The organism is Paenibacillus solisilvae (assembly GCF_042656405.1).
Taxonomy (GTDB): domain Bacteria; phylum Bacillota; class Bacilli; order Paenibacillales; family Paenibacillaceae; genus Paenibacillus_Z; species Paenibacillus_Z solisilvae.
In genome coordinates this window covers 1-43422 of sequence record NZ_JBHSOW010000134.1, presented here as the reverse complement: position 1 = coordinate 43422, position 43422 = coordinate 1, and the positions used below count along the sequence as shown (strand labels likewise).

At 50.0% G+C, this 43422-nt stretch carries 35 protein-coding genes and 2 pseudogenes; 6 read left to right on the top strand and 31 right to left on the bottom strand.

The features are described from left to right. Positions 1-233 precede the first annotated feature (233 nt). Together ACFPYJ_RS32340 and ACFPYJ_RS32335 are read right to left on the bottom strand one after the other, a co-directional pair. Positions 234-1022, bottom strand: coding sequence for a hypothetical protein (locus tag ACFPYJ_RS32340; protein ID WP_379192579.1), 789 nt, complete (start codon positions 1020-1022; stop codon positions 234-236). Positions 1023-1420: 398 nt separating this feature from the next. Then, entirely contained in the window at positions 1421-3253 is a 1833-nt protein-coding gene (locus tag ACFPYJ_RS32335) for a glycoside hydrolase family protein (protein WP_379192577.1), read from the bottom strand. A gap of 296 nt (positions 3254-3549) precedes the next feature. Here ACFPYJ_RS32335 and speD point away from each other — a divergent pair, with 296 nt between their 5' ends. Further along, positions 3550-3921 (top strand): adenosylmethionine decarboxylase, encoded by a 372-nt coding sequence (speD, locus tag ACFPYJ_RS32330; RefSeq protein WP_379192575.1) that lies wholly within the window; start codon positions 3550-3552, stop codon positions 3919-3921. A gap of 59 nt (positions 3922-3980) precedes the next feature. Here speD and metK read toward each other — a convergent pair whose 3' ends face one another. Together metK and mtnK are read right to left on the bottom strand one after the other, a co-directional pair. Beyond that, positions 3981-5219 carry a methionine adenosyltransferase gene (gene metK, locus ACFPYJ_RS32325; protein ID WP_379192573.1) on the bottom strand — a complete coding sequence of 413 codons (1239 nt, stop codon included), beginning with the start codon at positions 5217-5219 and terminating at the stop codon, positions 3981-3983. A gap of 58 nt (positions 5220-5277) precedes the next feature. Further along, a complete protein-coding gene (gene mtnK / locus ACFPYJ_RS32320) occupies positions 5278-6498 on the bottom strand; it encodes an S-methyl-5-thioribose kinase (protein ID WP_379192571.1) in 1221 nt (406 codons plus the stop codon). Between the two features lie 209 nt (positions 6499-6707). Between mtnK and ACFPYJ_RS32315 the strand changes: the two genes are divergently transcribed. Beyond that, the gene (locus ACFPYJ_RS32315; protein ID WP_379192569.1) at positions 6708-7898 is read left to right on the top strand and encodes a pyridoxal phosphate-dependent aminotransferase; all 1191 of its coding nucleotides are present in this window, start codon (positions 6708-6710) and stop codon (positions 7896-7898) included. Between the two features lie 70 nt (positions 7899-7968). Next, on the top strand, positions 7969-8502 hold the full coding sequence (locus tag ACFPYJ_RS32310) for an AraC family ligand binding domain-containing protein (RefSeq protein WP_379192567.1): 534 nt from the start codon (positions 7969-7971) through the stop codon (positions 8500-8502). Positions 8503-8573: 71 nt separating this feature from the next. Here the strand turns inward: ACFPYJ_RS32310 and ACFPYJ_RS32305 are convergent, their stop codons facing one another. The 10 genes and pseudogenes from ACFPYJ_RS32305 to ACFPYJ_RS32260 form a co-directional block, all read right to left on the bottom strand. Continuing rightward, positions 8574-9506, bottom strand: a complete 933-nt coding sequence (locus ACFPYJ_RS32305) for a fused MFS/spermidine synthase (RefSeq protein WP_379192565.1) — start codon at positions 9504-9506, stop codon at positions 8574-8576. Between the two features lie 228 nt (positions 9507-9734). Continuing rightward, a complete protein-coding gene (locus ACFPYJ_RS32300; protein ID WP_379192563.1) occupies positions 9735-10508 on the bottom strand; it encodes an SDR family NAD(P)-dependent oxidoreductase in 774 nt (257 codons plus the stop codon). 57 nt (positions 10509-10565) lie between these two features. After that, positions 10566-11405 (bottom strand): carbohydrate ABC transporter permease, encoded by an 840-nt coding sequence (locus ACFPYJ_RS32295; RefSeq protein ID WP_379192561.1) that lies wholly within the window; start codon positions 11403-11405, stop codon positions 10566-10568. Then, positions 11406-11789: pseudogene (locus ACFPYJ_RS32290) on the bottom strand (carbohydrate ABC transporter permease); the annotation flags it as partial. Beyond that, positions 11740-11883, bottom strand: coding sequence for a hypothetical protein (locus ACFPYJ_RS32285; RefSeq protein WP_379192559.1), 144 nt, complete (start codon positions 11881-11883; stop codon positions 11740-11742). The gene ACFPYJ_RS32285 and the pseudogene ACFPYJ_RS32290, both read right to left, overlap by 50 nt. A 41-nt stretch (positions 11884-11924) precedes the next feature. Further along, positions 11925-12734 carry an SDR family NAD(P)-dependent oxidoreductase gene (locus ACFPYJ_RS32280; protein ID WP_379192557.1) on the bottom strand — a complete coding sequence of 270 codons (810 nt, stop codon included), beginning with the start codon at positions 12732-12734 and terminating at the stop codon, positions 11925-11927. Next, positions 12734-13726, bottom strand: coding sequence for a sugar phosphate isomerase/epimerase family protein (locus tag ACFPYJ_RS32275; protein ID WP_379192555.1), 993 nt, complete (start codon positions 13724-13726; stop codon positions 12734-12736). The genes ACFPYJ_RS32280 and ACFPYJ_RS32275 overlap by 1 nt, the downstream gene beginning before the upstream one ends. 30 nt (positions 13727-13756) lie before the next feature. Continuing rightward, on the bottom strand, positions 13757-14527 hold the full coding sequence (locus ACFPYJ_RS32270; RefSeq protein ID WP_379192553.1) for an SDR family NAD(P)-dependent oxidoreductase: 771 nt from the start codon (positions 14525-14527) through the stop codon (positions 13757-13759). A 109-nt stretch (positions 14528-14636) separates the two neighbouring features. Beyond that, positions 14637-15638, bottom strand: coding sequence for a zinc-dependent alcohol dehydrogenase (locus ACFPYJ_RS32265; RefSeq protein WP_379192551.1), 1002 nt, complete (start codon positions 15636-15638; stop codon positions 14637-14639). A 35-nt stretch (positions 15639-15673) separates the two neighbouring features. Beyond that, positions 15674-16768, bottom strand: a complete 1095-nt coding sequence (locus ACFPYJ_RS32260; protein WP_379192581.1) for a mandelate racemase/muconate lactonizing enzyme family protein — start codon at positions 16766-16768, stop codon at positions 15674-15676. 319 nt (positions 16769-17087) lie between these two features. Here ACFPYJ_RS32260 and ACFPYJ_RS32255 point away from each other — a divergent pair, with 319 nt between their 5' ends. Together ACFPYJ_RS32255 and ACFPYJ_RS32250 are read left to right on the top strand one after the other, a co-directional pair. Continuing rightward, entirely contained in the window at positions 17088-17891 is an 804-nt protein-coding gene (locus ACFPYJ_RS32255; protein ID WP_379192549.1) for an IclR family transcriptional regulator, read from the top strand. A gap of 288 nt (positions 17892-18179) precedes the next feature. Beyond that, entirely contained in the window at positions 18180-18698 is a 519-nt protein-coding gene (locus ACFPYJ_RS32250) for a CBO0543 family protein (RefSeq protein WP_379192547.1), read from the top strand. A gap of 73 nt (positions 18699-18771) precedes the next feature. On the opposite strand, the gene ACFPYJ_RS32245 is transcribed toward ACFPYJ_RS32250, so the two are convergent. The 10 genes from ACFPYJ_RS32245 to ACFPYJ_RS32200 all read right to left on the bottom strand — a co-directional run bounded on the left by ACFPYJ_RS32245 (position 18772) and on the right by ACFPYJ_RS32200 (position 30502). Beyond that, positions 18772-19311, bottom strand: coding sequence for a nucleoside-triphosphatase (locus ACFPYJ_RS32245; protein WP_379192546.1), 540 nt, complete (start codon positions 19309-19311; stop codon positions 18772-18774). Between the two features lie 205 nt (positions 19312-19516). Beyond that, the gene (locus tag ACFPYJ_RS32240; protein WP_379192544.1) at positions 19517-21319 is read right to left on the bottom strand and encodes an ABC transporter ATP-binding protein; all 1803 of its coding nucleotides are present in this window, start codon (positions 21317-21319) and stop codon (positions 19517-19519) included. A gap of 175 nt (positions 21320-21494) precedes the next feature. Continuing rightward, complete coding sequence (locus ACFPYJ_RS32235; RefSeq protein ID WP_379192542.1) at positions 21495-21650, bottom strand: paeninodin family lasso peptide; 156 nt, start codon at positions 21648-21650, stop codon at positions 21495-21497. 28 nt (positions 21651-21678) lie between these two features. Next, positions 21679-23616 (bottom strand): asparagine synthase-related protein, encoded by a 1938-nt coding sequence (locus ACFPYJ_RS32230; RefSeq protein ID WP_379192540.1) that lies wholly within the window; start codon positions 23614-23616, stop codon positions 21679-21681. Between the two features lie 337 nt (positions 23617-23953). Beyond that, positions 23954-24778, bottom strand: coding sequence for a carbohydrate ABC transporter permease (locus tag ACFPYJ_RS32225; protein ID WP_379192538.1), 825 nt, complete (start codon positions 24776-24778; stop codon positions 23954-23956). Next, positions 24775-25659, bottom strand: coding sequence for a carbohydrate ABC transporter permease (locus ACFPYJ_RS32220; protein ID WP_379192536.1), 885 nt, complete (start codon positions 25657-25659; stop codon positions 24775-24777). The genes ACFPYJ_RS32225 and ACFPYJ_RS32220 overlap by 4 nt, the downstream gene beginning before the upstream one ends. Positions 25660-25726: 67 nt before the next feature. Continuing rightward, on the bottom strand, positions 25727-25930 hold the full coding sequence (locus tag ACFPYJ_RS32215) for a hypothetical protein (protein WP_379192534.1): 204 nt from the start codon (positions 25928-25930) through the stop codon (positions 25727-25729). Positions 25931-25950: 20 nt separating this feature from the next. Further along, positions 25951-27018, bottom strand: a complete 1068-nt coding sequence (locus ACFPYJ_RS32210; protein WP_379192532.1) for an ABC transporter substrate-binding protein — start codon at positions 27016-27018, stop codon at positions 25951-25953. A 146-nt stretch (positions 27019-27164) separates the two neighbouring features. Next, the gene (locus tag ACFPYJ_RS32205) at positions 27165-28670 is read right to left on the bottom strand and encodes a response regulator (protein WP_379192530.1); all 1506 of its coding nucleotides are present in this window, start codon (positions 28668-28670) and stop codon (positions 27165-27167) included. Then, positions 28667-30502 carry a sensor histidine kinase gene (locus ACFPYJ_RS32200; RefSeq protein ID WP_379192528.1) on the bottom strand — a complete coding sequence of 612 codons (1836 nt, stop codon included), beginning with the start codon at positions 30500-30502 and terminating at the stop codon, positions 28667-28669. Before ACFPYJ_RS32200 ends, ACFPYJ_RS32205 begins: the two co-directional genes overlap by 4 nt. A gap of 373 nt (positions 30503-30875) precedes the next feature. On the opposite strand from ACFPYJ_RS32200, the gene spoVB reads away from it, so the two are divergent. After that, entirely contained in the window at positions 30876-32423 is a 1548-nt protein-coding gene (spoVB, locus tag ACFPYJ_RS32195; RefSeq protein ID WP_379192526.1) for a stage V sporulation protein B, read from the top strand. 208 nt (positions 32424-32631) lie between these two features. Here the strand turns inward: spoVB and ACFPYJ_RS32190 are convergent, their stop codons facing one another. The 7 genes and pseudogenes from ACFPYJ_RS32190 to ACFPYJ_RS32160 form a co-directional block, all read right to left on the bottom strand. Next, a complete protein-coding gene (locus ACFPYJ_RS32190) occupies positions 32632-33957 on the bottom strand; it encodes an amidohydrolase family protein (protein ID WP_379192523.1) in 1326 nt (441 codons plus the stop codon). Positions 33958-34001: 44 nt separating this feature from the next. After that, positions 34002-35258 (bottom strand): Zn-dependent hydrolase, encoded by a 1257-nt coding sequence (locus ACFPYJ_RS32185; protein ID WP_379192521.1) that lies wholly within the window; start codon positions 35256-35258, stop codon positions 34002-34004. Further along, on the bottom strand, positions 35255-36532 hold the full coding sequence (gene hutI, locus ACFPYJ_RS32180) for an imidazolonepropionase (protein WP_379192519.1): 1278 nt from the start codon (positions 36530-36532) through the stop codon (positions 35255-35257). Before hutI ends, ACFPYJ_RS32185 begins: the two co-directional genes overlap by 4 nt. Positions 36533-36547: 15 nt before the next feature. After that, the gene (gene hutU, locus ACFPYJ_RS32175; RefSeq protein WP_379192517.1) at positions 36548-38212 is read right to left on the bottom strand and encodes a urocanate hydratase; all 1665 of its coding nucleotides are present in this window, start codon (positions 38210-38212) and stop codon (positions 36548-36550) included. Positions 38213-38285: 73 nt separating this feature from the next. Continuing rightward, positions 38286-39827: a histidine ammonia-lyase gene (gene hutH / locus ACFPYJ_RS32170; RefSeq protein WP_379192515.1), complete on the bottom strand. Its 1542-nt coding sequence runs from the start codon at positions 39825-39827 to the stop codon at positions 38286-38288. A 207-nt stretch (positions 39828-40034) separates the two neighbouring features. Then, entirely contained in the window at positions 40035-40916 is an 882-nt protein-coding gene (locus tag ACFPYJ_RS32165) for a putative RNA methyltransferase (protein ID WP_379192513.1), read from the bottom strand. 483 nt (positions 40917-41399) lie between these two features. Beyond that, positions 41400-43010: pseudogene (locus ACFPYJ_RS32160) on the bottom strand (cellulase family glycosylhydrolase); the annotation flags it as partial. Positions 43011-43422: the final 412 nt, after the last annotated feature.

Sequence of the window (43422 nt, the reverse complement as noted above, 5' to 3'; positions counted from 1 at the left end):
TGAAGTTAGCGGACTAAGAAAAAACAGAGCAATACCACATAAAAAGCGACACCTACCCGAAAAATCCGAGGTAAGTGTCGCTTTTCTTTAAATATAACTTGGGTCACTGGAAAAGCTTAAGTTCTTCAGTGGCCTCGGATGACTCCCAGTGAGCTTTTTGTAAATTTATTCCAATTACTTCGTTTTATTATCCTTTCATTTCCCTCTGGAACGTTTTAAGCAGTCTAAGTAGATCATTCTGTCGTGGCTGATGTTTGATTTCCTATAGAACCGCCTTTATCAGCGTGTCCACCGCCGCCACGGAAGCCGTCTTTCGGCCCAAAGTTACCTTCTACCGCTCGCTTGGCCTGCTCTCCCGCCTTTTCCTTCGCGGCTGCTGCTTGCTCAGCCGTCAATTTGCCATCCGTAGCCGCCTGATCGATTTGAGTGACAATCGCTGCTTTCACCTTACTGATCAGCGCGTCCGTAGTTACTCCCTTTGTCTTCGCAATAGAAGCGATGGTTGCTCCTTCTGCTTGAAGCGCTGTTCTAAGCTCATCCTCCGTCAGGCCGATCGCTGTGGCGATTGTGCTAAGATAATGACCGCCGCCTAAGCCCGGACCGCCTTTAAACTGCTGTTTGGAGCTTATCATCGTATCCAAGTTAGCAGTAAATTCTTTCTCCTCCTGTGCTTGCCGCTCTTCAAAAGCAGTTGTCAGCGCCGCTTTCAGAGCTTCCGTCGTTACTCCTTGGGCGGTTGCAATCTCCCCCAGCGTACTGCCTGCGTTAAGCTTCTCCTGCAGGGTGTCCCGATCCAGCTTCAGCAGCGCAAGGACAGCTTCGTTGAAGTATTGTCCCCTGAAGCCTGGACGTCCGCCGTGATCGCCGCCGCGGTCTATCAAGCCGCTGCCTGATTGGTCAACCTTGACTGCCGAGCTTGTGCTTGTTTCAGTCGTCGTGTTCGATGCTGCTGCAGATGCACTTAGCGGGATCATCACTGCTAATGCCGCCGTAATGCTGATCGTCTTCAAGTATTTGTTCATGTTCTTTTCCTCCTCATGGGTTGGTGTATTTGGTCAAATGCGGTTGTCTTCACAAGACTTATTATGGTCTGTGCCCCTTAAGTGAAAATGAAATGAACCTAAGCCTAAGATGAGCCTGCGCTGAAAGTTTCCTGAATACGGCAGCGGTGCATTCCTTAAGTCTGCCTTAACGTTTCAAGAACGCATCGTTATTCTTCATTAAGATCCTCAGCGTCATGGCCTGCTTGCGTCTACAAACCGGTTCTCAATACCAATTACCTTCCTCTCTATTAAAAACCACCAGTGGATCCGCTGCCCCGTCATGTATGGGATCACGATACAGAGGGGCTTTAGGCGTTAAGCTCTTCGTCATTGTTAACTTCTCCTTTAATTCTTTTCTTTGATTATAGTTACCTTAGTTACCCGTTTATTTCCCGAATGATGATCCGTTCGAACGAAGCCGAACCGAATTGGGCGAATACACGAAGGCTTCCGCTCCTGCGGCTGATTCTAGAGATGATCGTCCGGCTGCCGTTCACACACAGATCGATCCATCCTTCTTTAACGACGGCTTTGACAGATACGTTCTCACTCAGTCCTTCCAGCTGATAGATCGAAGATGACTCATCCTCCTGCAGGGAAGGGGCATGAATACGATGGATGCCGGCTTTACGGGCTGCCGGCTCGAAACGGATATCGTACCCGTTCATAAAGCTTTCCGAATCCGCCACGGAGAATCCGAAGAACATGTTCGGATAATGAGCCTTCACTTCGAAAGAGATCACATAGCCCGGTGCGAACGACCCGATGCCGCGGGAGACGAACCCGCTCGCGCCGTCCAGGGTAAAGCCTTCGAATGATTGGGAAGGGCCGGTCTTCTCTTCCAGCTCCGGAACGAAGCCAAGCCCAAGGGAACCGTCTGCTTGCTGAATCAATTCGCGGAAAACGAGCTCTCCTCCGTATTTGCCCGGTGAAGCCAGGAAGCCTGCTGCAATGCGTCTTCCCTCCGGGAATGGGGCGGTCTTCGGTACGCGCCATTGCACGCAATCGAAAACATCCATCGCCGGTCTCAGCCAAGGCCCCTGCGGATTACGGGAGTACCGGTAACGAGCCAGCCCATCGTTGCTGAAGATCAGGTAATACCATCCGTTCCACTCAAAAAAGTCAGAGCATTCCGGTTCGTCATGATAGCCCGGAACGATGAAAGGCTCAAGTTCCGTCCATTCGCTCAGATTATCCGACACCAGATGAGCGAGGCAGCCTTGATTCCTGATCTCATGAACCAGGCTGGTCGTCACCAGCATATGATACTTTCCTTCCTGATCCTGAAACACATGGGGATCACGAACGGATGCCAGAGAGTACCGGTCCGAGATGCGGATGCTGGCACCGGTCTTGGTGAAGTTGATGCCGTCGCTGCTAATCGCCCAAGTCAGGCGGGCGGGAGAACCGTCGACAGCCCGAACGGCATAGAAAGCGTAATAAATACCATCCTTCAAGAATAAGGAACCGGTACAGATTGACCCTTCTCCTTGATCCGTAATGCCTACCGCTATCGGGTGATGAGTCCACGAACGGAAGTCTTTCGTCGAAATTTGAGCCCACTGATGCGCGCCAAGACCCCATTTGCTGGCATGCCCGCGACGGTCGTACAAATAGAAGAGACGGAAATTTTCTCCGTCAAAGTAAGGCATGCAATCACCTACACCCGTATTAAAACCCCGCGGCTTCCAATATTGCAGCGTTGCCGGTTCTGCACCTAAAATCCGGTCTTCTAAGTTCCGGTCCACGCACTCAGGCGACACCGCTTCTTTCCATAAGAGGACTCTCGTAACGTTCTTATACAGGTGAACGCATGAATCGCTCAAATCGACCGAGCCCATCGGCCAATCCTCATCTACCAAAACGCCGTCTACATATAACCGGACCGCGTGACCCGTATACTGCAGCAAAACCGAATGATCCGAGAATCCGATGCTGTCCCAGGGCACGGATAAAATCAGCGGTTCTTCTCTTGCATCCGTATACCATTCAACAATTAAGGATAGCGCTTTCTTTTCACCTGAAACCCCGGAATGAATGTAAATCCGTCTTGCCGATTCAGAGGATGTGAGGACGGCCAGATCCCCAGTTGGAGCTCCTGTTGTTTCTATTCCAACTGAAAGCTCCTGAACGGGCCCCCAGTTTAGCTTGGCTGGCGGATCACCCTGTACGGCAGTCAGTTCGAACGGGACCTGCGATTGCAGTTTCATTCATTCTCCACTCCATTCTTATGCGGATGGTATACTAACCGGGATTTTTCCTAATTATTCCAATACAGCACTCCCATCTCCATTTTCACAGTAATTCTAGGTCACTCCGTATGATTCCTCCTCCAGCGAAATCCTGTAAATCGAATTGTTCTGTCAAATGAAATAGCTTGTATGCAAGAATTGGACATTCTACTAGAGCGTTTTTCATTTATTTTCATATTTTATCTAATGAAGTTGAAAGTCTTTCCATTCATCCTGCTTGTTCATCTTCATCCTATTTGAAGGGAGGATACGATTTGAAATACTCAACCTATGGAAGGCATATTGCCGTTGACGTCTGGGGGACTGAATTTGAAATTTTAAATAATATTGATTTTTTACGGCTGATCATGGTAGATGCGGCTAAGAAAAGCAGTGCTCAAGTGTTGTCCATATCTTACAAAAAGTTCGATCCAAATGGCTGTACAATTTTGGTTCTATTATCTGAAAGTCACCTCTCTATTCACACCTACCCTGAACAAGAGTTTGCTGCGATAGATTGTTACACATGCGGAGAAAAAGTAGACCCCAAAATAGCTATCGATTATTTAATCGATATCTTAAAGCCTGATAAGATTTATTCAAAAACACTAATTCGCGGTTCGAATGAAATAAAAATGATCGATTAAGATAAACAAGCCTAAGCCTCTTAGTAAATAAGAGGCTTAGTTTGTTTATCTGAGCTGTATTAATGATGTCCTGCCTGTTTACCATTCGTCGCTTGGAGCAGCTTTGCTTCCTTGATTAATAACTCTGCTTTGTCTGTCTGCTCCCAGGGAAATTCACAATCCGCTCGTCCAAAATGACCGTATGAAGCCGTTTTCTGATAAATCGGGCTGCGAAGTTTCAACATGTTAATAATGCCTGCCGGACGAAGGTCAAAGTGTTTCTGTACCAATTGACTGAGCATCTCATTATCTATTTTGCCGGTACGGAAGGTATCGACAGCTATGCTCACCGGATAGGCCACCCCTATGGCATAAGCCAATTGAACTTCACACTTATCGGCAAGACCTGCAGCAACAATATTTTTAGCTACATAACGGGCAGCATAAGCGGCTGAACGGTCAACCTTGGTCGGGTCTTTGCCCGAAAATGCCCCTCCGCCATGACGCGCGTAACCGCCATAGGTGTCAGCTATTATTTTGCGGCCTGTTAATCCTGCATCCCCTGCCGGACCGCCGATGACAAACCGGCCGGTTGGATTAATGTAATATTTTGTAAGTTCATCCCTATACTCGGTTGGAATGACAGGCGTAATCACAAACATCAACATATCCTTTTTAATTTGCTCCTGGGATATTTCGGGATCGTGTTGAGTCGAGATTACGATTGTATCTACACGTTTAGGCCGGGTACCTTCATACTCAACGCTGACCTGCACTTTACCGTCAGGACGTAAATAAGGCAATGTGCCGCTTTTTCGGACCAGTGCCAATTGATAAGCCAGTTTATGAGACAGGGATATCGGCAGCGGCATGAGCTCCTTTGTTTCATTGCATGCAAAACCGAACATCAAGCCTTGATCCCCGGCTCCGATCCCGTCAATCTCATCTTCATTCATCCTGCCCTCGCGAATCTCTAAAGCTTTGTCGACCCCCATTGCGATATCAGGGGATTGTTCATTGATTGCTATGAAGACCGAGCAGGAATTGGCATCGAAACCGAGCTCGGCTCGTGAATACCCGATGCTCCTAATGGTTTCCCTGACTACTTTTTGATAGTCGATAAAAGCATTTGCCGTAATTTCACCAGTAACAAGAACAAAGCCCCGTCCCACGCAGCATTCGCAAGCTACACGCGCATACGGATCTTTCTCAAAAATAGCATCTAATATGCCATCAGAAATTTGATCGCACATTTTATCCGGATGACCTTCCGTTACGGATTCGGACGTAAAGAGATGGCGCCTTTTTTTGTTAGACATCGATTATCCCCCTTCCTCTCATTCTTGTCCCATAAAAGAGATCGGGTAAAATGATCATTTACTGATTCATCCCCAATCCTGCTATTTGCCTTACACGGGATGTAATATCGTTGATACCTTGAACCTGCCATCTTTCCAGCACCAGCTGTTGACCGATCGACAGTGCCAGTTGTTCCCCTTTCGCCCGCAGATTCGGATCTTCTACACTCTCCAGATCCGGAACATGTGCGAGACCGATGATTCTGCGCATCATTTCGCAGCCTGCGTACCCTGCAGTATCCTCAAGCACTTGGAGCAAGTAATCGTCCACATAACCTGGGATTACCGTCATTTGTTCTTTTGATTCTTTTTCCCATAAATCCCTGAATTCTTTTTCAAAGCAAGACCATATTTCTTCGATCATAGACAGCAGATACGCCTGATAATTGGTTCGTTCCTGTGAATCCGGCGTATGCCCTTCATGGGAGGCGAAACTCAGCAGCACATTTGCAACTAAGACCCCGATATCAAATCCGATAGGTCCATAGAATGAAAATTCCGGATCAATCACTTTAGTATCCTCTTCCGTCACCATGATGCTCCCGGTATGAAAGTCCCCATGGATAAGCGCCTGTGCATGCGTGAGGAAGCCTTCCTTTAATTTTGCGACTTCAAGCTTCAATTGGTCATTATCCCGTATTTTTATTACAGCATCCGTTATCAGGAGATTAAATCGGTTCGTTTCGGAATCAAAATAGGGATCTGTAAAAATGAGATTTTCCGAGATTTTGCACATTTCCGGATTCATGAATTGAGCCGCTCTCATCTTTTTCTCTTGTGAGGGCAAAGCAAAATCGGATGTCAAAAACAAAGTCCGTGCCAAAAAACGGCCGATGTGACGCGAAAAATGAGGATATTGCACTCTGGAAGCCAATCCTTTACGCATCACCAGATAGCTTGACAGATCTTCCATAATGGTCAGCGCCATAATAGGGTCATAATGGTAGACCTTAGGTACGAAGCCGGGACAAATGGAATGCTGAATGAGCAATGCCTGACTCTCAATCCGTGCCCGATCGAGGGTTAATGGCCACGATTCCCCAACCACCCGCGCATAGGTTAGCGCCTGCTTCATAATGATGCTTTTTCCCGTTATTTGGTCAGCAATATGAAAGACGAGATTCAAATTCCCATCCCCGATCTCTCTGCAGACCAGCTGTGATTGTTCTACAAACAAGTCTCTTCGCTTCCGTGCATAAATCAAAGCTCTATATTCATTAAGAGCCTGATACTGGAGCATGATCCTTCCTCCTCTATGAAAATGTTTTCTATTTAATATGAATAATCCAAATCGAGAATTTGGTGTATATGAAAAGCCATAAATAATAAAACCGTCTATGTATATAGGCAGCTGCTGGAGAGACAAGCGATTGTTTTTTGCAATAGATGAAGATGTACAAGCAATTCCTATTCTTTGTCATATAGTTTCATAGAGTGGGAGGTGATGTAATGAATGCACGATCAAGCAGATTCGAGGTTATGGCATCAAAACAAATGAAACGTCTCCCTGTTCAATTTTTCTCCACTTTAGTGTCGAGAGTGAACCAATATATCGAAGAAGGATACGATGTGATTAATCTCGGTCAGGGAAATCCCGATCTTCCTACTCCACCGCATATTGTACGTGCCCTACAGGGGGCGGCAGATAATCCGCTGAACCATAAGTACTCCTTATTCACTGGAAAAAGGAAGCTGAAAGAAGCTGTATGTCAATGGTACCGGGATGAACATGGTGTTGATTTGGATCCTGATGACGAAGTAGCGGTTCTCTCCGGAACAAAAACAGGTCTGGTGGAGCTTCCGGCAATCCTGCTGAATCCAGGGGATATCGCACTCGTTCCTGACCCCGGGTACCCGGATTATTGGTCGGGGATTGCACTTGCTGGAGCTAAAATGGTTACAATGCCGTTGTTGAAGGGAAATTCTTTCCTGCCTGATTTGGAGAATATTCCTTCCAATCAGCTAAAGAGAGCTAAATTACTCTATCTCAATTATCCTTCAAATCCAACCGGTGCCTGCGCCCCTCCCACCTTTTTCGATGATGCAATCCGGTTTGCCGAGAAGAACCAAATTGTCATCGCGCATGATTTTGCTTACGGGGCAATCGGATTTGACGGCAAGAAACCGGTCAGCTTCCTTACCCGTCCTGGTGCGAAAGAGACAGGAATCGAGTTTTATACGCTCTCAAAGACCTATAACATGGCTGGTTGGCGAATCGGCTTCGCGCTCGGAAATAAAGAAGTGATCCGATTAATCAATTTGCTTCAGGATCATTACTATTGCAGCCTGTTTGGAGCGGTTCAAGATGCAGCGGTAACAGCTTTGACATCCTCTCAGGACTGCGTACGGGAACTGGTGGACATCTATGAATCGCGGCGGAACTCCATTTTTCATGAAATGGGCAGCATCGGATGGAGTGCCCCTCTTTCCGAAGGAACATTCTTCGCTTGGCTTCCAGTTCCGTCCGGATTCACATCAAGTCAGTTCGCAGACTTGCTTCTGGAGAAAGTTCAGGTGGTCGTGGCGCCAGGCAGCGGGTTTGGCAATAACGGTGAGGGATATGTTCGAGCGGGGCTGCTAACAAGCGAAGACCGCTTGCGGGAAGCTATAAAGCGAATTCATTCATTATCGCTTTTTTAAGCAGGAAGCTGTAACGAAAACTATGTATTGGGCATTTTGCATGACTAATTTATGGAGAGGGGAATTGACTATGGCATCAATTGTGCTTCGTAAAACGCTTGATCGAATATCAGGCGAGGAAAACGTTAAACATTTCTTGAAGGAACAGGGAGTTCTGTATGAACACTGGGATACAACTAAATTACCGGAGTATCTTCGGGATTCATTTATTCTTTCTGATGAGGATAAAGCAAAGATTCTTGAAACTTTCGATGCTGATATCCAGTCTCTTGCGCAAAGACACGGATATAAAAACTGGGACATTGTAGCTCTATCCGATGCCACGCCTAATCTGGATGAACTATTGAAAAAATTTCAGCAGGTACATGTCCATACCGAAGATGAAGTTCGTGCTATCACGGCAGGGAACGGGATTTTCACAATAAAAGGAAACCAGGCTGCCGGATATTTTGATGTGGAATTAGTGCCAGGCGACGTGATTTCGGTTCCGGTGAATACCCCCCATTTCTTCACTTTGGTGGAAAACCGGCGCGTGGTAGCAGTCAGATTGTTTATTGATGCCGCGGCATGGGTTGCACATCCCTATGAAGATCCTGAATTCTAAGCGTTCCATATGTTGCTTGAATAGACTTCGGAGGGCTAATCGAATAGCCCTCTGTAAGATTCCTTTAATCTTTATAGCGCTTCTTTTTGATCAAGCTGGAAATACTTGAATAACCTTAGATTCTTTAAACTGTTTGGCAAGGCTGCATTTTTATCACGAAGCAGATCCTTTGGCAATTTAAACAGAGCTGAGAGATTTTTGGGGAGTGTCTCGTTCGCAACAGATACTTTTTTCCTGCCTGGCACAAACTTTTTAAACGAAGCGATCTGGAATCCCCAATCTCCGAATGAAGGGACATAAACATTATAGCTTTTAGTGAACAATCCTACACTTTTTAAAGTATGATAAATACTCCAATATACCCGCGGCATATCTTCTGTCGAATTCGATTGGATGACGATAATGCCACCGGGAGCAAGCGATTTGGCTATACTTTTGAAAAATTCTTTTGTGTACAGCTTACTTAGCACTTTATCATAAGGATCGGGAAAATCGAGGATGATCACATTGTATGCTTTTGAATTTGGTTTTGGAGTCTTCGAGAAAACGAGTCTTGCGTCCTTTTGATGAACCTTCACTCGTTTATCAAATAATGAACGATTATTCAATACAGATACAGGCTTGCTTTTTGCTATTTTAATCATTTTTGGATCCAACTCAATAAGATCAACGGTTTTAACATCCCGATATTTAAGCACTTCCCGGACTGCAAATCCGTCGCCCCCGCCTAATATTAAGACATGACGACGGCTGGGAGACATGGTCATTGCCGGATGAACAAGTGCCTCGTGATAAAAGCGTTCATCCAATGAACTGAATTGAAGCTGTTTATCCAGATACAACCGTATATCTTTCGCTTCAAGCAGGACAATATTTTGATACCGGCTTTTACCCTTATATAGGATTTTAGGTTTTCTTTGCAGCAAGTGTTTCAAGGTTTTTTGATCCCATATATCTCCCCGTACGATATTCGAGCTTGTCGAAGTCGTCATTCTTTTTGCCAACTATTTCACCTCGCATGAAAATATAAGCTTTCGAAAAATGGAACCAACTTCCGCTCCGACACTTGCTCTGTCATAATTTAATCTCAAGATATGCCATGGTTCCCGGTAAAGTGTGGGCGAAAGCCAGCAACATAAAGACAAACGCAGGCGGTTAAGCGACCAAACGCACTTAAAGAGGAGCTCCGCGATGCGGGCTCCTCTACTTGTTCATACGGTCATCTGCTAGAATCACCGCAGGCTGGCTCCGCCATCCACCCCCAAGATTTGACCGGTTATCTGAGTGGCCAAATCCGAAGCCATGAATGCGACGGAGCGTGCGATGTCCTCGCCTGTCTGCATTCTGCCGAGCGGCATCCGGCTGCTGTGCGTCTTAATCGCTTCCTGATCCATACCGCTAGATTGGAGTCGGGCCAATTCTCCGTCGGATGCCACCCAGCCCGGCTGGACACAATTGACACGGATACGATGTTTGGCCAGCGCACGCGCCAAATTGCGGGTCAATGTGACGATGCCTCCCTTGGAGACGGCATAAGCCATCGTCACATCTTCACCGGTCGTGGCGTGAAGTGACCCGATGTTGATGATATTGCCGCCGCCCTGTCTGATCATGCCGGGAACAACCGCTTGACTCATCAGGTAGGCTCCCTTTAGGTTGATGCCCAGCACGTTATCCCAGAATGCTTCGTCCGTACCGAGCAGATCCGCTCTGGGAAAGATGCCTGCGTTGTTCACCAGCACGTCCACTCCGCCGAATTCCTGCTCGGCTGTATGGATCAAAATTTTGACTTGCGCAGAATCAGAGACGTCGCAGCTCACAAAGCGGACTTCATAGCCTGACTTCGCCCATTTCGCCGCGCATGCTTCCCCGTCCTCATCTACATCTGCAATAATCACTCTTGAACCGAAGCGCATAAATTGTTCCGCGATTGCACGGCCGATTCCTTTGGCCCCGCCTGTCACGACAACCGTTCGCCGTTCCAAATTCAAATAGGTTTCCTGCATAATCCTCTCTCCCATTCGATCCTATTCTTCCAGCTCTTCTTTCTATTCGATGTGCCGTCACCCTTTAATTCCGGTCGTCGCAATTCCTTCCACAAAATGTTTCTGGGCGACGAAGAACACCAGGATGGACGGGACGACGGAGGCAAGCGATACGGCGAGCAGCTGCCCCCATTCCACCTTATACTCGGAATCGATGAAAACCCGCAGTGCCACGCTGACGGTATAGTTATCCGCTGAGCTTATGTAAAGCAGCTGACCGAAGAAATCGTCCCAGCTCCATAGGAAGGTATATACGACGACGGTCACCAGAGCCGGTCTGATAAGCGGTAGAATAATGCGAAGGAATATGCCGAAGGATGAACAGCCGTCAATCTTCGCGGACTCGTCCAGCTCACGCGGAATTCCGCGGATAAACTGCACCATGAGGAAAACGAAGAAAGCCCCTCCGCCGAAGAAATGAGGCAAGATGAGCGGAAGGAAGGAATCGACCATCTCCAGCTTGTTGTACATAATATACTGCGGCACTATGGTCACTTGTCCGGGCAGCATGATCGTCGTCAGAAGAAGCGCGAACATCAGTCCTTTGAGCTTAAAGTTTATCCGCGCAAATCCGTAAGCGACAAGCGGCGTTGTGAGTACGGCACCAAGCACGCACCAGAACTCCAGCCACAGCGTGTTGGCAAAAAACTTCGTGAAGGTAAAGGACGGGAACGAAGTCCATCCGTTATAGAAGTTTTCCCACATCGGCTTGGACGGCCAAATGGTCGGAAGCGGCATCTCGGCATTACTCTTGAGGGAAGCACCGATCCACCAGAACACCGGATACATCATCAGGAAGGAGAACACCAGCAAAATGATATGATAACGGAGCGAAATCGATCGTCTGGCGAAGGTCATTTATTTCCTGCCTCCTTCCGATTCGAAGAACACCCAGTATTTCGAAGCGTAGAAATTAATGGCTGACAGCAGCGCAATCAGGAACAGAAGCAGCCATGCCAATGCCGACGCATAACCCATTTCAAAGTTTTTGAACGCCTTATCGTAAAGCATGAGCGCATAGGTATAGGTCGAATTTGCCGGTTCGCCGCCTGTAATGATGAAGGCCGAGTTGAACATTTGGAAGGATCCGATAATGCCGAGTATCAGATTGAAGAACATCACAGGTGAGAGCATCGGCAGCGTAATGTGGAAGAACTGGCGGATTGTTGTCGCTCCGTCCACCCCCGAAGATTCATACAAATCCCTCGGAATTTGTTTCAATCCCGCCAGGAAAATGATAACCTCCGCCGTTGCCGTTGCTGCCGCATCCCGTCAGGAAAATCAAGCCCAGCGCGAGCGCAACAGCCAATGATCGCTGTGCGAATTGTCGAGTCATTTCCATAAACCTCCTCCAGGTCAAATGGGCTGCCTCATCGATTAAAATTCGTAGCTCCCTTCTTGCGCGGCGATCTCATAAGCTGTTCTCGGTATTTGCGTCGCCAGCTTGCCTCCGCTGACATCGATCATCGTTCCGGTTATGTAGCTTGCATAATCGGATGAGAGGAAGCAAATCAAGTGCGCGACGTCCTCCTTCTTCCCCCAGTACCGGAGGGTCAAAGTATCGAGAAGCCGCTGCTGGCGGTCATCCGGCAAATCGGCAAAATGGTTCATGTCGGTCGGAATCATGCCAGGCGAATAACAGTTCGCTGTAATGTTCCAAGGTCCCAGTTCCCCGGCAAGCACTCTCGTGAATTGATGGACTGCCGCTTTCGAAGAGGCATAGGCAGCGCTTCCATAACTCGGGACGATAGCGGCGAAGGATGCCGCATTAATGATTCTCCCCGCACGCTGCTGCTTCATGACCGGGGCGACGGCCTTGCACATCAAGAACGTGCCCTTGAGGTTAATGTCCATATTCAGGTCCCATGTTTCCTCCTTGAGCACATCCACGGGCCCGCCGTTTGCCACTCCCGCGTTGTTAACGAGAATGTCGATCCGGCCCTGCCGCTTCCGCACATCCTCCACGACTGCCTCAATGCGGCTGAAGTTCCTGACATCGCACTCGTACGGATAAGCTTGGAGCCCCTTGCCCGCAGCCTCTTTGGCGGAATCCGCAACAAGATTTCCGTCAAGGTCAAGCATAATGGTGATGACGCCTTCGTGAGCCAAGGTATGCGCGATTTCCCGGCCGATCCCCTTCCCCGCTCCGGTTACGATGGCCACTTTCCCGTTCAAATCGATGTTCACTAAGACACCTCCGCTTCCGAAATATCGGGATTCCGCATCAGTTCATGCATATAAGACATGCTTGCCAGCAGCTGAGCATTCTCGTAAGCGATAATGGCTTCAACCGGCTCGCTGCGCTCGTAGGGCGTTCGCCAGTCATCCGACGGCTTGGCGTTGGCCTGAACAAATCGGATGACTTTGGCCAGCTCTTGTGCGGAACGGGAAGGATATTCCGGCCAATAATCATCGGCGAGTACGCGTGCATGGCGTGCTTCAAGCGCGCCGATCTCGATGGACATCGTAAGCTGGGGCGATTCTTGGCGGAACAACTTCAGCAGTGCCGGAAAATTCACCACCCCCTGTCCGATCGGACAGCGAACGAGCCGGTATCCTTCACTGCTTGGATAGATCCAATAATCCTTCAGGTGCACATGCTTGATATAAGGAGCGATTTTTACAGCAAAATTCACCGGCTCCTCGGCGGTCGCCAAAGGATTTCCTGTATCGAGCGTAATGCCAAAATGGGGAGAAGCGATCTTCTCGCAAAGCCAGATCAATTCTTCGGAGGCGAGGTCCTGATGATTTTCGAGCGCCAGCACGACTCCCTTCTTCTCCGCAATTCGCGTCGCCGCCTCAAGTCCGCGCCATACGTCCTGGAGGAATGATTGCCATATGCCGGCCATATGCCGCCTGTCGCCACCGATTTTCGCCCCTCCGACTACTGTCCGCACAGTTGTTGCGCCAAGTACGGCGGCCAAGTCAAACACTTCCGACAACCTGACCGGATCATACCCGTCCGTTGCGATTGCGATGTACAAATCCAGCTCGCGCGCCCTTCCGGCAATCACTTTCAGATCGGCGCCTTTCAGAAGATACGGCGGCAGCTCTACTCCCTGAAGTCCCGCTTCCGCCGCTTGATTCAGCAATTGCTCGGGCGTCATCGGCTGCCGTCCGGATTTGGGATGAAGCCCCATCGCGTAAGTAGTGCCGAACATCGAAAGACCAACTCGCATGCTGTTCACCTCTTCTTCTTTATTGGAGGACTATTTCGCCGTCCAGCCTCCGTCAACGGTAAGGTTCGATCCGGTCATGAAGCTCGAAGCGTCGGAGGCCAGGAACAGAATCGCTCCGGCGATTTCCGAAGGCTGACCCCAACGGCCCATCGCAATGTTGTCGATAAAGACCCGGTTTGCCTCCGGATTGTTCATAACGACGGTATTGAGCTCCGTTGCAATCGGCCCCGGGCATAGCGCATTAACCGTTACGTTAAAAGGCGCGAACTCCAGCGCAAGAACCTTCGTCAATTGAATAACGCCGCCTTTGCTGGAGCAATAGGCGCTCCGTTCCGCTAATCCGACAGTGCCCAGCATGGAGGAAATATTGATGATTCTGCCGTACTTCTGCTCTTTCATCAGCCGGGCTACAGCCCGGGAGCACAGGAACGGCGCTTTCAGGTTCGTATTTTGAACCAAGTCCCAGCTGGCCTCGTCGTATTCTTCGATCGGTTTCCGGATGTTGATTCCGGCGTTATTGATCAGAATATCGATACGCCCGAAGGCATCGACCGCTGAAGAGACCATCGCTTCGACATCCTCCGCGTTCGTAACGTCTGCCGCAAGCCCGAGCGTCTCTGTCCCTGCTGCGCTTGCCAGCTTCTCAGCCGCATCTACCGCTTTCTCCTTTATGCGGCTCGTAATAACGACGGTCGCTCCGGCTTCGGCCAATGCTTGCGCCATCACCAGCCCCAGACCTCCGGTCCCTCCCGTGATCAACGCGACCCGGCCATCCAATTTGAATAAATCCAAGCTGCCCATGTTACGTCATCCCCCCGATAAATTAATCTGTTCTTGCTCCCTATTCCCGTCTATCATTCCTTCTATAGAACGTCAATCGTAGAGTAAGCGATATCTCGCTGTTGAAACTTCAATCAAGAGTTAGCAATATTTTCGCTGTTCTTCCCGGACTGCCGATCAGCTTATCGAAGCAAGAACTCCCGTCTTCAAGCGGTGCCAGAGTGGACCAGGGGCTCAGCCGCATCTTACGCTGGGCAATCCATTGCAGCGCAGCAGAAAAGTCTGCCGGACTGTAAGCGAATGCTCCGTAGGTCTTGATTTCACTACGGATCATATCATTGAGCGGAAGCTGGCTGCTGTCCTCGTGCAATCCGCTGAATACCACGCTGCCGCCGAGTTTTACCGCTTTCACGCAGCCCGCCCGGGTGACTTGCATGCCGACGGCGTCAACGGCGGCATCGAATGCGTTCAAACTCCCTCCGGAGCCAGGCAATTCCAGCCGGGTGGCAGCAGCAGCGCCCAGTTCCCTGGCAATTTCCAGACGTTCTTCGTTGAGATCAATGACCGTAATATCCTGCAAACCGAAGATTCGTGCAGCCTGCAGGGTAAGCAGCCCGATCGGGCCTGCGCCCATGATCAGAAGCCGTCCGCTCGGGTGCAGCTTCAACAGATTGCAGATGTGGACCGCGCACGCGAACGGCTCCGTAAATGCGCCTTCCTCAAACGATACATGAGGCTCCAGCCGGTGGATGTTGTGCTCGGGCACGACGACGTATTCGGCAAACGCTCCAGGAAGGTGCGCCCCAAGCAGCTTCCGCTCCGCGCACAGCTGTGCCGCTCCCGTCGTACAAGCGGCGCACCTCCCGCAGGTGACGAGCGGATTGGCGGTAATCCGGTCTCCGGCTTGGAAACGGTTTACATCACTGCCGACCCGCTCGATCGTTCCGGAGAATTCATGACCCATAATAAGGGGAGGCTTGCGCAAAGAATTATGCCCCAGGTATCCGCTCAATTCGGACCCGCAGATTCCCGCGCGCGCGACCCTTACGAGCACCTCGTCTTCGCCGGGCACAGGAGCAGCTGTTTCACGGATGTTCATCAACTTTGGTCCCTCATATACCAATGCTTTCATGCTGCACCTCCCTTTTCATCTTCCTGCGAACCTCATTAGTCGAGCCGCTCTCTCTTCTCCCAGCCCTGATTGAAGAGCGGAAGATAATGACCGGGATGATACGGATGTTTTGCCATTTCTTCCAGATTCAATTCGACGCCGAGACCGGGCAAATCCGGCGGTTTGATATACCCGCGCTCGACCTTGCAGGCCGGCTCCAGTACGAATTCCTCCCAAGGCTCGTTAAATTCATCGAAAATCTCATGGAGATAGAAGTTAGGTGTTGCCATATTCAGATGAGCGCATACGACGGAGCAGAGCGGTCCTTGTGCACTGTGCGGCGCGATGACGCCATTATGGGCGTGAACCATGCCGCATATTTGCTTGGACGCCGAGATGCCGAGAAACTGCGGTTCAAGCTGGATGATATGTACGGCATCATGTTTAAGCAGCTCCGCGAATTGCTCCCTGCAGTAGTAGTCCTCTCCGCAGGCGATCGGTACGGGGCTTCGCTTGGCCACTTCCACCATGGAGGAAATATGCTGCGGAGGCACCGGCGCCTCGAACCATGTCGGATTGTAAGGAAGCATAGCATCGGCAAACTGCAGAGCCGTGTGCACGCTGAACCGGTTATGGCCTTCAATCAATATATCCGTATCCGGGCCTACCGCGTCGCGGACAGCGGCGATGATATCAAGGGCCAGATTGAAATCTTTCTTCTCCACGGTTCTCCATGCACTGCCGAACGGATCGAATTTCAGCGCCGTGTAACCCCTTTCAACAACAGCTTTGGCTTTCTCATAAAAGTTCTCCGGGGTTCTCGGCCCGCGGTACCAGCCGTTCGCATAACAGCGCAGCTTATCGTGGCACTGGCCGCCGAGCAGCTTATACAAGGGCAGGCCCGCCGCCTTGCCGATAATATCCCAGCAGGCGGTTTCAACAGCAGCCAGAGCGGAGCCTTGAATTTGCCCTCCGTCTGAATAAACATCGCGAAGCATTTTCAGTGAAATCGTTTCTACGTCAAAAGCGCTCCGGCCGATGAACAGATGTTTCAACTCGTGGATGGCCGCTTCAACCGTCTTCGCAAAGCCGTTCAAGGTCCCTTCTCCGATTCCGTACACCCCGTCTTTGGTGTGCAGTTTGACGAACAGCCAGTTCTTCCATGGATTCCCGACGATAAATGTTTCTACATCCGAAATAATCAGGAATAAACACCTCCTATTTTCTATATTAGAAATGGTGTTTCTAAATATTTCTTTTCAAGTTTAAGTGATGTTTCAATATTCTGTCAATTGTTTTTGATACAGATTGACCCCATCCGTAATGGGGTTATAAAATAACTGTAGAACATGCTGTTGAACCTGCATTCTGGAGGCATGTCCATATTTCTCATCCTATTTTATTACCGGCAACCTCATCACTATCAATCATATCCGAAATAAAATTTCCAATCGGAAGGTGGACTCTCTCATGACTAACCCTGTCCAAGCAAAAACTTCGAGAGACAAAGTAGCTTCTTCCACGGTGCTGAAGGCGCTTCACGTGCTGGAAACGCTGGCAGATTTGAGCGACAACAGTCTCGAGGGCGTTTCCGTCAGCAAAATTTCGCAGCATTCCGGGGAAAGTCCCAGCAGCGTCTGCAAACATTTGGCCGCCTTCCAGCAGTACGGGTTAGTCGAGCAGGATCCCAAATCGGCCCTTTACCGGATCGGCATTTATGCGCTTCGTTTATCCACACTTGCTTTGAAGCCGATGTCCATTCGCGAAACCGTTTCCCCCTATTTGCGGAAAATCGCCGATCGGGTCGGGGAAACGATTCACCTGGTTATCCGGGACGGTCTGCGCGTAGTGTATATCGACAAAGTCGAATCGTCCAAAACGATTCGCATGCACTCGGAAATCGGGCTGCGGAACCCGATGTATTGTACCGGAGTCGGAAAAGCCATTCTGGCATATTCCCCGATCTCGCTTGTAGATGCCGTCGTGGCCGAAGGCTTTACTCCGTTCACTCCGCAGACGCTTACCTCAAGGGGAGCGCTCATCGATGATTTGGAACATATTCATACACGCGGTTATGCGATCGATAATTGTGAGCACGAAACCGAAGTGAGGTGCGTGGCGGCTCCGATTTTAAATCATTTGAAAGAACCGATTGCTTCCTTCAGCGTCTCCTGCCCGAAATGGCGTTTATCCGATGAACGGATTGTCGAAATCGGGGAGCTGATACGTGAAGTCTCCTTGGAAATTTCCGCCCGCTTCGGTTATCGGCTATAGCATACGGGACGGTTCTCCTATTACTTCCAACAAAAAAAAGAGGAGCTGCAGCAATGCAAGCTTCTCCATGGCGTTATCTTTATCCTTTCTATTTGCACAAACGGCGATGTCAACCTTCGATACAGGCGTATGCGGACAACCAAAACTGGATGATGCTGTAATATAAGTTACATAATTTGGCAATAATGATGAAATGAACATTAAACTCAAACCGTGCTTATATTTCGACGTTGGAATGGAAATTAACACAAACCATGTCCATTTGAAACTAAATGGGGAGATTCCTTTATGCATCTTACACTCGCATTAATCACTATTCTCGCCGCTTGGAAATATGCGGATTGGAAAAACTGGCAGCAGTATCACAGTACGATGATGTATTTTGCGCTTGGCAACTTACTTTATAATTTTTTGACAGCTAATCATTTTCTATGGAAACTGAAGCCCGATTTTTTGCCCAATCACAGTTTGACAGAGATGGTATATACATTCATTATATTTCCCGCTACCGTACTCCTATTTTTATCTACCTACCCCAAACGAGATAAAAAACTGATCGGCCACTATCTGAAATGGATTGGCATTTATGTTGGTGTTGAATGGTTCTTTATGATGACAGGCCGTATCATTTATCAATACGGCTGGAGTCTGTACTGGTCCATTATTTTTGACATCTTGATGTTCCCCATGCTGCGTCTCTTCTACAAAAGAACGCTGCTTGCCTATGCGATTTCGCTGTTGATGTGCATCTTTTGGGTTTGGTATTTCAAAGTACCGGTAAATGTTCCAATCGAGAAAAGGCACTGATTCGGTTCAGATTAAGTTAGTAAGAGCCCGATTAGATGGCACTTAATCGAGGACTCCCCTATTGGCAGGCCGTTCATACTTCACGCTTCATCACCTTTATAATATCCGCAGTTACAGCCTCGGTTATGGAATTACGATTCTCTTCGTTCAACGAATAGAGCTTGATTCCAGGAAGCTCTTTTATCTTGTCTATTTCGGGATGACGATCTACACAAACTGTTCCCAGAATGATATGCCGGGCGCTTGAAACGATGTCATGGATCATTCGTTGAAAGGGAATGGACAGCATTTGCATGAAGCCGACTTCATCAATAACCGTCACCTTCTTCAATTTCAACGAATCCTGAACCGCTCTTAATGCGATCTTCTCGAAGCTGTCGATGTCAACTCCATATCTGCCTACTCTTGCTGTGCTCGTACTGTTCACATTCGCGATTTCTTGGCATTTCCCGCTCAAAGTTACACAAGTAAAGCCCACGCGATTCGTCGTATCCCGGATTTCTTTGGTGTAAAAGCCGCCGCAATGATCAGGACCGATTCGGTTAATAATCTCCTTAATTGCAGTCGTTTTTCCCATTCGTGGTTGACCGGTTAAGAAAAATATTTGATCCATAAACATCCGCCCCCAAATTCGTCCTGAAGATCACCGGCAGCGTGGAAATTGCAGTGGTTCAGGCGGTCTTCGGCTCTTTGCCAGGCATCGAGCCGTCTCCATTATTAACGCCGCGGCAGCATCTATTGTTGCAGGGCGGTATGAGCCCGGTTCTCCCCGAAAACTAGAATGGCTGCCGGATTTGACGTGCATGCTGTATCGCCAATTACACTTTGACTCCCTTCTGATACGCCAGCAGCTTACCGAACATCCCTTCCGCTTCCGTGGAAAGCTGATGAAATCCCCCGTTCTGAATAATCCGTCCATGTTCCAGTACAATCACCTGATCCGCATTACGGATGGTCGATAGGCGGTGGGCAATGACGATGATCGTCATGCGGCCTTTAAGCTTCTCCAGCGCTTCTTGAATCCGGGATTCATTCTCGCTGTCGAGGGCACTTGTAGCCTCATCCAATACAAGGATGGACGGCTTTCGCAATATCGCACGCGCCAGAACGATCCGCTGCCGTTCGCCGCCTGAGAGCCTGACCCCCCTGTCCCCAAGGACGGTATCCAGTCCATCCGGGAGTTTCTTGATAAAAGCATCCGAAGCCGAGAACCTAAGAGCCTCCCACATCTGTTCTTCACTTGCATCCGGCGCTGCGATCGACAGATTTTCCCGGATGCTGGCATGGAACAGAAAAGGATCCTGCGATACATAACTGGCGGATCTCCTCAAGGAAAAAGCCGTGTCACCGGCCAGCAGGCTTCCATCCACAAGGACTTCGCCCCGTTCCGGTTGAATAAGGCCGATCAGGATATCGATCAAGGTGCTTTTTCCGGCGCCGGATTTGCCGACGATTGCCGTCATGGTGTTTGCCTGTATTCGCAGATCGATGTCTTTAAGAGCATAGCCGGAATGGTTACGGTCGTAACGATAATAGATGCCGCGGCATTCAATCCCGTCTTTGATGCTTAATGAACGTTCGCCGCTGCCGAATTCATGAAGTTCCAGTTCTTTATCCGCTTCGCAATCCTTCTGAAGAGCAATCAAGCTGTTAAATGCGGGAATGGTTTGGGCAATCTGCTCCCAACTGGACTGCAGCATGGAGAACTTCGGCCATAAACGGGAGAACACAATAACGATCAGGACGAGCTGCTCGGCCTGTACACGGAATACTTCGAAGGCTACGAAAACAAACATCGCGATCAAAATAATCGATGCTATTTTGTAGTAGTATTGGGAGGTGGACTGCAGTCTCGCAAACCTAACGAAATTTTGCTCCATTAGGTTGCACAACGCGCGAAACCAGTTCAAATGCAGCTCTTCCATCATGTTGCTTTTAATATCCTTGATGCCGTTGAAATGGTCGGTTATCCCGGCCGTATACATCTGCGACAGCTTCGTTGTTTGATCCCCGATTATTTTTGATTTTTGGATAAATCTGCGTGAATAAACGGCGAGTGCTATACCGCAAACCACGACAAAGGCCGTAAGCTTCGCCGATAACCAAAGCGCAAAGCCGACCTGGACAAGCATGAATAGGAGCGTTGTCAATAAGCGTAGGGACAAGTACGTCCCCTGACTGACGCGGTTCAGCTCCGATGTCATGATATGATTAAAATCGGACCTTCTTTTTCTAAGGAAAAAAGACCATTTTGACTGAAGTAAGGCCTGATATATTTCCAATCTTAAGTGCCGGATAAACCCCTGTTGAATTTCCAAATTCAAATTGGTTTGACTTCGCTGAAGACGGGCCTGGCCGATAAGCAGCACAATGAAAACGCCAAGAACAACAGCTAATTTCAGTCCTTCCGGCAATCCTTTCAGCGGATCGGCTAATAGGTTAACAAACGGCACCCCTGCCGTATTCATATCGAAAAGCCCGATCAGGCCAAGCATAGGGGCCAATAAGAAGACGCCAACCCCTTCCAACAAACTTATGACTGTCATGCCGATTAAATTGACATACAGCTTTAAACCTGCAAAAGCATGCAGTTTTTTGATGTAGACAAGTATTTGCGCCACCTTGATTTCCCCTTAACTAAAGTAAGCTTGGCAGGAGTGGACTGACTTGTTTTGAATGCCTTGTTCATTCGCCAGGTTCCTACCATTTTCTATCTTCAGGAAAAAACGCTGTCATGCGGGAAAGAGAAAACCCTTATACGATATTGCTGCATAAGGGTTTTCTGGTGAATACAACCTATGAAATGGGAGGATGACCGTTCCCAGGGTGTTCGCCGGGAGTATGTTCATTCGCATCATTTCCTTTGAAGTCGATCCAAGTTCCTTTTCCCGCCATCGTCATACTGACGGTGAGCATTTCGAGCGTTGGCGCTTGCCATACTTTCTTCTCCATTGATATCACCTCCTTTCATGCGCAATTGTTATGAAAACCGGTTCATGAACCGATAGGCGATTAAACTGCGCATTAAAAATCTGGCATGTGGGTCATAGGCATGCTCCGGTCTTGGCGAATTTCCTATATGGAGCAAAGACGCTTTGATCTGATGCACATTCAAATATTGCGAAGCGGCCGAGTCCCGGCATAGCTTATGAACTTCTTCCGTAAAGGCGCCCCATGAAGGCATCATGCGATGGACCCAATCGGCGCCCTGGACGCCGCGGATGCGTTGATTTAACCGGACTTTATCGGGCAGATACGTTTCGGTTGCCCTTCGTATAAGCGACCGGTCGAAGCCGTTTTGGACATACTGCTCCACGGGTACGGATAAGCAGAACCGCACGACCCGCGGATCGCAGGTCGGATCCCTTTCCCATATGCCGTACCGCAAAGATAATTTTGTTCCCGATGCCCCCTGCATGGCGGAGAACGCCAGCTTTTTGAACTGATTCTCCCGCGACTCGAATGCATCGGCCGCAGACCGTCCGAGCCCGACATCATGATGCTGAAGCCGGTCAAAGACGTTTGTTCTTCTCGCGAAATCCGGATGGATCAATGACGGGAATTCTCGTTGATCGTCGGAAGCAGCGGGCCTGTCCAGGAACGGAAAGGCGGACTTTATGATGAAGGGCAGCACCCGCTTTCTCCCTAACCCGATTCTACGGCTGTAGCCCTTTAGCTCGCTGTAAAGACGAATCCACCGTATTTTCTTTAGGAGAAGGGCGTAATAAGCGACTGCCGGCCCCCATGATATCGTGTAATTCCCGCTTGCCCCCGTTAATAGCACGCCTATGCCATGCTGCTCCGCCTTTTCGAAAATACCTTTGATCCAAAACGAATTCTCAAAAAATTTATAGGGTGACTCCAGAAGCTCGAGCCATTCATCGATTTCCGCAAACGAATTGCTGCCCGGGAATTCCAAGTAGCTGTCCCTAATATTTCCTACATGCTGAACAGTGGCTTTTACGAACGGGCTCTCATCAGCCACCCTGCTTCCGCCTGTCCAATCCACAAAATCCGATGGCGGAACATAGCTGTACGTATGTAAAGTCTTCCCTTCTTCCCTGAGGGGCGAAGCGGCAAAACTTACGACTGCGCCGGAATCCAGCCCTCCGCTTAATGTCGCGCCTACCTGACGGTGCGTCCGAAGCTTCGAGCTGACAGCTTCTTGAAAGACTTCGCGGAATGCTTCCTCGTACTCACCGCCCGACTTTAGCTTCAATTTCTCAACCTGCGAGGTTAATGCCCCATATTCCCGCAATGTCAATTTTCCATCCGTTATTGTCACGGTATGGGCAGGAGGAAGCTGGTTGATGCCTTTATATACCGTGGAGCAGTAATCAACGGAATCCAAAATAATCGGAATCGACAGATACTCGGCAAACCACGACTCGTTAAGTTCCTTCTTCCTTTCAGGTAAAGCGAGCAGAGGAAAGATGGTTGTGCAAAAAGCAAATTGACGCTGATCGTTATGATAATAAAGCGTTCGATTTCCCAATAAATCCCTCGCCCCGAAAAGGACGCGAGCTTTCTCGTCCCAGATGACAAATGCAAAATCGCCGATCAAGTATTTCGGAGCTTCACTCCCCCATTTGCGGTAAGCCAGCAAAATAAGCTCGCTATCCGTCATACGGGTTCGCCTGAACGGTTCGATGCTTAACCTGCCGAACAGTTCGTCCCGATTATCAAGAATCGCATCCGCGGTGATGGCCAGTTGATTGATCTCGTCGAAATAAGGCAACCGTTCATTGACCGACTCGGGAGTAAGCCATTGTGCATGGCATCCCAAGAAGATGGATCGGCCATGCCAGACAGAAGCGTCATCGGCAGGATATCTTCGCAGAGCTTGCATAAGACATCCGCTTTCCTGAATGGATACAGGCTCTCCGTTATGGTTAATAATCCCGGCTACGGCGCTCATTTTTTCCTCCATGCATGAATATTGACTTATTCCCAAAGCTCTATCTCAATAATTTTTTGATACGTAATGTATCATAGTATACGCAGCAAGCCATTATTTTCTGGGGGTTATTCATTGATTTCGTCAGTTCATGTCGTTTTCGATCCTTTTTAGTGCTGAGCCGACTGATGCATTTTGGTTCAATAACTACTCTTATAAAGCATCTGCATTCGCATAAGATAGACGCCTCTGCAAGAACAACTGCAGCAGCAAAATTGGCGGTCAACTAAAATAAAAAACAGTGCTTAACTTTGACTTTAGAAACAAGTCAATGTTAAACACTGTTGTGTTATCACGGTCAGCCTTTTACGGCCCCCCCCATTATGCCTTTTACGATCTGCTTCTGCATCACGATGAAAAAGATGAAGATCGGAATGAGCGCTATGACCGTCAGCGTCATAAACAGCGGCCAATTAACCGCAAATTCTCCCTTGGCTTTATAAATTTCCAGCACGAGCGTCGCTTTGTTTTGGGAATTCAAGAACAGCATCGGCGCCAGAAAATCATTCCAAATCCACATCGTCTGATACACGATGCTCGTAATCGTAATCGGCTTCAGAAGCGGCAGAATAATTCGCCAGAAGATGCCCCAAACGGTGCAGCCATCGATAATGGCCGCTTCGGTAATCTCTTTGGGCACAGTCCGCATATAGCCCATCATCAGGAAGAAGACGAAGACGGAACCGCCCATATACAAGATGATGAGCCCGGAAAGCTTGTTAATGAGATGCAGATCGCTCATCAGGCCGAAGAGCGGAATAAGCGTCGTCTGAAACGGGATGAGAAACCCGGTAAGCAAATAAACGGTAATCATCCGGTTCATCTTGTTCGCATTGTAAACGATCGGATAAGCGGCCATCGCCCCGATCAATACCATTAAAAGCACAGAGACAACCGTAAGCAGCAGGCTGTTGCCGAAGCTGCGCAGCAGCGGCGTTTCCGCAAATACGCGTGTATAGTTGGAGAAATCCCACTGCTTCGGAAGACTAAGCGGACTCATCGCCGTCTCCTGCTGGCTTTTGACCGTATTAATTATAATCAGGTAAAACGGAAAAAAAGTAATGATGGCAACGGGCAGCATGACAATATCGAGCAGCCAGTTCTTCTTGGAGGTATCGTTCATTGAATTCGTGCCTCCCGCTTCTGCATCCAGGAAACCTGAAGATATGTGAGGAGCAGTACAATCAGGAAGAAGACGATGGACATAGCGGAAGCTAAGCCGTAATGAGTTTCGGAAATTCCGCGAAGCACAATAACCTGCGTAATCGTATGCGTTTCGAATCCAGGTCCTCCCTTCGTCAGTGCGAACGGAATTTCGAATACTTTTAGACCGCCCGTCAACAGCAGCATGATACTCACCGTCATGGCCGGCGCAAGGAGCGGCAGCGTGATGTAGCGAATATTTTGCAGGCGGCTAGCGCCGTCGATAGCGGCGGCTTCGAAATAATCCTTGGGTATCCCTTGCAGGAAGGCCAGATATAGAACCGCATGCCAACCTGCGCCGGCCCAGGTCGACACGAGAATTGTAGACATTTTGGCGAGCAGCGGGTCGGACAGCCAAGGCTGCGGCCCTATGCCGAACACATTTTTCAACATCTTATTCAGCACGCCGGAAGAAATCGGGGATAAGATGAAGCCCCAAATATAAGCAAGCAGCAGCCCGCTTGGTATGGACGGAAAGAAAAAGATTGCCCGGTGAATGTTCTTAGTCAGAAAATTCCGGTCCAGAATGAGCGCCAGCGGAATGGCCAGCAAAGTGATGAGAACCGTACTGCACAGTGCAAACAGCAGCGTATATGATATGCCGGAAACGATAGCGTCATCGTGAAAAATCTTGATGTAGTTTTGGATACCGATAAAGTTGTATACCTTGGTATAGCCGTCGAAATCTGTGAAACTCAGCACGAAAGATTTAATAAGCGGGTAAATCGTAAATACGGTATAGAAAATCAGAATCGGAATGAGGAATACCTGATACTGAATCTGCTTTAATAATTTATTCATCCCGGACACCTCCCTCTTTTGCAAACGGGAGAGCAATAGGCCGCCCTACTCCCCTCCCTGCCGCAACCTATTCGTTATCCATCTCTTTCAACTTCTTGTCCAGTGATTGCGCAACGCCTTCCGGCGTTCCTTTACCGACCACGAGATCCTGAAGCGCTATGACCATCTGGTTGCGGAGAGCTTCCTGATGACGCGGCCAGGAGACCATCGGCAGGTACACTTTGCCCTGCATCAAACCTTCCTTATAGGCGGTTTCAATCGAAGGGTCCACCTTACTCTCATATCCCTTGGCTACGATAATCGCACCGCTGCCTTCCTCGAATTTCTGCAGGCCTTCCTGCGAAGCGACGTAGCCTTATTCTTCGTCTTGCTGTTGATCGCAAGACCGACGCCGGGCGCACCGGCATACCACTTCTCGGCGGGGTTAATGGCCGGGATCGGTGCCATTTCAAATTGAAGGTTCGGATTGGATTGTTTCAGAGTCGGGATATTCCACGGTCCGCCTTGTATCATCGCCACATTGCCTGTCGCAAACTCGTTTACGATCTGATCGGCACTAAGCCCGATCATGTCCGGTGTAATGATTTTTCTCGTCACGATTTCGTTCCAGCGCTGAAGCGCCTCCGTCCAGCCCTGCTCGAACGTCGCCTTGCCGCTGAAAATTTTCTCGTCGAATTGCGAGTCTTTTGAGAGCGTGATGTTGGCATATAAACCGTCAAGCAGCATCGGCATATCGCCGATATTATCATAAATAGGAATGATGCCCGCTTCCTTCAGCTTCTTGCAGACGGCGATAAAATCATCCCATGTTTCCGGGAATTTATCGATGCCGGCTTTCTTGAACAACTCCTTATTGTAGAAAATGCCCCCAACCCAGCCGGTTTGTGTATACGCATACGTTTTGCCGTTCTTACTCAGCATAGGCTTGTTGCTGTCCAGCATGCCTTCTATAAACGGCTCATCGGTCAGGTCAAGCGCGTAGCCGCCATCGATCACTTCGTTGCTGTTTTCCGCTGCAATGACGAATATGTCGGTTGCTGAATCAGATAAAAGCATCGTTTGCAGCTTGGCGATATAATCTTTAACAGGTGGTGACGTTTGAAAATCGAACGAGAAGTTCGGGTATTTTTGCTGGAAGCTGTCCAGCATCGGCTTCATTTCTTTCTCGTTGTTCCATGAAAGAATGCTTAGCTTGACCTTCTCTGCGCTGTTTCCAGAGCTGTTGCTTTCGGCTGCCCCTCCATTTACTTGCTGATCGGAACTATTTCCGCTGTTTCCGCTGTTTCCGCCGCCGCATGCCGACAGCACGAGCGACAGGCCGAAGATGGCGGATACTGTCAGCATCCATGACTTCTTCATCCTTGCATACCCCCATTGGATTCGTTTAGGTGTTGTAAGCACTTACAAATTGGATTTTATACCCTTTCTTCTCACTTCGTAATTGATATCGTTGCGTTAATCCTTGTCAATTGTTGCATGACGTTCTGATGATTCGGGTGTTCCGCTTACTGCGGCTTCATGCGGCATGCGCGGAATTCTTTTGGCGTCGTGCTGAAATGCTTTTTAAATGAACGGCTGAAATGGCTTCCCCCCAAAAATCCCGTCCGCTCCGCGATAACGGCGTTTTTCCAGTCCGTCTCCATGAGCAGCTCAGCCGCTTTCTCCATGCGAACCCGGGTTACATACTGCCAGTAGTTTTCACCGAATTGCTGTTTAAACGTCCGGCTGATCTGATATTTATCGGTCTTGAACCGGTCCGCTACGCTCTGAAGAGATAAGTCCGCTTCACAATGGGTATCGATATAGCCTTTTATTTTTCGTACGGCCTCCTGAACCTTGGTCAATACGTTATCTGACTCTGTCTGCGATTCTGCCAGGCGGGCAAAGAGCTCCCGCTCAATTTCGCCGAGCGTATTGAATCGCTGCATCCACTCGGTAAGCGGCGGCGTCCGATCTGCCTGACTTTGGCTGGAAGCGCTAGGCAGCCGGGTCAAACTTTGCAGAAACCGATGGCAGGTTTGGTAGGCTAAGGCCGGTTCAACCTCCTGCTCGCGGAGAATACGGAACATGGAACGCAGCTCCTGCCCGAGCGACTCGGCCGAATAGCCGTCCTGCGTTTTCTCATCGAACGCCTGCTCCAATCGGCGCAGATGCAGCCGGATTTCGCCGTCTGCAAAAGCCGTTCCGTCGTAACGGTGGACAACCTCGGGACGATAAAATCCGGTCATAGCCGCACGCCGGCTCTCGAGAATCAGACGAGGAATCGCTGCAGCGCTGCAGTCCGGTCCGCTGATCCCCATGCTTATGCTGCTGGACAAATGGAGCCGCCAATGTGCGAGCTGCTCCGCGCACAAATCATAGAGACTGCCTTCGGCTTTGCCATCGTGAAGACCGATCAGGAACAGCATCTCCCTCGAACTTCGTGTTCGCACCGGTATCCGGATCATGCCTTGCGAGATCCACTCCTGCACTTGTATCTCGCTGCCCTTGGACGGAGCCATACCGGTCACCGTCACGATTGCGAACCCTTTAATTCCAAGCGCTGTGAAACCGTCCTGTAGAATGATCATCTGCCGATCCGCCGGCTGTTCCAAATTAGCGAGACTTTCCATCCCTTCCGTTACGACGGCAAGTGCGTCGGCGCGCGCTTCCGCTGCGAGCTCCAATAGGATGTCTGTCAGCAGCCCGGCATCGATCGGCTTCAGCAAATAATGAGAAACGCTCAGTCGAAGCGCTTCCCTTGCATAATCGAATGTGTCGTATGCGCTCAAGATGACGGTTTTCGGTTTGACTGCAAGCTGCTTCATTCGTTTAAGCGCCTCGATTCCGTCCGTGATTGGCATATGTATATCGATCACGAGCAGCTCCGGCCGAAACGACTGGATAAGCTCCACAGCTTCCTGCCCATTGTAAGCATGCTTGATCTCATATATGCCCAAAGCAGGCCAATCGATCATTTTACGTAAAAATTTATGGACCGACATTTGATCATCGACGATAAGCAATTTCATTCTGAAACCGCATCCCCTTCCCCTTCCGATTTCGGCAATATCACATAGATTCGGGTATACAACCCGGGTCTTGACCGGATTCGAATGCCATACCCGCTTCCGAATTTTAATTGGATCCGCTGATTTACATTGCTCAGACCGATGCTTTCGGGTGAAGCTTCGGGATTCCTCAGACGCTCGACGAGCCGCCTTTTACTCTCCCTGGACATGCCGCAGCCTGTATCCTCTACCTCCACCATGGCACCCTTGCTCACTTGGAGCAGACGGATTCGGATTCGCGCATTCTCTTCCGGATTTTCCAGAAAGCCGTGAATAATCGCGTTCTCGACGATCGGCTGAAGCGTCAGCTTAACTGTCCGGTAATGCAATACGGCCGGATTGGGAATGTCGTACTGCACTTCAATCCGATTGTCGTATTTGATATTCATAATGAATAAATAATCCTTCACGTTCTGCAGCTCGCGCTCGAGCGGCACAAGCTCCGCGGACTGTTTCATGGAATAGCGCAGCAGGCCGCCGAGTGAGAGGACAAGCCGGTTGGAATCATCCGTATTGCCGCAGACAATCTCCGTCTGCAGCGCCTGAAGCGTATTAAACAAAAAATGGGGGTTGATTTGCGACTGCAGGCTTTTCAGCTCCGCCTCCTTCATCGCGATCGTCGAAAGAAAATTTTGCTTAACGAGCAGCTGGGTGCGACCGACAAGTTCTTTAAACTTCTCGCCGATTAGATTCAATTCACTGTATTTGTAGTTTTTGGAAATCACATACAAGCTGTCTTCCCCCATGTTGTCCAGCGTATGGAGAAGCTTGCCGATCGGCCTGGAAATACGGACGGTGATGATGATCGAGATAAGGGCGTTCAAGCAGAGGCAAAGATAAAGCGTGCCGATTAGGTTGGCCCGAAGCGGATCCGCTTGACTGCGAATGACAGACATTGGAACCGTGGATATCAAGTGCAGCCCCTTCTCGGACGTTGAATGGAAAATGACGAGCTGTTCCACCCCATCAAACCGTGAAACAAAGCTGCCAGAATCACTTCTGTAAATCCGTTCGATACCCGAAAAATCGAGCCGTTTGCCAATGCTGTCCTCGTCCTTGTGGACAATTATCGTCTGGTTGTCGTCAACCATAAAGATGCTTTCGTTATTTTGATAGGAGCTGAGCTCGAACTGCCTGTTGATTTTTTTTAGATCCAGGTTTGCGATAGCCGCCCCTATCGTCTTGCCATAGTAATCCTTGACGGGTATGGCAATGGAAAGCGCCGTCTGGTTATATTTCGAGTAAATATTTTCCAAATAATAGTTTTGCTTATGAAGCCCGAGCGTGATAAATCCTCTATTTGACTTGGCATCCACCGCCGCTTTGAACCAAGGCTGCTCCGAGAACCGATAATCCCATTTGAGCGATTTGCGGCCGTCCAAATTGTTAATGTAGCCGTTCTTCCCTAAGATGAGAATGTCGCTGATCAACGACTGAAAGTTGGAGACACCGTAAGCGAGGTCCGAAATATTACGTTCGTGCTGGATGCGCTGGGCATATCCGATCTCAAGCGTCGGATTCATAAGGGAGATGACGGAATAATTTCCGGCCAGCTGCACGAGCGGACGCTTCGCCTCCTCCAGGTTGAATCCGAACCCGAGCGCCGCCTGTTCCATTACCTTGTAGCCGGAGTCCGTTACCTCCTTCGTAATCCCTGCCGTCGAATCCCGAATGGTTAAATAGCCCAGAAGAAACAATAATAATAGATTGAGACTCAAATAAGAAAATAGAGTCGTGCGGATAACGGAGTTGCAAAGCAAGGAACGCAAAAGAAATTGGAGTGATAGGGCCAATTGGCAGCACCTCTTTCGGCTTGAGTTTGTCGAACAGCAGAATGAATTAATGAATACAAATATCGATTAATGATATTGTAAATCAAATCATATAAGGGAAGACCAGGGTCGCGCAACTCTTTTTCTATATATGAAAACAAAAAAAAATACCGCGATATCGCGGTATTGAATCGGCAGACTAAATGAAACGGAATAGGTTCACTGCTCAAAAGCCAGCCCTGCCAGAGTGTATACGCTTTGAGATAAGCCTAACCCGCATGCGAAAGAGACCCCGGTATTATAGCTCCAAAGATGACCCGTGCAACAGCTCGTTCGCATGCTTTTCCGAATGATGAATACATTTAAGTATTCGATAATCAGGAGGAACAAATTCATGGCACAACCGCAGCAATCGTTCATGAGAGGTACGGTGGCCTTATCTGTCGCTGCTTTCATCAATCGTATTCTCGGCTTTATCAGCGGCATGTTTGTCGCTCGCGTACTTGGTGCGGAAGGAATCGGCCTCTTGATGATGGCGCATCCGCTCGTGCCGCTCGTCATTACGATTACGGAGCTCGGCTTGCCGGTGGCGATCTCAAAGCTGGTTGCGGAGGCAAGCGCTCGGGGCGAGCGGGAGAAAGTGAGGCGCATCCTGCACATATCGCTCACCGTCACCGGCATCTTGAGCGTTACGCTTACGACCGTCTCGCTGCTTGGCTCCGAGTGGATCGCATCCTTCCTGCTGAGTGACCAACGCGCCTATTACGCGATGCTCGCGATCACACCGATCGCGCCGATTGTCGCCGTCTCCGCGGTGCTGAAAGGGTACTTTCGCGGTATGCAGCAGATGAAGACCATCGCCGCTTCCGATGTGCTCGAGCATACGGTGCAGATTGCCTGCGTACTGGCGATGGTGCACCTGCTGCTGCCTTACGGCGTCGCGTATGCGGCTGCGGGCGCGATGGCCGCCTCTGTCGTCAGTGAAGCGATCAGCCTCTTATTCCTGGTAGCTAGTTACAAGCTATACGGTGAAGCTAAGGTTCCGGGCGAGACATGGGCAAGCCACCTGAAGCAAGGAAGAAGCACACTGTCCGAGCTGCTGCAGATCGGCCTGCCGACGACCGGACAAGGCGTTATTCAATCCGTATACGGTGCATTCCAGCCATTGCTCATTTCAACCAGCCTGGCACTGGCCGGTATCGGTACCGCATTAGCCACGAAGCAGTTCGGCTTGTTGGCAGGCTATGCGTTTCCGCTGCTTTTCATGCCGAGCTTTATTACGCAGTCCTTGTCCACCGCGCTCGTACCGGCTATCGGCGAGGCAGCGGCGAACAAGAATGGTCTCCTTATGCATGAACGGATGAATCAGGCGCTGAGCCTCGGACTTCTGATCGGCGCGCCGGCGACGGTTATCCTGTTTGAGTGGGCAACTCCACTCACGACGCTCGTCTACGACTCACCGGAAGCGGGCTTGCTGCTGAAAATATTGGCGCCCATATTTTTCCTGCATTATTTCGACGCGCCGCTGCATGCGATCCTGCTCGGACTCGGCCGCGCAAGTGCTACTCTATGGAACTACGTCGTGGCCACATCGTTCAAGGCAGCTTCCATTTTCGTGTTCGGCAGCCAATTCGGCATCGTCGGCGTCACGTACGGCATCGGTATTGGCATCGTCATGCAAACGCTGCTAAACTTCTTATCGATTTCAAGCTCGATCGGCTTTTATTGGAGTATCGGGCCCTATATAAAGGTTGGCTTCTGCATGGTGCTGATGGCGCTGTGCGGGCGCTGGACCTTTGACTATCTTACCGTCCAAGGACTGCCGCTGTTATGGAGCGTAATTGTTTCAATCGCCGGTTCTTTGCTTTTCTATTTCGCTCTGCTTTTGTTAACGGATACCTTGAAATGGAAAAATACACACCGTACAATTTCGACATGGTAAGCGGTTCGCGAATGATGCGCGCATTGTTGAAATGAATACCAGATGTTGACTCGCATCGGCCGGCCGCCCCCCGCGGACGCCAAGTCGCCATCCAGCCGCATCGCTCATGCACCCCCAGAAATTCACCTTGATAACCAAGGGTTCTTTCCGATGTCTACTTTAAGGGGTGCACTTCAAATGGGCTCATCAAGGCTTTTTTATTGCACCATCAGAAAATAAGGTTTGACCATGTATCTATAAGCCCATCCACCCGGCGGATAATGGCGTTTTGGGAAACAGTCGTCAGAACACCATCGTTAACAACAATCTTTCCTGCCACAACGACATGGGAAATGGCATTCGGCTGGAGGGCATATACCATGTTGGCAAACAATTCCCACCGTGGAGCCAGAGATAAATCGTTGGTGTCCAGCGCAAGAAAATCCGCGCAGGCCCCCGCTTCGAGAACGCCGACAGGCAGCCGCAGCATGGAGCCGCCATTTTTCGTTCCCATCTTGTACACTTGTCCGGCCGTTATGCATGTTCCGTCAAGACGCACCACTTTCTGCAGCAGTGAACACATCCGCATTTCTTCAAATACGCTAATCCGGTTATTGCTGCACCCGCCGTCCGTTCCTAGCGCGACCGTCACGCCGGATTGGATCAATTCGGGAATACGGGTCACCCCATCAGCCAAGAACATGTTGCTTGACGGACAGTACGCAAGTGAACAGCCCCTCCCGTTTAACAAAGCGATTTCGGAATTGTCCAGCCATACGAGATGTACGGCGATCATCCTTTCATCCAGCACGCCTAGGGAATCCAGGTAATGGATGGGGCGCTTCCCATAATCCCGCAGCGTTTCCTCCACTTCAAACATCTCTTCCGCCACATGAATATGGAACGGCGTCTCCAGCTCCTGCGCAAGACGGTGCCCTGCTTTAATCATTTCCGGCGACGCCGCATGCGGACTGTGCGGGGCCGGATGAACCGTGACCATTTCATGCCCTTGATATTTCTTCGCCAGTTCTCGGGTACGATCTACCGCTTGATTCACCGTCTCCCGGTATGAAGCCGGTGCGCCGATCCAATCGTACATCGTCCGGGCGAAGACAAGCCGAATGCCCAGATCGTTTGCCGCGCGAATGACCGCTTCGTCTTGAGCCGTACCACCGTTATGCACGTAGAAAAAGTCACAAACCGTCGTCACCCCGTACCTCAGCATTTCACCAAAAGCGAGTAGCGCTCCTGTGTAAATCGCATCTTCGTCCAGATACGGTGTGTAGCGGTACAGCGCCTGTTCCCGCCACTCCAGAAAGGGCCGGTCAACGGCGATGCCGCGCAGCAGACTCTGAAAGGAATGATTATGCGCATTTACTGTGCCCGGCACGATTGCTTTTCCCTTCCACTGGATCGTCTCCGCCGCCATATATTTAGCGGATAAAGCAGCTGCAGGACCGATCTCCCGGACGTACCCGCCTTCAACCAGCAGGGCAAAGTCAGGGTGGAACGCTTCCCCGGTATAGACATAATCCGCCATAAACAATCGCTGCATCCCTTTTCCTCCCTTTCATAAATAACCGCAGCATGCGGCATGTACTATTGATCGAGCGTGCAATCCAATTCCAAAATAACATGAAGCAGAACGTTAGCCGCTTTTTCGATATCGTCCATTCGGCTTCTCTCCTCAAGGCAGTGGCTTTTGCCTTCGAGGGAAGGAACGAACAGCATTCCAGTGCGGGTCAATGCGGACATGTGGGCCGCATCATGCCCTGCCATGCTGCCTAGGAATAGCGAGTCGTAACCGAGTTCGTCGACTTTCTGCCGGCATACGCCGATAACCGTCTGCTCCATCGGCACCGGTGCTTGGTTCAGCATGAGCCGACGCTCGATCCGGATCTTACGTTTAACCCCGATCACTTCGGCTCTTAAGCTCCAAGCTTCCATTACTTTCTGGATTTCAAGCTCCGAATTCCCTCTTGCCTCCAGTATAAAAACGACTTTCGCCGGGATAATATTGGCCGCATTCGGAAAGTTCGAAATGCAGCCTACCGTACCCACCACTTCGCCCGAAGGATGGTTCCGGCATATCTCTTCAAATGCCAGCATCAGTTCAGATGCTGCCATCAGCGCGTCACATCGGTCTTCCATTCGTGTTGTTCCCGCATGATTCGCTTCCCCGTGAACCGTTACGACCTCCCGGTAAATGCCGGTGATCGAGGTTACGATTCCGACCGCAATATTTCGTTCCAGCAGCCGTTTTCCCTGCTCGATGTGAACCTCTAGAAAGGCGGACAGCCAGGCAGGGTCAAGCCGGGCTTTCTCAAACTTGTCCGGGTCTCCTCCCGCTGCCGCAAGGGCTTCGGTAAGGAGCCGGCCCTCGTTATCCGTCACCCCTTCCAGATCGGAGCGCGACAATTTCCCGGCTGCAGCTCTGCTGCCCAGCGTGGACAATCCGAATGGATTCGGTTCTTCAGCGCTGAATGATACCAATTCAAGCGGATGCCGTATTGCAGCATCGTTATCGATAAGCGTGCGCATAACTTCTAAGGCAATGAGCACGCCGAGCGCACCGTCATACATGCCTCCGTTTGGAACCGTATCGATATGGGAGCCGAATGCAATGACGGGAAGAGAATGATCCCCGCCGTCCCGTCTTCCCCAGATGTTGGCCGCCGGATCTATACGGACATGAAGGCCTGCACGTCGAAGCTCACTCTTTAACCATTCACGGGCCGCCAATTCCGAGGGCGTAAACGTCGTGCGGTCAATGCCGCCCTGTTCATTGCGTCCGAACGAACCGAGTTTCTGCAGCTGGTTTTCGAGCCGTTCCGGTTGAATCCGAAGCTCTCTCATGACGTGATGACTCCTTTGCTTACAGCGACAATGCCGTTTTTGATTACGGTATCCACCAGGTTAATGCCGTAGTGATACTGCAAATAAACATAATTCGGAGCATTGAACAAGGCCAGATCCGCCTGCTTGCCCGTTTCGATGCTGCCTATCCGGTCGGCGCGTCCCAGAGCGTGTGCCGCGTTGATCGTAACGGCCGTCAGTACCTCCGCCGGCGTCATGCGCATCGTAAGACAAGCCAAATTCATGATGAGCTGCAGCGATTCGGTCGGTGACGAGCCGGGGTTGCGGTCGGTGGACAAGGCGACGGGCACGCCGGCCTCGATCATCTTTCTCGCCTTTGCGGGTTCGGCCATAAGAAAGAAAGCCGTTCCCGGCAGAAGAACCGCGATGACCCCGGCTTTGGCCAAATCCCGGATTCCTGTATCGGATGCTTTCAGCAGATGGTCGGCCGTCACTGCTCCCACCCGCGCAGCCAATTCAGCTCCTCCGAACGGCTCGAGTTCATCCGCGTGGATTTTCGGCCGCAGACCCGCTTGTATGCCCGCATTCAAAATCCGTTCCGACTGCTCTACAGTGAAAACGCCCTGTTCGCAGAAGACATCACAAAATTCCGCCAAGCCTTCTTTGGCTACAAGAGGAATCATATCGTCGGTCACAAGCCGTACGTAAGCTTCCGGATCGTTCTTATACTCCTTCGGCACGCAGTGGGCCCCCATGAAAGTGGAAACAATATCGACCGGGTGAACGCGGCTTAGCAATCGGGCAGTGCGCAGTTGTTTGATTTCATCTTCCACCGTCAAGCCATAGCCGCTCTTGGCTTCGATGGTCGTCACGCCATGCAGCAGAAAACGGTCCAGCCGTTGCTTTGCCTGTTCCGCAAGCTCCTCTGCCGAAGCTGCCCTCGTTTGCTCCGCCGTGCTCAGAATGCCCCCTCCTTGCTTTAAAATATCGATATAGGATGCGCCTTTCAGCCGCATTTCCAATTCAAGCTCGCGTGAACCCGCAAATACGAGATGCGTATGGGGATCGACCAGCCCAGGTGTCACCACCTTTCCGGATGCGTCGATCACCATCACCTCCTTCTTTTTTTTCGCCCTATTCTGTACATAGCGCTGCGCTTCATCGTCCTGTCCGACAAACGTGAATCGTCCTTCTTCGATGACTAAGCCCCCGTTATGGATGATGCATAGGTCCTCCATCTCGCGTCCCCGCTTCGGGGCGGCAGTTGCTCCAGCGACCGTAATGAGCTGCGACGCATTGCGGATATAAATCATTTGCCCCGTCCCCTTTCACCGGTCAGCCATCGGCATAGCGATGCCTTTCGTTCTTGCCGTTTCTATGGCAAGCTCATAGCCGGCATCCGCATGACGGACAACGCCGAGGCCGGGATCCGTCGTAAGCACACGCTCAAGACGTTCAGCCGCTTCCGGCGTTCCATCCGCCACAACGACCATACCGGCATGTAGCGAATAGCCCATCCCGACTCCGCCCCCGTGATGAAAGGAGACCCAGCTTGCGCCTGCCGCCGTATTGACGAGTGCGTTCAATATCGGCCAATCGGCAATCGCATCGCTGCCGTCCTTCATAGCCTCCGTCTCACGATTGGGCGACGCGACGGAGCCGGCATCCAAATGATCCCGTCCGATTACGATCGGAGCGGACAATTCGCCCGAGGCGACCATACCGTTTATGATGCGGCCGAACACCGCCCTCTCGCCGTATCCAAGCCAGCAAATTCGGGCGGGAAGTCCTTGAAAGGCGACCTTCTCCCGCGCCATCCGGATCCATTGACAAAGCGCTTTGTTATCGGCAAATTCACTCAGAATGACTTCGTCCGTCTTATAAATATCCTCCGGATCCCCAGACAGAGCCACCCAGCGGAACGGTCCTCTGCCTTCGCAGAACTGCGGCCGGATATACGCCGGGACAAAACCCGGGAAATCGAAAGCGTCTGCCACTCCCTGGTCGAAGGCCGCTTGGCGGATGTTATTGCCGTAATCAAAGACGACGGCACCCTTCGTTTTTAGCTCGAGCATGGCACGGACATGAATGGCAATGCTTTCCTTAGCCAGCTGCACATACCGGCCTTGGTCTTCCTGTCTAAGGCTCCGGCTTTCTTCAAGGGTCATGCCGGCAGGCCAATAACCGTTGAGCGGATCGTGCGAGGAGGTCTGATCCGTGACAATATCGGGAATATAGTTCTTCTCAATCAATTTAGGGAGCACTTCAGCCGCGTTACCGAGCAGTCCGATCGAACGAGCAAGTCCTTTCTTCCTGGCATCCTCCGCCAGTTCGATCGCTTCGTCAATCGTTTCGGCCAGCATATCGCAATACTTCGTCTGCATTCTTTTCTCTATGCGGGTCCGGTCTGCCTCAATGCCGATGAGGATGCCGCCGTTCATGGTTACCGCAAGCGGTTGAGCGCCGCCCATTCCGCCCAGACCGGCCGTTACGGTTACCTTTCCTTTCAAGCTGCCGCCGAAGTGCGCTCTGGCGCACGCCGCAAACGTTTCATAAGTGCCCTGCAGAATGCCTTGACTGCCGATATAAATCCAGCTTCCGGCGGTCATTTGACCATACATAATCAATCCTTTCCGGTCCAGCTCATGAAACTTTTCCCAGTGAGCCCATGCCGGAACGAGGTTAGAGTTTGCCAGCAGCACCCGCGGCGCCTCTTGATGCGTGCGAAACACCGCTACCGGTTTGCCCGATTGGATCAGAAGCGTTTCGTCTGACTTCAGTATTTTCAGAGCCGATACAATAGCTTCATAGCACTCCTTGTTTCGTGCGGCTTTGCCGATCCCTCCATATACGATCAATTGCTCGGGGTTCTCCGCCACATCCGGGTCCAAATTATTCATCAGCATGCGAAGCGCAGCTTCCTGAATCCACCCTTGCGTGTTCAACACGCTTCCTCTCGGCGCGCGGATCAAGTTCGTCCTGTCGGATGTCATGGTTATTACCTCCCAGAACCTTAATCGCCTGTTTAGGGCTTGCTGAACGGATCTTTCGTTCAGCAAGCCCTATTTATTGAAGTGAAAATAACTGTTCCAATTCATCAAGCGCATCCAATTTCATCAGCATTCCTTTGATTTTCTCGAAATCATGCGCCAGTACCCGATCCTTTGCCATAAAAGAAACCTGCTCGCGGCACTTGGCGTAAATCATCGATGTACCGGCGCCTAGAAGCGATGCGTCACGATAATCGGCCGCCTGAGCCGCACACAGCAGCTCGATCGCCAGCACATAATAAGCGTTATCGACGATTTGATACGCTTTACGGGCGCTTATTGTGCCCATGCTGACGTGGTCCTCCTGGTTAGCTGATGAAGGGATCGAATCGACGGAAGCCGGGAATGACAAGGTTTTATTCTCGGATACGAGCGAGGCTGCCGTATATTGTGCAATCATGAAGCCGGATTGGATGCCGGCTTGCGGAGAGAGGAAAGGCGGCAGCTGCTCGTTCAGATGCGGGTTCACCAGCCGTTCGATCCGACGTTCCGAAATGTTGGCCAGCTCCGATACACAAATGGACAGAAAATCCATCGACAAGGCGATCGGCTGACCATGAAAGTTGCCTCCGGAAATGACCCGATCCTTCTCGGCAAAGATTAACGGATTATCGGTTGCGGCATTCATTTCGATCTTCAGCTTCGCTGCGACATAAGTCAAGGCGTCTCTGCTCGCACCGTGCACTTGCGGAACGCATCGAAGTGAATAAGCGTCCTGAACCCTTCGTTCGCCCTGCCTCGTTAACAACCGGCTTCCCTTCGTTAATTTCCGGAGATTATGGGCAGTCATTTGCTGCCCTTCATGCGGCCGCAGTTCATGTGTTTCCGCATCGAATGCATCGCTGACCCCGAGCAGCACTTCATATGTGACAGCCGCCGCGCAATCCGCCCATTTAGAAAGCTGGATGGCGTTCCAGCAAGCTATACTCCCCACTGCTGTCATAACCTGTGTACCGTTGATGAGCGCCAATCCTTCCTTGGCCTCCAGCACGATCGGCTCGATGCCAGCCAGCGGTAAAGCTTTTTCAGAAGGCATCCGAACGCCTTGATAATAAACCTCGCCTTCTCCGATCAGCGTTAGGGCAAGATGCGACAAAGGTGCCAGATCGCCGCTTGCTCCAAGGGATCCTTTTTCGGGTATGACGGGAATGACGTGCCGATTTAACATTTCGATCATGGTGCCCACTAACACCGGCCGGATACCCGAATAACCAAGCGCGAGGGCGTTAATCCGAAGCAGCATGATTGCTCTGGCCACTTCCTCCGAGAAGGCGTTCCCGACCCCGCATGCGTGGCTGCGAATCAGATTTAACTGAAGCTCCTTCGCATCTTCACTTGATATGAACGTATCGCTGAATTTGCCGAACCCGGTCGTTAAGCCGTATACGATCCGCTGTTCATTCAGGAGATGGTCAACATAGTCCCGGCTCTTGGACAGCTTCGCTTTACTCTCCTCGTTAATCCTCACAGGAACCCGATGATACGCCACGAACACCACATCCTGAAGTGTCAGGGAACTTCCGTCAAGAACCACCTCTTGTTTGGATGAATGCTTCATGCTGACCACTCCTTCACCAAGCAGTGTCCCGAGCCGACAAGAAAGAGACCTGTCGCAACGAAAGCTGCTGGTCTCCTTGTTCGAACGGGATATGGCCTCATCATCCTATTGCAAGCTGCCTTGATTGATATATATGCAGATTTTTCAATTTTAACCATCCAACACCCCAGGATGGGGACTGCTGGATCATTTTTCAAAGAAATGCGGTTATTTCTTTCCAAACAAGATCGTGAAATCCATCGTTATCTGTTGCAAATTCATCTGCCTGACTTTTTGCAAACGTTCCTCCGTTGTCCCCCATGATAATGGTGTCATTCGGAGCAACGGTTTGATTAACGTATCATCCAAGGCTACCTGATATCGAATACGTTCAACGTCGGTTATCTCAAAATTTTCTTTAAAATGATCCAGCGTATTATCGTTTGAATAAACCTGGTTTTGAGAGCCTTCGTAAAAAACATCTCTAAATTCTTTAAGATAATCACGTTCAGGAACAACCTTTATGACCCTACCATCAGCAGCAATCATTCTTTGAAATTCTGAATAATTAGCCGGTGATAAAATGTTAAGAATGAAATTGAATTGATGACTAGCAAACGGGCAGTTCGCAATGTCTGCAATACACCAAATAGCGTTGGAGTATTCGGCCGCAGCGTTATTGATCCCCTCCTTAGAAATATCGATTCCGACAGCCAAAGGTGTATTTGTTGTGTTTTGTATTATTTTTTCCTGTATGTTGGTTAATTGAGAGCCTTCTCCACACCCTGCATCTAATACCTTAAACCGTTCTTTAGTACGAAGTTGATTGATTATTTTATCGCTTATGATTGCATGCAAAGGCTCAAAAAAGCCACTTCTGCAAATCGCTCTTCTGGATTCAAACATTCGTTTATCATATTTAGTTTTAATGGCTCGTGACAATAAGTTTACATATCCCTGCTTCGATACATCAAAACAATGCTGATTGATACAAATCAAACTTTGTGAATTGACCATTCGCATCTGACCATCACATATCGGGCATCTAAACATCTCTTGATTTTGTGCAATAACATCAGCACTTAGCATCTTTTTACTCTGTTTGGACACAAAAAAACACCCCATTCATTCGTATTTGGTGAATGAAAAAAGGCACAGAAAATAAACCCAACCCTTTCTAAAAAATGGATGGATTTAGTTATCCGTACCTTTCATTACCTGAAACGAATGAATTGGATGATCATCATGTAACTCTCCTATAAAGTAAATAAAGATTTTTAAATCAGCTCTTATTATAACATAATCCGCAGTCACTAGAGTTCATTGTTTTATTAATGATGAACGATATTCATTGCATCAAACTACCTGTTAGCGCACTAAGAGCTGACATAGGCATACCTTTCGGCGTTGAACTATAGTGTGTTTTGTCGAATGTCTCCTATGCGGTATCTAAGAAGAATCTCCATATTCTCGAAATGATCTTTGTTTGGATGTGTCGTATTGGTCTTAACCGCCTCGTTCTGTCCGCGCTGCAGTATTTTCGCGAGCGAATGTAAAAGGAAGCCAGCCAAACGTTCGGCTGGCTCCTTATCATTATTTTGCGGCGGAACCGACGATGGCGGTTCCGGTCTTCGTAATCGTGTATTTGACGGTTTTCCCGCTCCAAAAGTGGAAAGTCAGCACGACTTCACCGTCATTCACTTCGTTAAAGAAGTTTTGCGTGAGCTTAATCTCGTTCGTATCGTACGAAGGCGAGAAAGCGTACGCGAATTCCTTGAACGAAGTCCAGTTCTGCGGACCAGCGTTGCCTCCGGCAGCGTACACGGCTTCCATCGTAGCACGCCGGTCGCCGTTGAACGCGGTCGGGATCGAGAATTCGTCTGTCGTTCCGGTTGCGTCCTGCAGCACAGGTGTATCGTAGACGATTACGTCAAACGCCCAGTCCCCGCCCTTGTTGAAATCCGCAATGATCTCCGCGTTCTTGCCGTAAGCGCCTGACGCCGTCAATTTGGAGAGTAAGCCCGCCTTCAGCATCAGGACATTACCTTCTATCGAATAGTCGGCGCCTTTGCGCAATGTCTTGCCATCATTGCGAAGAGCCGTCAGCCGATTGCCGTTCAATTCCAGCCGTATGGCGGCATCCTGCGTTTGTGCACCCTTGGCCAAATAAATCAAATCGGTTTCCGCGGTTGCGGAGCGGCCTTTCCAACTGGCTTTTAACATGCCGTACAGCTGCGGATCGTTCCATTGCAGCGCGCGGCGGTCGAGATGCTGTCCGTTGTCCCACAGCATATGGGTAATGCCTCTCTCTTGAATGTAATGAAGCAAGAACTCGAAAAATTTAAGCTTTTCGCCTTGTTCAATCGTACCCGTATTTTTGTCGAAGCCGAGCAAACCGTATTCACCTAGAATGACGGGGATGCCCTTAGCCACCAGCGATTGATAGACGCGGTCGAACGTTTAAACGATGTCATTTTTCGTTTCTTCGTTGAAGCGTGTGAAGCCGGCAATGTTGACGCTGAACGGCCAAAACCCGTAATAGTGAACGGTAGCAATCAGGTTCGGGTCATCCAGCACGGTAAACGTGTCAACCAGCGCGTCGAGCCGATCCTGGTTCGCGTTCGTCTCGAGCGTCGGCAGCACGAGGGGGCGCTCCAAATTGTTGCCGCCGGAGCCGCGCACAATCTCATGGAAGGATGCATTCAATTCATGCAGCATCGCGAATTGAGCTTTGCCGCCTTCACCCCAGCCGTCAGAGAAACGAGGTTCGTTGATGCTCTCGAAGGACAGCTTCTTTGAATAGTTTTTGAACCGCTCGGCGATTTGCGTCCATGCTGCGTTATATCGGGCAAGTACAACGTCATGCTCGGTACCCATCCGGTTAACCCACAGCCAGGAGTCGTGGTGCAGGTTGATCATGACGTACAATCCAGCGTCCAAAGACCAGTTCACGACCTCTTCAATGCGGTCCAGGAACGCTGGATCGATCGTATAATCCGGTGCCTCGCCCATCCGCTGATCCCATGTGATCGGGGTACGAATACTGTTGAATCCTTGCGAGGCGATGTGCTTGATGAGCTGTTTCGTCACGCGCGGATTTCCCCAGGACGTCTCGTCAACTCCAGTCGCGTCGAACGTGTTGCCGAGATTCCAACCGGGCTGCATGGCTTCGACGTACGATTGAATCTTGCTCTTCGGAACGGCGATCGCGGGCTACTCCTGCGTGGCTGCGCTTGCGGAAGGAACGAGTATGACTAATAAGACCGATACCGTCAGAAATAGACGAAAGAGCTTGCTGGATGAAAACATAGTACTGCATTACCTCCTCCTGAATTTGGTTCTGAAACAAAATGCGAGGCAAGTCGAACAGCTACCTTGGCATGTCCCCCTTTTCATGAAAGCGTTATCATTTTGTGGTAACAGAATGATTTTACCAGAGCATGGTTTTGGGAAAAACCCCACTAATTAAAGGATAAATCAGGTGCGAATTAAAGGGTGGAGACAAAAAACACAAATGAATTAGCAGGGAAAAAAGGCAGCCGATAGATCCGAGGCCACTGAAAAACATTTGTTTTTGATTTTGTGAAGTGTACTGAAATAGATAAAGGCGAATTTC

Bases quoted from the DNA above. Each gene is read 5' to 3' on its own strand.
- ACFPYJ_RS32340 (WP_379192579.1), bottom strand. From the start codon at position 1,022: ATGAACAAATACTTGAAGACGATCAGCATTACGGCGGCATTAGCAGTG.
- ACFPYJ_RS32335 (WP_379192577.1), bottom strand. From the start codon at position 3,253: ATGAAACTGCAATCGCAGGTCCCGTTCGAACTGACTGCCGTACAGGGT.
- metK (WP_379192573.1), bottom strand. From the start codon at position 5,219: ATGTCTAACAAAAAAAGGCGCCATCTCTTTACGTCCGAATCCGTAACG.
- mtnK (WP_379192571.1), bottom strand. From the start codon at position 6,498: ATGCTCCAGTATCAGGCTCTTAATGAATATAGAGCTTTGATTTATGCA.
- ACFPYJ_RS32315 (WP_379192569.1), top strand. From the start codon at position 6,708: ATGAATGCACGATCAAGCAGATTCGAGGTTATGGCATCAAAACAAATG.
- ACFPYJ_RS32310 (WP_379192567.1), top strand. From the start codon at position 7,969: ATGGCATCAATTGTGCTTCGTAAAACGCTTGATCGAATATCAGGCGAG.
- ACFPYJ_RS32300 (WP_379192563.1), bottom strand. From the start codon at position 10,508: ATGCAGGAAACCTATTTGAATTTGGAACGGCGAACGGTTGTCGTGACA.
- ACFPYJ_RS32295 (WP_379192561.1), bottom strand. From the start codon at position 11,405: ATGACCTTCGCCAGACGATCGATTTCGCTCCGTTATCATATCATTTTG.
- ACFPYJ_RS32285 (WP_379192559.1), bottom strand. From the start codon at position 11,883: ATGACTCGACAATTCGCACAGCGATCATTGGCTGTTGCGCTCGCGCTG.
- ACFPYJ_RS32275 (WP_379192555.1), bottom strand. From the start codon at position 13,726: ATGCGAGTTGGTCTTTCGATGTTCGGCACTACTTACGCGATGGGGCTT.
- ACFPYJ_RS32270 (WP_379192553.1), bottom strand. From the start codon at position 14,527: ATGGGCAGCTTGGATTTATTCAAATTGGATGGCCGGGTCGCGTTGATC.
- ACFPYJ_RS32265 (WP_379192551.1), bottom strand. From the start codon at position 15,638: ATGAAAGCATTGGTATATGAGGGACCAAAGTTGATGAACATCCGTGAA.
- ACFPYJ_RS32255 (WP_379192549.1), top strand. From the start codon at position 17,088: ATGACTAACCCTGTCCAAGCAAAAACTTCGAGAGACAAAGTAGCTTCT.
- ACFPYJ_RS32250 (WP_379192547.1), top strand. From the start codon at position 18,180: ATGCATCTTACACTCGCATTAATCACTATTCTCGCCGCTTGGAAATAT.
- ACFPYJ_RS32245 (WP_379192546.1), bottom strand. From the start codon at position 19,311: ATGGATCAAATATTTTTCTTAACCGGTCAACCACGAATGGGAAAAACG.
- ACFPYJ_RS32235 (WP_379192542.1), bottom strand. From the start codon at position 21,650: ATGGAGAAGAAAGTATGGCAAGCGCCAACGCTCGAAATGCTCACCGTC.
- ACFPYJ_RS32230 (WP_379192540.1), bottom strand. From the start codon at position 23,616: ATGAGCGCCGTAGCCGGGATTATTAACCATAACGGAGAGCCTGTATCC.
- ACFPYJ_RS32225 (WP_379192538.1), bottom strand. From the start codon at position 24,778: ATGAACGATACCTCCAAGAAGAACTGGCTGCTCGATATTGTCATGCTG.
- ACFPYJ_RS32220 (WP_379192536.1), bottom strand. From the start codon at position 25,659: ATGAATAAATTATTAAAGCAGATTCAGTATCAGGTATTCCTCATTCCG.
- ACFPYJ_RS32210 (WP_379192532.1), bottom strand. From the start codon at position 27,018: ATGAAGAAGTCATGGATGCTGACAGTATCCGCCATCTTCGGCCTGTCG.
- ACFPYJ_RS32205 (WP_379192530.1), bottom strand. From the start codon at position 28,670: ATGAAATTGCTTATCGTCGATGATCAAATGTCGGTCCATAAATTTTTA.
- spoVB (WP_379192526.1), top strand. From the start codon at position 30,876: ATGGCACAACCGCAGCAATCGTTCATGAGAGGTACGGTGGCCTTATCT.
- ACFPYJ_RS32190 (WP_379192523.1), bottom strand. From the start codon at position 33,957: ATGCAGCGATTGTTTATGGCGGATTATGTCTATACCGGGGAAGCGTTC.
- ACFPYJ_RS32185 (WP_379192521.1), bottom strand. From the start codon at position 35,258: ATGAGAGAGCTTCGGATTCAACCGGAACGGCTCGAAAACCAGCTGCAG.
- hutI (WP_379192519.1), bottom strand. From the start codon at position 36,532: ATGATTTATATCCGCAATGCGTCGCAGCTCATTACGGTCGCTGGAGCA.
- hutU (WP_379192517.1), bottom strand. From the start codon at position 38,212: ATGACATCCGACAGGACGAACTTGATCCGCGCGCCGAGAGGAAGCGTG.
- hutH (WP_379192515.1), bottom strand. From the start codon at position 39,827: ATGAAGCATTCATCCAAACAAGAGGTGGTTCTTGACGGAAGTTCCCTG.